The organism is Ochrobactrum vermis (genome assembly GCF_002975205.1).
GTDB classification, from domain to species: Bacteria; Pseudomonadota; Alphaproteobacteria; order Rhizobiales; family Rhizobiaceae; genus Brucella; species Brucella vermis.
In genome coordinates, this window is the sequence record NZ_PCOC01000002.1 from 1,965,857 (window position 1) to 2,023,527 (window position 57,671).

Below are 57,671 nucleotides of genomic sequence, written 5' to 3' on the forward strand. Positions count from 1 at the left end.
TCCGAACCGGTGAATGCATGACGGGCAACGGGCGTAGTGTCTCCGACCGCATGCTGCCAGCCAAGCGTTGCGTGCAATGTTGAGGCGATACCGCCAAGCGTCAGATCGGTCGCGGCTCTCAGACCAAGCGTCGTATATGTGACGTCGTCATTGTCGCTGCCGCTGTGAAGACCGGCAATGCCATCCTCATCATATCCGTCCGTGTGAAGCCGGACATAGGCCAGATTGGCAAAAGGCTCGAAGCTCGCGCGACCCGCCTGCATCTTGTATCCGGCCTCTCCGAACAATTGCAGCGCCCGTGCATCATACGAAGCCTCTTCCGCCGCATTGAAACCGGCAAAGGAAACCGAACGCGCGGTGTCGATATTGTACCAGCTATGGGTTGCACCAAAGCGAAGCCCGATATCGCCTGCCCCGACCTGCCCGACCACAGTTCCGGCATAGGCCCCGAGCGTATAGGTGTCGACGGCAGCGCTTGAGTAACGGCCATCGGCATCGAAGGAAGAATGGCCATAGCCTGCCATCAGGCCGGTGCGCCAGCTGCCGACTGGAGCGTCGGCACCGATGAACATACCGCCTGCCGAACTGGAGAGCTTGGTGGCATTGCGGTCGCTATCATAGGAACCCCAGGCACCATAGCCTTGCAGCCAGAAGGCCGCTTCGGCGGTGTTGGCACAAGCCTGACCGTAAGCTCCGGTGCTGCCTTTACCTGTCCACACCGAATTGCCCGCTTTGCAATCTGCATCGAACGCAGCGCGCAGGCGGTCGCCAATGGCGTCGCGTGCAAAACGGTTTTCGTCAATCAGCGCACCTTTAACGCTGGCGTGGATTTCACCCGAAAGAGCGTCGAAACCTGTGCGCGCTTCATCCGCAGTCAGTCTGACGAGCGCATCGTACACTTCGCCGCTGCCGAGCCCATCGGCAGCGAAAGCCACCGCTTTCTGGTTTCGCGTCTCGCCGACGCTGGCAAAGCCGATGTCGTTGCGCTCAAGACGGAGATCAATCGTCGTCGCACCGTAATTCAGGCTCGGCGTCAGAAACGCCAGATTGCTGTCGATTGACGCAAATGTTCCGCTGATACCGCCCGCCGAAGTCAAGATGGTATAATTGGTCTGCGGCGCCCAGCCGCCATTCTCGCCAATAATCGAAAGACCGCCGGCAAGCTGCGCCGAACCGCCGATGACGAGCGTGCTCGCCTGTCCAGCAGGCGTCGTGTCGATCTGCAGGACGCTGCTTGCAGTCTGCACCAGATTGCCGCCGATGGTCAGCGTTCCAATGGAACCACCGGGACGCAGCACACCGTCATTGGTGACCGATCCGAGAATTGCGCCGTGCCCGCGCAATGTACCGCCTGCCCTGATGGCAACATCGCCGCCCAGAACCGCAGCCGATGGGTCGGCGTCGCCGACCTTGAGCATACCGTTTTCAATGACGGTGGAACCGGTAAAGCTCGCACCGTTGCCGTTGAAAACCAGCATGCCCGAACCCTGCTTCACAAGGCTGCCGCTGCCGGAGAGACTGCCTGCAAAAGCGCCGTCGCCCTGCTGGTCGAAGACAAGCCGCGCATTATTGGTGATATTGCCCTGAAGGCTTCCCGTATCGCCTTGCAAGGTGCCGCCGCTGACGAGCGTTGCGCCACTATGGCTGTTTGCGCCCGACAGGATCAATGTGCCGCTGCCCGATTTGACAAATGCACCGCTGCCCGAAAGGCTGCCTGCAAAGGTGCCGTTGCTCTGCTGGTCGAAGACAAGCTGTGCATTGTTGGTAATATTGCCCTGAAGGCTTCCCGTATCACCTTGCAAGGTGCCGCCGCTGATGAGCGTTCCGCCGCTATAGCTGTTGGCGCCCGACAGAACCAGCGTGCCGTCGCCCGATTTGACCAGAACGCCGCTGCCGGAAAAAGCCTGCGAGACCGTAAAGCGCGCTGCTGCATCGGCGATGTTGAAGCCGCCGCCTCTGCCAGTCATGGTCAGATTGCGGGCCGTTTGCGTGAAGCCGGTTCCGGTGACCTTCAAAGTTCCGCCATCAAGGACGAGATCGCCGCTGGCATTGCCCAGGTTGCTGTCACGGGAGACAGAAAGCGCACCGGCGCTGATCCACGTGTTGCCGCTATAGCTGTTGTCGGCATTGAGAACGAGCGTTCCCGCACCGGTTTTGGCGATGCCATCCGAACCGGCAATGATGGTGTCAACGGTCGCAGTCCATGCCGCGCTCGCTGCCGACGAGGGTCAATGCATCGCCAGCAAGACGATAACCGTCGCTGGCAAACTGCATTCCAAGCGCTTTAACCGCGCCGTCGCTGTTGTCGACCGTCACAACACCCGGCGTTCCGCCGAATAACGCGAAGCCCGGCTGCGGGGTCATAGGTCCCGTAACAGAGCCCTGACTATCCGTCCAGTTCGGCGTGGTGACGGACCATAATCCAGAGCCGCCGCCCATCCGGGTCGAACTTGCGAGCCGGTTTGCGTTCCAGAAATCCAGCTGGAGTCCTGCCATACGGATCAGATTGATCTGCTTGAGCCCGCTTACTATCTGGATAATATTCCCCTGCGCGGAGCTCCCCAGCGCCAAAGATAACCCGCCGTTTGATAAAGTCAGTGCACCATTATAGCTGAACATATTGTAAAGCCCCGGTCCCATACCGCCGCCATCGATGACATTGAGGACAACGCCATCCAGTCTCAGGTCGCCTTCGACCTTTACACTGTCGCTCATGCCAAAAGTCGTAAAATTCGCACCCGGCGCACCAAACTCGAAATCGAGGTAACTGTCCCGCCCGACGGTGAGATCGCCTCCAACCGTCAGTGTGCCCATGCTGGCACCGGGGCTCAAATGACTGCCCGAGGCCAGCAGCAGACTGCCACCAATGCGACCATGTCCGCCAATTGTTGCACCAGAGGCCACCTGCACATTGCCCTGAACCGACGCGGCCGTCCCGCTTGTACCACCTATGATGAGACTACCGGCATTGACATTGGTAAGCCCCGCATAGGTGTTGATGCCGTTGAAAATCTGCTGGCCGCTGCCCTGCTTGACAATGCCTCCAGTGCCGCTGATCGCCCCGGAGAAAATCTGGTTAGCCGAACCACCGAAGGATAGTGTGTGGGCACCGAGCGCGACAGCCGTTCCATAAACGCCGCTCAATGCACCTATGGTCTGGTTAGCGACCGCCCCGCTGATGTCGAAGCTGGCGCCCGGCGCAACCAGATTAACGTCACCGCCAGCCGCAAGCGAGCCCCCGCCGCCGATTGCCAGCGTGCCTGCATTGATCGTCGTGCCGCCGGTATAGGTGTTTGTTCCGATAAGGGTTTGTGTGCCGCTGCCTTGCTTGATAATGCCGCCGGCGCTCCCAATCGTTCCGCCAAAAGTCAGATTGCCCGCACTACCCAATGTCAGCCCGCCGGAGCCAAGTAAAACGCTTGTACCCGCAACACCGCTCAATGCACCGAGGGTCTGGCTACCGGCCGCACGGATGTCGAGGGCCGCACCGGGATTTATGAGACTGACCGCACTGGAGCTTGCAAGCGACCCTCCAGTGCCGATCTCGAGGGTACCCGCATTAATCGTCGTACCGCCGGTATAAGTGTTGGAACCGTTCAACGTCAGCGTGGCGGCGCCGTTTTTGACCAAACCACCGACGCCAGCGATTACTCCGCTCAGACTTGTATCGTTGGAGCCATCCAGAGCGAGGGTTGCACCATTAGCCAGATTTATGTTGTTACCGAGGCTAAGAGACGTACTTCCGTCAAGCTCCGCATTCCCGCTGACATTAATGCTGCCGGGGCCGAATGCGTCGCTACTACCGGCAACTATTTTGCCCCCGGCAAGGCCCGTGCCGCCGGAGAACGTATTCACGCCATTGAGCGTGAGTGTGCCGGAACCGCTTTTGTTGAGCGCTCCAGTGCCAAAAACAGAACCGTTCAAAGTAAGATTATTCGAACCCGTGACGTTCATCTCGCGTGTGATTTGGATCGCGTTGGTTAGCGTCACCCCTCCCGTCGACGTCGATATATCCCCGCCAGAAAACGTGAGCAGGCCGCTGCCGAGAGATGCAGCGTTATCGATGTTCACCGCAGCGCCGTCGGCAATGATCGCATCAGTGGCACCCGATACCCCTGATATCGTCCAGTATCCGCTTTGAATATTGAGGTGGCTAAAATTGATGTACTTGCTGATATCGATTGTGCCAAGGCCGCCCCCCCTTTGCTGAAGGGTCAATATATTGTTCCCGCCCAAGCCCCCATCGACATATCCAGTAGCGGCGAAACCGACACCGCCGACGCCTGAAGCTACAGCCGCAGCAGTGCCACCGCCGAGATTGACGGATGAACCTGTTTCGGCGATGAACTCATTGGTACTGCCTGCCCCGAGCGACACACTGCCATTAATGGTTCCGGAGTTTGTGAATGTGTTGCCCGATACGAACGACGAGTTAAACCCGATGCGGCCAGTGATGGTTCCGGAATTTTCGAAACGAACCGTCGCGCCGCCATAGACAGCAATAGCAGCGGCATCGACTGGTTGTATCGATGACCCCAAGACAGGCCTCGATCCGATTGTGCCAGAGTTGGAAATATTGGTTACGCCGCCAACACCGTTTTGCGCCTGAAGCGCCAGGCCGCCAAGACCAGTAATCGCGCCCGGCGCTCCATAGAGAGAACCACTATTGGTGATCGTCTGAGTGCTGCCGGCGGCATTTCTGACCATAAGCCCTGTGGATTCAATGCTCAACGACCCCAAAAGAGATGGATCGATCACACCCTGGTTGTTCACCGTACTCCCGGTACCCGATAGCGACAGCGCGGTCCCACCATCGCCTAATAGTACGCCAATACTCGCACCAGGCTGCACATTGACCGTTAGATTGCTCAAGCTGTTTGCAAAAAACGGGGCTAAAGCGTGTCGCGTCTAAGCGGATTCAGAGTTTCGCTTTTGTGTGATCTATGATTCACTTTGCCCATGGAAGGAGACGCGCCATGGGCAAGCCGCATCCGATCGAGTTGCGTGAGCGTGTCGTTGCGTTTGTGAATGAAGGCAATAGTAACCGGGAAACCGCGCGGCATTTCCGCGTTTCGCCTCGGTTCGTCAACAACATGATGATCCTGCACCGGTCATCTGGTTCTCTTGCCGCTGCTAAACAAGGCCATCCGCCCGGCAGCAAACTATCAGCCCATTGTGAATGGATCAGTGAGCGCGTGGCGGCCCAGGGTGAAGTGACCTTGGATGAATTGTGTGTCGAACTCGCAGAGCGTGGTATTGAAGTGCACCGCGCGACAGTTGGTCGGTTTCTGCACGGGCTTGGGCTGAGCAATAAAAAAAAGCCTCAAGGCAAGCGAACAGCGCAGGCCGCAGATCGCCAGGGCGCGTGATCTATGGATCAATCGCCGAAAGCCATTTTTCAACAAAGCCTTGTCGCGGCTCGTTTTTATCGATGAGACTTCAACAAACACGCGCCTGACAAAACGCACCGGATGGTCGGCCAGAGGCAGCCGTTTTGTCGGCTATGCTCCGTTCGGTCACTGGAAAACCCAGACCTTCATTGCTGGCCTGCGATGCCACGGCCTGACCGCGCCATGGATCGTCAATGCACCAATGAACAGCCGCATCTTCGAAACATGGATCGAAACACAGCTTGCGCCGACACTCTCGCCCGGCGACATCGTCATCCTCGACAATGTCGGCTTCCATAAAAGCGAGCGAGCCGACCTCTTAGTCAAGGCTAAAGGCGCCTGGCTGCTTTTCTTGCCACCTTACTCGCCAGACCTGAACCCCATCGAAATGGCTTTCTCAAAGCTCAAGGCACTTCTACGAAAGCGAGCAGCTCGTAACTTCGATGCCATCACGAAAGCCCTCGGCGATATCATTAGCCTATTCTCCGTTCATGAATGCAGAAACTTCTTCAAAGCTGCGGGTTATGAGGTTGAATAGATGCGACACGCTTTAGCGGATTTGCAGCACCTGTGCAGGTCACAGTCGACCCGCTCGTCGTACATGCCGCATAAGCCACGGAGGGGACGCCAAGCCCCGCTATTGCTGTCGTCATCAACAATATGGACTTGTGACGCAATACGCCTGTCATGTGAATCCCCCCGGAGCCCGCCTGCAATGCATAGATTTTTACTGGACAACGCGAATGCGCATCACCGCTTCTACAATGCGTATTACAGAAACAAAAGATGAAAATCTCAATTTCTTGGGAGGAATATTGGAGTTTCTTGAAGCACCTCCACACTGTACTTGCAACCCAAAGATGCAATCTAAGAATTATGAACAGTCGTCACACGTGGCGAGGGAAATAGTTGTATCTTCAGTGAAGGGCAAAAAAAAGCGCGCCCTTCAGATGAAGGACGCGAAAGAGGTGCAAGCTCGCTCTGATCGAGGAACCCGAACGGCAGGTTCTTAGGCTCGACCAGATGCCAGCCGGCCATTCTTATCCAGAAAGCAATTGATCAATGCAGGATCGGTTTATTCGTAGCTCGAAACATTTCTTCGAGAATAACCGTTATCGCCGCTTCCGCGCTATCCAGACTGGTTGGCTGCCTATCGACCCCGACTCCCCGCGGTCGATAAGCAGCCCCCGCCCAATTTTGCGCCAGCCTCCTAAGCCCCAACAGGCCGGCGGTTATTAAGTGAACGCTCTAACAGAGAAAAACAATTCCCCTGTTCAGGGGGGTATATCACAAAGAAGAACCCGCCTTCTTGTCCAGAAACGACTTGTAACCGTCGACAGAGATTGAAAGATCTCGTGAATCAGTTTGATATTTATTTGGAGTTAGACCAAACTTTTTTTGTGTTATGTGTGAATTGATGCTTTTAAAGGGAAATTCCGCTCTGTGAACTCAAGAGAAACTTGAAATCGCACGCGTCCTCCCGTTTAAGCGTGAATGCATTCGTAACAGTTCGTTTCTGGAGATACCCCACGTGTCATGCGCAAACTGGATGTTCGCTTTCCGGCGTCTTCTGGCGCTACGGGCATTGATCGCGTTTTTCGCGATCTGCCAGATCACCTATTTCACCGGCGCGGGTGACGCTGCGCCGCCCACCACACTGACCATCGTCGCTCCGAATGGAACCACGCGCGTGCTGACCGGTGAGGACTTCACGAAACTGCCGCAGAACAAGTTGCAGACGAACACCGCATGGACCGAAGGGCCGCAGAGTTTCGACGGAGTTCTGCTGCGCGACGTGCTGGCAACAGTGGGAATAAACGGAAAAGATGCTGCCAGCCGTTCGATCACGGTGCTCGCGCTCAACGACTACAGCATCAGCATTCCGCTGGAAGACGCCTACAAATACGACGTCCTCGTCGCGCACAAGATGAACGGCAAGGAGTTGAACCGGCGTGACAAGGGGCCATACTGGATCGTCTACCCGCGCGACCAGCATGAGGAACTCAACGATTCGCGCTATGATCATCGCTGGGCATGGCAGCTGAAGCAGATCGAGGTGAAATGAGACTCAAGCGGGGCTATATTCTTTCCGGCCTGGTCATGGTGGGTTTTGCGGCCCTGCTCGCTTATGCATTCATTCAGCTTCTCGTCATCCAGAAATCGCTCGCAACCTATGTCGGCGAAAACATGGTCTGGGCCATCACCCAGACCGAACGCGATGCCGGGCGGCTGGGCGAAGCAGCGCTGACGCTGCCAAGCGGCAACACCAACACAGCCGATCTCTCGCTCCGTCTCGACGTTCTTTACAGCCGTTTTGCGCTTCTGGCGGACGCCCCGCAGAAGAAATATTTCGCCCATATTCCGGGCGGCAGCGACACCATCCAGCGCAATGCCGACCAGCTTCCCGAAATCGAGGCGATGATCGATGCCGAGCCGGATAAATTCGACCCGATTGCCATCTATGAAGCACTCGTCCCCATGCGCGAGGAACTGACCAAGGTTGCCAATGATGCGATGATACTGGAGCGCGATCGCGGCGGGGCGCAGCGTGACCAGCAATTGCAGTCGATCTATCTGATCATGTTCGCGGTGCTGGGCATCATGGCCACCGGTGCCATCCTGTCATGGCAGGTGTTTTCCAACATGCGCAAGGCCGAGCGCGCGCACAAGGCGCTGCAGGAATACAAGCAGCAACTGGAGCACACTGTCGCCGACCGCACCGCCGCTTTGCGTGAAGCACTGGAAAACGAACGCAAGGCCAAGGAGCTTTACAAAAGCTTCATCACCACTGTTTCGCACCAGTTCCGCACTCCGGTATCGATCATCGACATCATCGCACAACGCTTCATCCGCCGCGCCGACGAATTCACGCCCGAAATCATCATCGACAAGGCCAAGCGGATGCGCAATGCCAGCCGCCGCCTCATTCTGCTTCTGGAGAGTACGGCCAATGCGGAGCGTCTCGATGAGAACGGTTTTCAGATCAACCGCCAGCCAGTCGATTTTTCGGAACTGGTCCGCAATACCTGCGCCTATCATCAGGAACTGCATCCCGAGCTGGAACTGGTGACGAACATCCAGGAAAGCGAGGTCTTCTGTTATTGCGACGGCATTCTGGTCGAACAGATTCTGGTCAACCTGCTCGGCAATGCCACCAAATATTCGCCTGCCGACAAACCCATCGAAGTGACCACGGAAGAAGACGAGAACGGCTTCCGATGCATCGTCCGCGACTACGGCATCGGCATACCTGCGGAGGATACCGACCGCATCTTCACGCGCTTTTTTCGCGCCAGCAACGCATCCCACATGGCAGGTACCGGCCTTGGCCTCAGCCTGTCGCGTGCTTTGGCCGAATTGCACGGCGGAACGCTTGTCTTCACTTCGATTGAAGGACAAGGTACGGTGTTCATTCTGACCCTACCAAAGGTGGCCCAGCATGCGACTGCCTGAAATTCTTCCCGCGCCGACAGTCCTCTGCATCGAGGACGAAACACATATTCTGGAAGAGCTGATCGACGAATTGAGCACTTCGGGTTTCAACGCCCTCGGCGCTGCAAACGCGGCGGAAGCCCTGCGTGTGCTGGACACGACGACACCCGACATCATCATCTGCGATATATTGATGCCCGGCACCAACGGCCTGCAGTTTCTGGAACAGATTCGCAGCTCCCGTGCCGACCTTGCCGGGACACCGTTCCTGTTTCTGACCGCCCTTGCCGACCGAAGCCATGAGCTGACCGGCAGGGAAGCAGGCGCTGACGATTACCTCACCAAGCCGATCGATTTCGACGTTCTCATTCTCACGATCCGTGCCAGGCTCAATCTCGTCGCGCGTGTGAAAGCCATATCCACCCATCCGGTGGTGGTGGAGTCAGACGGCGAGTTCATCCATCTTTCACGCCGGGAAACCGAAGTGCTGAAGGAAATCGGCGTCGGACACCGGAACGGCGAGATCGCCCGCAAACTTGGACTATCGGAACATACAGTCAGCGACTATGTGAAGGCGATCTATCAAAAGCTGAGCGTTTCTTCTCGCGCCGAGGCAACCCGTGAAGCCATAAGGCGCGGCCTCATCGACATGAGATAAGCCTATGCGGAGTTCAAACATATTTGTTTGGGGATGACCCGTAATGACCTCGACAACCCGAAAGCCCCAAATTACGATTTGCTCATGAAGCAACCGGTTCGACGACGCGCTGTCTTCTTCATTGGCGGCTACGACCCGAAAACGCCCGAGGCGTTTTTTGGGCGATTGAATAGAGAAATCAAGAGGTTCGAGGCACTTTGGGGCGTTCGCTCCGATGTTTCCGATATAAACGTATCGCCTGATCGTGAAATCGGCTCCGTGTCGATCAGAACCGCTCCAGCCGACGCCAGTTGGTCCACCGAAACAGACTTCAATTTTCTGGTGCTGGACAGAATAGTGCTGGCGGATTTCGACCACCCCCTTCCAGTCAGACTGGTCAAATATCTTGTCGCATTCGGCGATTTCGTCATAACCGGCACAGCCTTTCGCTTCTTTGCCAAGGCGTGGCGCTTCGGGCTCTATTTCCTATACCCGTTTCTGGTGCTCGCCTTGTTCGCAGCCGCGGGCTATGCGGTGGCGCGGTGGACGGTCCAGTGGCTGGGGACTGCGAGCTGGCTCATTGGCCTGTTGGTTTTTTCCGCAGCACTCGCCGTTCTCGGCAAGCGATGGTCAACCAACCATCTGATGGATCTGTGGTCGTTTTCGCTCAATTTCATTCGGGGACGGCGGCAGGATGCCGATGCCCTGATGCAGCGTTTTGCAGCAGCTATCGCCGAACGTGTCGCGACGAAACACTATGATGAAGTCATTCTGATTGGCCACAGCACCGGCGGCATGCTGATGCTGGACGTCGCAGCGCGCTGCCTGACCGTCGATCCCGATTTCAGCAGCCGCGCGTCCAAAGTAACGGTGCTCACTCTCGGATCGACGGCGCTCAAGGCCGGATATCACCCCGCCGGCAAGCATTTTCGCGAAGGCGTGCAACGGCTGGTGGATGATGGCAAAATCGACTGGGTGGAAATCCAGTGCCTCACCGATGCGATTAATTTCTACAAAACCGATCCTGTGGCCGAAATGGGCCTGAAGCGAGCGCCGCAGCGGTCCTTCCCTGTCACAAAGACCGTGCGGATGAAGGAAATGCTGCAGCCAGAAATCTACAAGCGTGTAAAGCGCAACCTTTTTCGCGTGCACTATCAATATGTATTCGGAAATACGAAGCCCTATTGGTATGATTTCTTTCAGATCTGCTGTGGGCCGACCTCACTCAGAGATCGGACAGACGACCGAATAATCGGTGCCTTGCCAACGAAGGAAACTATTGCCGAATGACACCGACACTGGCCGCTATCGTCTGGGGCATCGGGCTTGTCGCCTGGGTCGTTATCCGCATTCCGCACCAGCGACGTGCGCGCAAAATCAAGGTTGCGAACAATGCAAGGACGCTCGCTGACAGGCTGGCTCTGGGTGCAGCAACTGTCGGCCTGTCGCTGATCCCGATCATCTATGTCGCAACGGGCTTCCCCGCCTTTGCCGATTATGCTTTCCAGCCATGGCTGGCCTGGATCGGGCTGATTGTCGAAATCGGTTTCCTCTGGTTGTTTTATGCAAGCCACCGCCAGCTCGGCAAAAACTGGTCCGTCTCGCTTGAAATCCGCCGCGAGCACAAGTTGGTAACAGACGGGCTTTACAGATATGTCCGTCATCCGATGTATGCATCGTTCTGGCTGTGGGCGATTGCGCAGTTCTGCCTGCTGCCGAACTGGTTTGCCGGTCTTGCCGGGCTTGTCGGTGTCGCCATCCTTTATTTCTATCGGGTCGAGCACGAGGAAGCGATGATGCGCGCGGCATTCGGTGCTTCCTATGACGAATATGCCAGCCGGACCGGACGTATCATTCCAAAACTCAAGTTCTAGTGATTTGGCTGAAACAGCTCGGCGCTCTAAATATCTGTTTCGATGCGCCTTGTTCGAAAGCCGTTTCATGGTTCTCGAACGCGCTCCAACAGGTATCGAAGATGATTTCAAAGCCGAATAGTTTGCGTTCGAAACCTTTCACCCGTCGCAGCCTGCTGATTGCCGGAGCTGCATTTACACTCTTCAACGGCGTAGCACTCGCGGCACCGAAAGCGCCTTCCAAAACCTCGTCACAGGCTGATGTCTACCTTCTGCGCGGCTTCGGGGATATTTTCTCCACCGGTATCGACGAGATCGGCAAGCAATTGCAGGCCAACGGTGTTGATGCACATGTCGAAGGGCATCAGGCCTGGCGTTTCGTGCTGAACCAGATACTCGCCGACCAGAGGAAAAATCCGCGCGCACCCGTCATTCTGATCGGCCATTCGCTCGGCGCCAATGCCGTCATCGATATTGCTGCTGCCCTTGAGCCGAAGGGCATCCAGGTCGCCTATATGGCCACCTTTGCCGCAACAGCGCCTGCCCCTTTGCCCGGCAACATCAGGCGCGTGGTGAACTTCTATTTCAAGCAGCATGGCTGGGGCCTGCCGCTCACGGCCGGTCCGCGTTTCCGGGGAAGTCTCGACAATCGCGATTTCTCTGACATGAAGGATATTGGCCATTTCAATATCGAGAAACAGCGCCCGCTTCAAAGTGAAGTGGTTCGCAATGTGCTCGGCATTATCCGCTCAAGATAAGCTGGAAAAGCCGATTGGCGGAAGAGAATGGGAGTCGAACCCACCAAAGACCGTCTATCGGCCCCTCCCGGATTTGAAGTCCGGACATGCCACCGGGCATGCATCCCTTCCTGATATTGAATTCATTCCATAAATTCGCTCTTCATTCCTACAGCACGAGCAATCATAGCGTCAATCTGGGCTGCTGTGTTCCAGCCGCCGATCACTGAATGATGCAGGTTCCCGGCCAGTCTCTACACGACCTGTTGGCGCAGCCGCCAATGACGGCCAGAACAAGTATCAGGCAGATGGCTGACGATAAAGATTTCACTTCGTTCCTCCGGTTTGCGCTACTTCCCCTTGCGCGAAATCGCCGAACAAGTCCAGCTTGCGGCGGTTCAGGCGGCGCATGTCTCCACGGCGTATCGTGACGCTGTTGCGATCAAAAAATTCCAATATTTGGATCGCCACCTTGCGACCGCTGTCCACCCGGTCGCGGAACCGCGCCGCAATGAACCAGCCGCTATCGAATGCCACATCCATATCCGACAGGATACCGATCATTTCGGCAATTGTCGCCCGCAGGAAAAAATGGTCATGCGCTACTTCATGCACCTGCCCCATGCGCCCGGAAAGCTTGAGCAGACGGCGAATATCCTCCTCCCGCTCGTCGAGCTGTGCTGCAATATCGCGCACGCGTGGCGGTCGAAAACGGGCATCGCCTTCAAGCAGCGGCGCGATGCGTAGCCAGAGCGCCCCATCGGCATCGCTCATCGTGACTTCATGGTCGCGCAGGCGAAGCCAGGCACCATCCAGCCTCAGCAGATCCGCATCGACCAGCGCGGCGATGGCCGCACGGAAGGCAGGCGCAGGCAGGCGCGGTTTCAACAACAACCGCAGCCGCTCGACACCCATGCCGATCAGGTCGGGATTCTCGTCATGGAAAGTTTTCAACCTCGCAACAATATCGTCACCCAAAGCATTCCATCGCTCGGGCAAAAGCAAGAGCGCCGAATTTGCTTGGCGGAGTATCACTGCATCAAGCGCTTGCGCCAAACCTTGCGGATCGTCCGGCAGCGCGCGGTCGCGCAGATATGCAGCTGCATCGAGAAAATATGGCTCGACGGATAGCAGCGCCCGTGCCGCTTCCACAGGGTCGTCAATGGAATATGCGTCGAGCTGTGCCATGCGCTCCGGGCTGCGGCGCTTGCGTTGCGGTGGGCGAAGATCAAGAAAACGTCCGCCGCCGATGGTCCGTTGCGCGGAGACATCCCGGATGACGAAACGATCTCCAACCGCAGCCGCAACGGGACGATCCAGCACCAGTTGCACCCGGTTTTCGGTGCCAGGTCGAAGCTCTTCATCCCGCAAAAGCACGATCCGCGCACCGACTTCAGTCGCGGCATGATGCAGGCGAACCGGGAACCACTGACCGATCGACTTTTTCTCCGAGGGCAGGATTTGCACCGATGCGTCGATGCGGTCCGTCGGGCGATGAAGGCCGGGTGACACCAGCATGTCGCCGCGATGCACCGCCTCTTTTGATATGCCGTCGCCTGCCAGATTGAGCGCGCAGCGATCACCTGCCTGCGCGGTTTCACTCGGTCGGTTCTGCGCATGAATGGTGCGGACACGCGCTTCCTTGCCGGACGGGCTGATGACCAGATGGTCGCCAATGGCGACCTTACCGGACAGCACCGTGCCCGTGACGACTGTGCCGGCGCCCTTGAGTGTGAAAGAACGATCCACGGCAAGACGAAAGCGACCGTTTGTCCGCCGCTCGCCGAATGCATGGGCTTGCGTTTCCAGCATCGTCCTGAGATCGTCGATCCCGGCACCCGTCACGGTGGAGACCGCCAGTACGGAGATATCGGAAAGTCCCGTCGACGCCAGCTCATTGCGGATAGCGGTTTCCACTTCGGCAAGACGGCGAGGTTCGACAAGGTCGGATTTGGTGATGACAGCTATACCGCACCGGATACCAAGCAGGTTGACGATTGCCAGATGCTCACGCGTTTGCGGCATGATCCCGTCATCGGCAGCGACAACCAGCATGACGAAATCAATACTCGCCGCACCGGCCAGCATCGTATGCACGAATTTTTCATGCCCCGGCACGTCAACAAAGCCGAGTATATCCTTTTCGTCTCCGGACAAGGCCAGATAGGCAAAGCCGAGGTCGATCGAAATGCCTCGCGCTTTCTCTTCCTTCAGCCTGTCCGTGTCGACCTGCGTGAGCGCACGAACCAGCGAGGTCTTGCCATGATCGATATGTCCCGCCGTTCCGACGATCATGGCTTTTCGTTCAGCGCATTACGCGCCGCCTCGATGAAAGAGGCGGCAAGCGCGCTGCCGCCTGCCTCGGCACGAAGCAGATATTCGTAAGCCGCCACCGGGTCACGTTCCACACCCATGCCAAGATGCAGCGCCGCGCCAAGCATGGCTTCCCCATCCGCGTCGCCCGCCGCAGATGCTTGTCGCCACCAGTACACAGCCTGAGACGGATCACGCGGTACGCCGAGAGCATTATGATAGATCATGCCAAGCCGGGTCATGGCTGCAGCAACGCCGCCTGCCGCTGCCTTCAGCGCCCATTCGCGCGCCTCGACGGGGTCGGCAGTAATCACCTCCCCTTCCATGAACATCCAGCTCAGCATGTCCTGCGCCTGCGGATCGCCCTGTTCTGCGGCAAGCCGGTACAGCCTTGCAGCTTCCGGGTAGTCGGCTTCAATGTCTTCGCCCTTGAACAGCAGCGAAGCCAGATTGCGCTGGCCGGAAGCATCGCCAGCCGCAGCAGACAAGGTCAGCCAGCGCTGCGCGAGACTGATATTTTTTTCCACACCCATGCCGCCCGCAAAACAGGCACCGATATTGTTCTGGGCGCGGGCATTGCCTGCGCGCGCCAGCGGCTCCCAGATGGAGAGCGCCGTTGGATAGTCACCCGCCTTTGCAGCGACAAGCGCCTTCTCCAGCGCTTGCGCTGTCGTATCCGGCTTCGGTTTGCGGGTGAAGAGATCAGCGAGCCGCATAGGATGACAGGTTCCGAACGAAACTATTCTCGTCGTCAAGGCAGCGCAGATCGAGCACCAGTGCGCCCTTTTCGATCCGTCCGATGACCGGCAGAGGCAAAGCGCGCAAGGCACTCGCAAGCGCTGTCAGCGCGGAGCCGCTACCGTCCTTCGGCGCAATCGACAATCCGGCGCTTGGAACAGTCGAAAGCGGCAATGCGCCGGAACCGATCTGGCTGGCGCAATCAGTCACCATGACAGTGAAACCCGGTCCGAGCTTTTTCTCCAACTCCGGCTTGAGCCGTGCCGCCTGCGCGGCAACTTCGGCCTGTGGGCGCGCCAGATAGCGAATGGTCGGCAGCTTTTCGGAAAGCCGTTCCGGATTGCGATAAAGTTTCAGCGTTGCTTCAAGCGCTGCAAGCCGGATCTTGTCGACCCGCAGAGCGCGCTTTATAGGGTTCTTGTTGATGCGAGCAATCAGATCACGCCGCCCGACGATAAAGCCCGCTTGCGGCCCACCGAGAAGCTTGTCACCGGAAAAGGTGACGATATCCGCGCCCTCGGTTACCGCTTCGCGTACGGTCGGCTCATGTGCGAGACCGAAAGAAGTCAGATCGGCAAGCGTACCGGAGCCAAGATCATTGACCAGCGGCACGCCCTTCGCTTGTGCAATGGCGGCCAGTTCTGATGCTGCGACTTCCCGCGTAAAACCTTCGATACGGTAATTCGAGGTGTGGACCTTCAGCACCAGTCCCGTATCGGCGTTGATTGCATTCTCGTAGTCGCGCGGATGCGTGCGATTGGTGGTGCCCACTTCGACAAGCCGTGTACCGGCGCGGGTCATGATGTCCGGCATGCGGAAAGCGCCACCGATCTCGATCAGTTCACCGCGCGAAACAATGGCTTCCTTGCCCGAGGCAAGACTGTTCAGCACCAGAAGCACCGCAGCGGCATTGTTGTTGACGACGGTGGCATCTTCCGCCCCGGTCAATTCGCAGACAAGCGCCCGCAGATGGTCGTCACGCTCGCCGCGCGATCCCGACGACAGGTCGAATTCAAGTGAAACCGCCTGCCGCATCGCTTGCGTGGCGGCCTCGATTGCGGCTTCGGCAAGAATCGCGCGCCCCAGATTGGTGTGCAGGACGGTTCCCGTCAGATTGAACAGCGGGCGCAGGCTCGACTGCCCTGACGCTTCAAGTACATGGAGAACCCGTTCAGCCAAATGCGTATTGCTGGAAAGCGAAGCACCGGATTTTACAGCATCGCGCTCATCGCCCAGCGCCTTGCGCACAGCCTCCGTCACCGACAGGTGGCCAAAACGCTCCAGTGCCGCGACAAGTTCAGGCATATGCAGGATGGTGTCCACAGACGGAAGGTGACGCAGCGAGGTCTTGATCTGGTCCATGACGCCTCACAGTCCAGCTAGAAGCGGGGAGAAACCGCCTCGCCTGTAAGGCGTCTCGCGCATCAATATATCGAGACCGAGGCTCGCAATGTCGTCGGTCATCGGATCGGCATCTGCCGAAAGCTGCTGATAGATGATCTTGACCCAGCGCTGGCATTCGTCACAGGTTTCGGCCTTGATGATGCCGCCACCTTCCTCGACTTCCTTGTAGCCGATGCCCTTTGTGGAGCCGCAGCACACGCATTTGACCCGGACATAATGCCAGAGCGTGTTGCAGACGGAACAGGAGCAGAAGCGCGCGCCATGCGCACCATGCCAGCCCACGACCATCGAGCTTGACGGTATGCTGCCGCAGGTCGGACAAACGCCATCGGCAACGGGCTTCAGCGACTTCGGGTCGAGCGCCGCTGCAAGCCGCGTGAAATGGAGCTGCAGTCCTGCCCAGATGTAGATGTGTTCGGCTATCGCGTCCGGCGGCAGAACACCGGCGAAGATGGCCTCGATCATCCGGCGACGCTCAACGACATTGCCATTCGCCACACGCTCCAGCGCATCGGCTGCATCCTGCGGCTTGGCAATATTGCGGGCACGTTCGAACAGCCGGTCGAAGACAGCGCCGAACGCCACCTCGGATATGGCATCTGCACGATCGAGCGCCGGCATGCCGAACTCGCGTCCCCGGTCATTCCCTTGCAGCGCGACGACAGGACCAAGACCAGCCGCTATTTCTGACTGCGCCTCGCTCAGATCGGCGATAAATTCCAGATAGGGTTTCAGCGGGCTGACCGAGCCCAGAAGACGCAGACGCTCTGCTCGTTTGGCAAAAAGCGCGCCGGGGTCCGGCAATTGCACAAAGGGTGGGGCCGATATTTCGCCGATGACCGTCGGGTCCGGCACCAGATCTTTCTTGCCTGCCATGTCACTCCTCACGAACCCAACGGGCCACGTGGACCACTGAATATGATTACCTTCGGATCACGACCGAGTAAGTTCTAGAGCGGTTCCCGTTTAAAACGGAATTGTCGGAACCGCTCTATCTATTTGTTTTCACGCATTATCCGACCCAAAACCGCTTCGCACTTTTGGCTCGAAAATGCTCTAAGCGGCAGGCTTGCTACCGCCTTGTTTCACTTTCTGCTTCGATGTCAGTTCGCGCAACCACTTGCGGTGATGTCGCCATGCCCAGCCGCCAGTGACTGTGCCGCGCGTCATCGCATGGATCGTGCCCTTGACCCAGATCGCAGCATAGACATGCACGATCCAGACGCAGATCGCTGCCACCGCTGCCATGGAATGAACAAGCAGAGCCCAGCGCTGCTGGTTGATGCTGGTATAGGAGCCGAAATATTCGTTCCAGATCATCACGCCGGAAATGATCAGAACGACAATCAGCAGTGACATGGACCAGAAAACGAGCTTCTGACCGGCATTATATTTGCCGACTTCGGGCAGTTTTTCTTCGTGACCGGCGATCACGTCATTGGCCTGTGCCAGCCATTGGCTGTCTTCGCGCTTCCACAGATTGGCACTCCAGAAGCGCACGAAAAGCCCAAGAAAGCTGAAAAACAGCACCACGCCGATCCATGGGTGGATGGTGCGCGTCCATTGCCCGCCGCCAAACAGGCCTGACAGGAAAAACAGCCAGGGGTGGAACATGGCAAGACCGGACAAGGCCAGCAGCACGAGGCTGATGGCGGTGATCCAGTGATTGAAGCGTGCGCCGCCGGAATAGCGGTGCACCCTGACCGGCTTGCCAAGTTCTATCCCGTCGCCGCGTTCAACATCGTCAAAGTCGGTCTTGCTCATGAGTTTTTCTCTCCCGTGAGCTTTTCGGCCTGTTCCTCGTCATGCTCTGTCACGACATTCGGACCCTTGAAGACATAATGCAGCAGACCCGCTGCGGCAGCCAGCCCCATTGCGGCCATGCCTGCATATTTGGACACGCCTTTCCACGCCTCGACAACTGGGCTGATGCGCGGATTGTTCGGCAGATTGGCGTAGATTTCGGGCTTGTCGGCATGATGCAGCACATACATGACATGTGTGCCGCTGACGCCCGGCGGATCGTAAAGCCCGGCATTTTCAAAGCCGCGCGATTTCAGATCCTTGATGCGGCCGTCGGCCCATTCCTTCATCTCGTCCTTGGTGCCATAGACGATGGCCTGTGTCGGGCAGGCCTTGGCACAGGCCGGTCCTTGCCCAACCGCGATGCGGTCGGAACAGAGCGTGCACTTGTAGGCTTTGTGAGTCACTTCCGAAACGCGCGGAATGTTGAACGGGCATCCTTTTATACAATAGCCGCAGCCGATGCATTCATCATGGATGAAATCGACGATGCCGTTGGAATATTGCACGATTGCGCCCGGCGCCGGACAGGCTTTGAGACAGCCGGGGTCTTCGCAATGCATGCAGCCATCCTTGCGGATAAGCCATTCCAGATTGCCGGTATCGGGATTGTCCCATTCGGTAAAGCGCATCAGCGTGAAGGTATTCGGCGTCAGGTCATGCGGATTGTCATAGACACCCACATTAATGCCGACTTCCTCATGCGTGTCGTTCCATTCGGCACAGGCCGCCTGGCAAGCCTTGCAGCCAATGCATTTCGACACGTCGATGAGCTTCGCCACTTCAGTCTGGCGTTCTGCGGGCGGCGTCACATTCGACGCCGACCGCCTGATCAGGTCCTTTTCACCGAAACGCGGCTGTTGCGGCTGGACGCTAGGATTGGGAACGGGTGGAAACATCTCTAATCCCTCCTATGCTACAGGCGCGCTTGAGCGCTCGATATTGACCAGAAACGCCTTGAACTCCGGCGTTTCGATGTTTGCGTCGCCGACAAACGGTGTCAGCGAGTTCGGGCCGAAGCCCTTGCGGGCAGCACCCATGAAGCCCCAATGGAGCGGGATGCCAACCACATGCACCGTCTTGCCGTCGCAGATGAGCGGCTTGATGCGCTTGGTCACCACGGCCTTGGCCTTCACCGATCCGCGTTTCGACCACACCCGCACCCAGTCGCCCTTGGCGATGCCCTTTTCCTTCGCCAGCTCTTCCGATATTTCCACGAAGAACTCGGGCTGCAGGACGGCATTCACCGTGACGTGCTTCGTCCAGTAGTGGAAATGCTCGGTCAGGCGGTAGGAGGTTGCCGCATAAGGGAATTCCTCCGAGGCCGTATCCGCGAACTGCTTGAAGTCGTCGTTGAAGACACGCGCCACCGGATTGCCCCGGATTTTCGGCGCGATCACATTGGCGAGCGGCGATTCAAACGGCTCGTAATGGGCCGGGAAAGGACCATCGCGCATCATGCCGCGGCAGAAAAGACGCGAGGTGCCTTCCGCATTCATGATGAACGGACCGACCTCACCCGGCTTGGCGGTCGGCGCAATGTCCGGCACGTCATAGCCAGTCCATTTTGAACCATCCCATTCTATGAGCTTGCGGCTCGGGTCCCACGGCTTGCCATTCAGGTCGGCAGAGGCGCGGTTATAGAGAATGCGACGGTTTGCAGGCCATGCCCACGACCAGTTGAGATAGGCGCCCGTCTCGTCCGGATCATGATTGTCGCGGCGGGCCATATTATTGCCGGCCTCGGTGAAGCAGCCGGAATAGATCCAGCAGCCCGATGCCGTCGAACCATCGTCGCGCAGTGCCGCAAAGCCGGACAGAAGCTTGCCCGCCTCGGCAACGACCTTGGTCGGATCAGTTGGATCGGTCACCGTGCCAATGGCACGACCGTTCAGTTCCTTGGCCAGTTCTTCAGCCGTCGGCTCGCCCTCGTCCTCATAATCCCAGACAAGATTGAGGATCGGATCAGGGAAAGCACCACCTTCCTTGCGGTAAAGCTCCTTCAGCCGCAAGTAAATCTGGGCCATGATCCAGTTGTCGGTTTTCGCGTCGCCGGGCGGCGTAGCACCAGGCCAGTGCCATTGCAGCCAGCGCCCGGAATTGGTGAGTGAGCCTTCATCCTCTGCGAAACAGGTCGAAGGCAACTGGAACACCTCCGTCTGGATGGAAGCCGAATCCACATCGTTGAATTCACCGTGGTTTTCCCAGAAACGCGAGGTTTCCGTTTCCAGCGGGTCCATCGTTACGAGGAATTTCAGCTTCGACAGGGCATCGGTCAGCTTCTTGCGGTTCGGCACCGCCATCAGCGGGTTGAAACCCTGACAGACATAGCCGTTGACCTTGCCTTCATACATCATGTCGAAGATACGCAGCATGTCGTAATTCGGCACGTCGAGTTTCGGCAGCCAGTCATAGACGAAGTCATTTTCGACGGTCGCGGCATTGCCCCACATCGCCTTCTGGAAACTGACGAAGAACTTGCGATAGTTCTGCCAGTAGCTCGTCTGGTTCGGGCGCAGCGGTTTGAAACCGCGTGTCGACATATAGATTTCGAGGTCCGTTTCCTTTTCGACCGGGATATTCATATAGCCCGGCAGAAGATTGGACATCAGGCCGATATCGGTCAGTCCCTGAATGTTGGAGTGACCGCGCAGCGCATTCATGCCGCCGCCGCGCACGCCGATATTGCCGAGGATGAGCTGCAGCATCGCCATGCAGCGAATATTCTGCGACCCCTTGGAATGCTGCGTCCAGCCGAGCGCATACATCGACGTCATCGTCTTGTCGGGCGCCGAGCATTCGGACATCATCTCGGCCACTTTCAGGAATTTCTCCTTCGGCGTGCCACAGATGCGTTCCACCATTTCCGGCGTGAAGATGGAAACATGCTGCTTGAGCAGGTTCCACACGCAACGCGGGTTCTGCAGCGTGTCGTCGACGACCGCATAGCCGTCATCGCCAATCACATATTCCCAGCTCGAACGGTCATAATCCCGCTTTTCTTCGTCATAGCCGGTAAACAGCCCGTCCTTATATTCGAAGCCATCCTTGATGATATAGCTGGCATTGGTGAAATGCTTCACATAATCCCACTGCACCTTGTCGTTCTGGATGCAGTAGTTGATGACGCCGAGCAGGAAGGCGATATCCGAACCCTGCCGGATAGGCGCGTAGAAATCCGCCACGGAAGCCGTGCGCGTAAAACGCGGATCGACGACGATCAGCCGGGCGCCACGGTTGGCCTTGGCCTCCGTCACCCATTTGAAGCCGCATGGATGCGCTTCCGCAGCATTGCCGCCCATGACGACGACGAGATCGGTATTCTTAATATCGGTCCAGGAGTTGGTCATTGCTCCGCGGCCAAATGATGGGGCGAGACTCGCCACCGTCGGGCCGTGTCAGACGCGTGCCTGGTTATCGAATGCAACTATGCCTGTGCTGCGCACCACCTTATAGGTGAGAAACGCCGTTTCGTTGGTGGTCGCCGAAGCTGCAAGGAAGCCCGTCGAGGTCCAGCGGTTGACCGTGGTGCCAGTTGCGTTCTTCGCAATAAAGTTGGCATCACGATCATCTTTCAGATGCCGCGCGATACGGTCGAGCGCATCTTCCCAGGAAATCTGCTTGAATTCGGCAGCGCCGGGTTCGCGCACTTGCGGGTTTTGCAGGCGGGTCTTCGCCTTGACGAAATCCTTCAGTGCCGCGCCCTTCGGGCAAAGCGTGCCGCGATTGGTCGGATGATCCGTATCGCCTTCGACATGGATCAGCTCGGCCTTTTCGCCTTTCCTGACATCACCCTTGGAATAAAGGATGACGCCGCAGGCGACCGAGCAGTAAGGGCAGGTATTTCGGGTTTCGGTCGTGTTGGTCAGCTTGAAGGGGCGTATGGATTCGGCATAGGCACTTTCCACTGCACCGAAACCGAATGACCCAAGCGCCGAAGCCGCCACTACCGCCCCCGTTCCGCCCAGAAACTGGCGGCGTGAGAGCTCCACATTCATTGCGCTGCACCTCCCTGATCGTCAGAAGAAAAATGCCGGGGCACGCTCTTCTTTAAATTGGACTTGCCTGACATCAGTTCACCGCAATAAAACCAAGTTGTCAACCGAACGGCAGGCTAAAAAAATTAACAATAAGGTGCATTTATCAATAACATGACCTTTATAGTCATGTATTAATACATGACCCTTACCACAAGAATGACTTGAAAGCGCACCGCCTGATTGACGTTCCAGTATAAAAACGCCAGACTGGCGCCGTGGCTTCTTTGGTTGCTCCCGAGTTTCGGGGCTTGAATTTTGAGTGGCTCTTGCCTCGCGCCGGCTTCCTTGACCCGATGCGGCGGTGTCGTGCGGCCCTCAGTTCTGGCTCTTATCAACAGAGCAAAGCCGCATCCAGATTTCCCGCAATCGCTGCATTCCTTTCGCTGTCCGTCCTGAAAACGGGAGAGCGATTTTTTCCGCGCAATCGCAAAAACAATAATTCAAAGCAAAAAGGGGATCGTCATGAACCGTCGGGAACTTCTCAAATCCGGTGCGGCCTGCGCCGCCTTCAGCATGCTGCCTAATTTTGCATCTGCGGCAGGCAACACATTCGCGCCGCAGCCGTCGGGCTGGCGCAGCTTCGAGATCACCACCAGCGTCACACCTGCCGCTTCGGGAGAAGTCGTCCGCGTCTGGGTTCCGATGGCCGGGTTCAATAGCAACGACTGGAATCGCCCTGAAGGAAATCGCTGGACCACAAATGCGAAGGTCGCGCGGCTCGACCGCGATCCGGCCAGCGGCGCCGGGATGCTTTATCTCGAATGGGACGCAGACGAACAGAAACCACAAGCCGAAGTCATCAGCCTCATCTCCACGCGCGACCGTGCGAGCAGTCTTGCTGCTTCTGCAAAGGCCGTGCCGCTGACCCGCGCAGAACACGAGCGCTATCTGGCCGGGACGCGCCTTGCGCCCGTCGATGGCATCGTCAAACGGACCTCCGATAAGATCGTTGCCGGTGCGGACACCGATCAGGCGAAAGCACGCCTGATCTATGATTGGGTCGTCGCCAATACCTACCGGCGCGCCTCGACGCGCGGCTGCGGTGATGGAAACATCGTCGCCATGCTCGACAGCGGCGATCTCGGCGGCAAATGCGCAGACATCAATCCGCTATTCGTGGCTCTGGTCAGAGCAGCCGGAATTCCGGCCCGCGATCTTTATGGCGTGCGCGTCGCACCTTCCGCTTTCGGCTACAAGAGCCTTGGCGCGAAGAACGAGGTCATCACCAAGGCCCAGCATTGCCGCGCAGAAATCTATCTCGACGGCATCGGCTGGGTCGCAACCGATCCGGCCGATGTGCGCAAGGTGATGCTGGAAGAGGAAAAGGACGGATTGGCCGCCGACGATCCGCGTGTCGCAGCCGTGCGGCAAAGGCTTTTCGGTTCATGGGAGGGCAATTGGGTCGCCTTCAATGATGGCAGCGATATCGCCTTGCCTTCTGCACAAGGACCGGAACTCGGCTTCCTGATGTATCCGCAGGCCGAAGTCGCCAGTACCCGCCTCGATTGCCTCGATGCGGATGCCTTCCGCTACGCGATGACCGCACGCGAGATAACAATTTAGAGCATTTCCAGCAAAAGTGCGAAGCGGTTTTGCGTAGGACAATGCGTAAAAGCAATGAGATAGAGGGGACATCATGGATATCGCATCGCCTATTCGTCTCAGCACACTTGCCCATGGCGGCGGCTGCGGCTGCAAGCTGGCTCCAGCCGTCCTGCAGGATCTGCTGGCGGACCAACCGGCCATGCAGCCTTTCAGGCAGCTTCTGGTTGGAACGGAAACCGGCGACGATGCCGCCGTCTGGCAACTGGATGACGAAAACTGCGTGATCGCCACCACGGATTTCTTCATGCCGATGGTGGACGATCCTTTCGATTTCGGACGCATCGCAGCCACCAATGCGATATCCGACATCTATGCCATGGGCGGAACGCCGATCATGGCGCTGGCAATCCTCGGCATGCCGGTGAACAAGATGCCAGCCGAAATGATCCGCGAAATCCTGAAAGGCGGTTCCAGCATCTGCGCTGAAGCTGGCATTCCAATCGCGGGCGGGCATTCCATCGACGCGCCGGAACCGATCTACGGACTGGCGGTCATCGGCACCTGCAAGCTTTCGAGCCTGCGCAAGAACAGCGGTGCGCGTCCCGGAGACACGTTGATCCTGACCAAGGCAATCGGCGTCGGTGTTTACTCCGCCGCCTTCAAGAAGCAGGAACTCGACAGCGCCGGTTATGATGAGATGATGGCGTCAGTCACCTTGCTGAACCGGATTGGCACCGAACTTGGCAAGGATGACGCCGTCCATGCCATCACTGACGTCACCGGCTTCGGCATCCTCGGCCACGCGCTCGAAATGGCCCGTGGTTCGCATGCCGGTATCTCCCTCGACTACGCCGCCCTGCCCTTTCTCAAACAGGCCGAACACCTGACACAAGGCGGCTTTGTGACCGGAGCCTCCACCCGCAACTGGGCAAGCTACGGCCGCGATGTGCAGCTTCCAGACGATTATCCGCTCTGGAAACAGCAATTGCTGACCGACCCGCAGACATCCGGCGGCCTTCTCGTATCCTGTGCGCCGGAGGAAGCCGACAGGCTTGTGAACAACATCCGCGCCGCCGGTTATCCATCTGCAAGCATCGTCGGAAAGGTGACCAATGATAAGGGCCACGTGACGGTGACAGGCTGAAAATTATTGAGACCACTCATCAACAGCTCGCTTGCTGTTTGGGCCGATCGCCTCTGGAAATCGCCGCCATGAGGCGATAAAGGCAACAGGATAATATTTTCCAGAGGGACATCATGGGCTATTTTCCAAGTTGGCGTTTGACATCAAACGCCGTCGTGCTTCCTGACGAGCGCCTGCCAGCCGCCGCCGCCATACCAATGGGCGTGCAGCATCTTCTCGCAATGTCCGGCTCGACCATCGTGGCCCCGCTGCTGATGGGTTTTGACCCCAATGTAGCCGTCTTCTTCTCCGGTATCGGCACGCTTCTGTTCTTCGTGCTGACGGCAGGCCGTGTGCCGAGCTATCTCGGCTCGTCCTTCGCTTTCATCGCGGTTGTGATCGCCGCAACCGGCTATAGCGGCTCCGGCGCCAATCCCAATATTGCAATCGCGCTCGGCGGTATCATCGCCTGCGGCGCGCTCTATGCCCTGATCGGCCTTATCGTCATGGCCGTCGGCACGGGATGGGTTGAACGGCTGATGCCTCCGGTCGTCACCGGCGCCATCGGTGTTTCCATCGGCCTCAACCTCGCACCGGTCGCTGTCGGCCAGTTGAAGGGAACCGGCACACATATAACCATCGCGCTGCTCACCGTTCTCTGCATGGCGATGATCGCCGCCTACGGACCGCGTGGAACCAAGCGCCTGTCGGTGCTTTTCGCGCTGCTGTTCGGCTATCTTCTGGTCCTGATCCTCGGCAACGGCCTCGGCATCGTGCCCGGCATCGATTTCACCGCCGTCAGCAATGCCGCATGGTTCGGCCTGCCGCATTTCACCACGCCGGAGTTCAACTGGCAGGCGATCACGCTGATCGCGCCGGTGGCCGTCGTGCTGGTGGCGGAAAATCTCGGCCATATCAAAGCGCTTGGTTCTATTACCGGCCAGAACATGGATCGTTATATTGGCCGCGGCTTCCTCGGCGATGGCCTTGCGACCATGATCTCCGGTTCAGGCGGCGGCACCGGCGTCACCACCTATGCCGAAAATATCGGCGTCATGGCGATGACCAAGGTTTATTCGACGCTGATCTTCGTGATTGCAGCCATCATGGCGCTGATCCTTGGTATGTCGCCGAAATTCGGTGCGGTCCTGCAGACGATACCCGCCCCGGTTCTGGCTGGCCTTGCCGTTTCGGTGTTCGGCCTCATTGCCTCTGCCATGGCTCGCATCTGGATCGTCAACAAGGTGGACTTCGCGGACTCTCGCAATCTGTTCACCGCCGGTGTCGCACTGATTTTCGGCGCAGGTGACTTCACGTTGAAGATCGGCGATTTTTCGCTTGGCGGCATCGCTACATCGACGCTTGCAGCTTTGGTCTTCTACCAGCTGCTCGGCATCGGTCGCCGCGAAAAGACAGCCTGAGAACGCAGAAAGGAGCGGGCACCTGTCCCGCTCCTTCTATCGCCGATAGCAGTTCGTGCTTGATCGACATCAATTACTGTATTTCTATATCCGTCTATGTCTGAGAATGAAGATCATCCGAATGAGACGGGCTCATGATATCAGACCTTTTCGAACACAACCGGCAATGGGCAGAAGAAAAGCGCCAGGAAGACCCTGACTATTTCAACAGGCTATCTTCCACACAGCGCCCGGAATATCTCTGGATCGGATGTTCGGACAGCCGTGTTCCAGCCAATGTTGTCACCGGATTGCAGCCGGGTGAAGTATTTGTGCATCGCAATGTCGCCAACCTTGTCCATCGCGCCGATCTCAACTTGCTGTCAGTGCTTGAATTCGCAGTCGAGGTGCTGGAGATCAAACATATCATCGTCTGCGGTCACTATGGATGCGGCGGTGTGCGGGCGGCCATGGCCGGATACGGTCACGGCATTATCGACAACTGGCTCCAGCCGGTTCGTGATATCGCACAGGCAAACGCGCAGGAGCTGGACGGCTTTGCCGATCCCGAGGAACGCCTGAACAGGCTTTGCGAGTTGACAGTCGCCTCTCAGGTGGAAAGCCTGTCGCGCACGCCGGTCCTGCAGTCTGCCTGGAAGCAGAACAAGGATATTGTCGTGCACGGCTGGATGTACGGCCTCAAGGATGGCCTGTTGCGTGACCTTCAATGCGACTGCACGAAAAGCGTGCTGCACTTTTCCTGTCAGCAGGCAGGCTAGTCCGCAAACAGCTTTTCTGCCCGGATGCGCATGTCCGGTTCGAGTTCGACTGAGCATCGCGCAACCTTGTCGAAATACACAGACGTTACCTCGTTGATTGCACGCAGTTCTCCGTCGAGCGAACCCACTATCGTCTGACGAAACGTGATCGACGAACGCCCGACTTTCAGTACGTGTGAGTTGATCGTCAGCAGGTCCCCGGCTGGAACTTCCTGCTTATAGTCCGTTGTCGAGCGCACATCGGCCCAGCCAAAGCCGTCATCGGGAATTTTTCCGGCAATGTGGCCCAAGAGCTGAAAGCTCGCATCGTCGAACATCCCGGCATAATACCGGACATTCATATGTCCCATGACGTCGCACATCCACGGATGCGCGACGCCGACAAAGGTAACAAGACCGCTCATCGCGCCACCGACTGATAGCCACCCAGAAAGGCTGTGAGATTATCGCCCAGCGCATCGCACAGATAGCCACCCTCCTGCACGATGACGGTTGGCAGTCGAAGTTTTGCGATTGCTTCGGCAATGCGGCCAAAACCGCCGGTGGTGACCGACAATCCGCCGAACGGATCGCCTTCAAACGGATCGAGGCCCAGCGCTACCACCAGCGCATCCGGCGCAAAGGCTTCGATACGGCGGAAGGCTATATCGAGCGACGCAAGAAACTCGGCATCGCCGGATTTGCGCGGCAGCGGCAGGTTGAGATTGTAGCCAAGCCCCGCGCCCTCACCACGTTCATCCGCATGGCCCCAGAAAAATGGGTAGAAACGCACCGGATCGGCATGGATCGAGACGGTCAGCACGTCAGGGCGAGCATAGAAAATGCCTTGCGTTCCGTTGCCGTGATGCAGATCGACATCGAGGATCGCCACGCGTTCGGCTTTCGAGCGCAGGCGCTGGGCCGCGACTGCCGAATTGTTGACGAAGCAGAAGCCGCCCGCCACATCGGCGAAGGCATGATGCCCCGGAGGACGGCAGAGCGCATAAGCGGCAACCTCGCCCGCAAGGACTGCATCAGCGGCATCGACCGCACTCCATGCGCTCCAGCACACGCTTTCCCAGGTGTGCTCGGCTATCGGGCAGGCCGTATCTGCCATGTGATAGCCGACCTGTCCAACGGCGGATGCCGGATAGCGACCATCGCGCGCCAGCGGATGGATATTCGGGATGACCTCTTCTGAAGCCTCCTCGATACGCCGCCAGCGGGCATGGATGTGCTGAAGGAATTCAAGGTATTCCGGCGTATGCACGGCCGCAATCGGGCCAAGGCCATGATTTTGCGGACGGATAATCTCATAGCCTGCGGCCTTGGCACCGGTGAGCAGACGCTCGGCGCGCTCCGGCTGTTCAGGGTTCGGCTGCGGCGCACCGCTGGATAGAAAGGCTTTCGGGTCGTGACGCTTCTGCTCGACAGCGTAAAAGGCTTTCATGACTGCTCCCTCATTTGATTGATACGCGCCAGACGGGCGAAATCATCGCCATAGGCGCCGTGATCTCGGTCGGCTTCGATCCAGCCGATACCCAGCCGGTCATAAAATCTTTGCGCTGCGACATTGTCCCGGTCCACGGCCAGCCGCAGATAGACGCCGCCGCGCGCCATCGACCAGGAGGCGGCATGGCGCAAAAGCACCTCGCCGATCCCCTTGCCGCGAAAGGCTTCATCGACGTAGAGGTCCTGCACAAAAACACCGGGCTTGCCCAACCATGTCGAGAAGATCGGGAAGAACAGGGCGAGCCCGGCAAATACCTCGTCCACTTCGGCGATCAGACTGGTAAAAGCGGCATAGGGACCAAAACCGTAACGGCGGAAATCCTCAACCGTGCTGGAGATTTTGCCCGCTGCGCCAAGTCCTGCGCCCATCGTGCAGATTGCTGCGTGAATCTGTTCAGCATCGGCAAGCTCGCCAAGCCTGACCACGACGCCTGTCTTGTTGTCCAACACGATCTTCGGCATTAGAGCATTTCCTGTTTTACGCATGTCTTTATCCCGTCGTAGCGGGGTCAGAAATCAGTCCAGTGGACTGATTTCCCTGCGGAGGCGGTTCCCGCTTTCGGGAGACATGCTCTAGAACGCCACCCTGTCTCCACCCTTAAGGCCCAGATATTCACGCGCCTCGTCAGGCGTTGCAACGTCCAGCGACAGGCCGTCGAGGATGCCGCGGATGCGCCGCACCTGATCGGCATTGCTTTTGGCGAGCTGGCCGCGCCCGTCATAGAGGCTGTCTTCCAGCCCGACGCGAACATTGCCGCCCATGGCAGCCGCCATGGTGATCATCGGGATCTGATGCCGTCCCGCCGCCAGCACGGAGAAGGAATAGTCGTCCCCGAACAATTTGTCGGCGATGCGCTTCATATGCATGAGATTGTCCGGATCGGCCCCGATACCGCCCAGAACACCGAAGACGAACTGGATGAACAAATGGCCCGACACCAGTCCCCGGTCGCGGAAATATGCCAGCGAATAGAGATGGCCGACATCGTAGCATTCAAACTCGAAGCGCGTGCCGCAGCCCTGTCCGAGGCTGGTCAAAATGCCTTCCATATCCGCGAAAGTGTTCTTGAAAATCGAATGGCGCGTGGCTTCCAGCAATTCCGGTTCCCACGCATGTTTCCATTCACGCGGCTTGTCGAGGGCCGGAAACAGCGCGAAATTCATCGAGCCCATGTTGAGCGAACACATTTCCGGTTCTGCCTTGAGCGGCGCGGCCAGCCGGTCTTCCAGCGTCATCAGCGACGAGCCACCGGTGGAAATATTCACCACCGCGCTCGTCGATTGCTTGATACGCGGCAGGAACTGCATGAACAGGTCTGGATTGGCGGACGGCCTGCCGTCGCGTGGATCGCGGGCGTGAAGATGCAGGATGGATGCGCCCGCTTCCGCCGCCGCAATGGCTTCGCTGGCGATCTCATCCGGTGTCACCGGCAGATGCGGTGACATGGTCGGCGTATGGACGGAGCCCGTCACCGCGCAGGTGATAATCACCTTGCGACGCGTTTTCTTCTTGTCGGTCATGATCCGGTTTCCTTACGCATTCACGGGCAGGTTGAGTTCACGCGCCAGAACCTCCAGCGTATCGCCAAGAATGGCGGTGATCTCGCCGACCTGTTCGCGGTTCACGACCATGGGCGGGCAGACGAGGAAGTGATCACCCTCGACGCCGCCGCGCGTGCGGCGCGAATAAATGATCAGCCCGCGTTCATAGGCGAGATCGACCATGCGCTGATGAGCGTTCAGTTCCTTCGGCAGCGGCTTCATGGTTTCAGGATCGGACACGAACTCGGCTGCCAGCAGCAAGCCCTTGCCGCGCACATCGCCGATGAAGGGGAAGCGTTTTGCAAGCCCTTCCAGCTCGCCCTTCAGCGCATCACCCATGCGGGCGGCATTGCCGACCAGATCAAGACGGTCAATCTCCTGCAGCACCGCCTTGCCTGCCGCGCAAGCCAGCGGATTGCCAGCATAGGTGAAACCATGCAGGAAGCCCCCGGCATCCAGAACCGGCTGCACGATACGGGCAGGTGCCGCCATTGCGCCAAGCGGGCAATAGCCGGAGGCAAAGCCCTTGGAAAGCGCGATCAGATCAGGCTTGCAGTTCCAGTGGTCACCGCCGAGAAACTTGCCGGTGCGCCCGGCGCCGCTCATCACCTCGTCGTGGATCAGCAGGATGCCATAACGGTCGCAGATTTCGCGGATGCGCGGATAATAGCTGTCGGGCGCGACCAGCGCCCCGGTCGAGGCGCCGCCAATTGGCTCCATGATGAAGGCGAGGACGCTTTCAGGGCCTTCTTCTTGAATCTTCTCCTCCAGCATGTCGGCATATTTCTGGCCGCGCTGTTCCATCGTGAGATTGTCGCGGTCGAGATAGGCGGTCGGTGCCGGGACTTTCGGCATTTCGCGCATGATGGGTGCGAAAGGCTCACTCAAAGCCGCATAGCCGGTGACAGCCAGAGCGCCAAGCGTGCCGCCATGGTAAGATGGAAAGCGCGAGATCACTTTCCAGCGCGTGCCCTGCCCGGTCGCAACCGCCCATTGGCGGGCGAGCTTGATACAGGATTCGACCGCTTCCGAACCACCGGAAACAAAGAAAATCTTGTCCAGACCTTCCGGCATACGCTCGGCGGCCATGCGCGCCAGATCTTCCGCCGGTTCGTTTTCGAAATGCAGGCGATAAGCGAAGGTGACGCGATCCATCTGCTCTTTCATGGCGTCGAGCACATAGCGATTGCCGTGACCAATATTGACCACCATCGCGCCGCTCGACCCGTCGATGACGCGGCGTCCGTCCTGATCCCAGATGTAGATGCCCTCGGCACGATCAACCAGCGGCCTGCGCAGGCGCGACTGGTAGAAAAGATGCGATGCGGGGCGTTCGTTCTGTGCTTTTGTGTTGAGCATGGCGTTACTCTGTCAGCGCTTGAGATATTGGTTGAGAACATTGGCGGTCACACGCTCGACCATACGGTCGCCGCGTTTGAGAGCCGCCACCCACTCGCAGCTTCCGGCGTGGAAAACCTCACCCTTGCCGCGCGGGAAATTGACGATCATGCCGCAGCCGCGCTTGATGCGTTCGACGGCTGCATCGCCATTGTCGCCGATCAGCGTATCGGCGACAAATTTGGCATCGGCATCGGAGAGGAACTGGTCGTCGGCTGGAATATCCGCGCTCTCTTCCTTGAGAGACGACATGCCGAGCGCCAGAATCTGCAATCCATCGGGTACGCCGCTACCCTCTTCCGGCTCCGGCAGGCCGCCCCGGATCACATAATCGAGCCCATCAACTTCGTAGCCGAAGGCATGACCGTCTGCGCCCAAAAGATCGCCATAATAGATGCCGGTACCAGTAAAAGCCCAATGTTCGGGGCGATAGACCGGAAAACCACGCACGCCGCGTGGGGCGCAACCACCCCAGCCGACATAAAGCCCGCGCAACGCATTGAGACCGAAGGTTTCGGCAGCAGGCCGTCCGGTTTCCGTCGCTTCCCAGCAACCGCTGGTACGACGCGGATCTGCGGAGCGATAGACCGGGTCTTCGGCGCGGGCGCGATATTTGTAGCAAGTCTGGCGCTTGCCATCATCCTCAAGCCGGGTCTGCCACATGAAGTTGCCCGCAAAACGTGCCGCACGCCCGCCGCCATCGACATAATGATCGACGGCATCGCGCATTTCCCATGTCCAGTATTCGTCGTGACCGACAAAGGCCACGCAATCATAACCGTCGAGGATTTCCGGCGAGAAATGCAGTTCGTGCTGGCTGGCGAGATCAACCGCAAAACCTTCCCGTTCGGCCCAGCGGAAGAACAGACTGTCATAGCTTGCCCAGCCGGAGGAGGCATATTTCTTGGAGTAGCCATTGGCATAGGCCCACTCCATATGCGGATAGCGCGGCGGTGCAGCGGGCGGCGTCACAAACTCCAGCGGCACGCGAGGCGCATCGGATGGCAGGACAGCAAAGCCACGGCAGAACGGGCGCTCGATGCTCACCGTCGTTGCATATTGATCGCCATCTGGCCCGGTAATGCCCTGATAGTGGTTGGAACCGCCCCAGGTATTATATGCCGTCCAGGTGCCGGTCGCCGCGACCTGCAGGATACGACCGGGCTTGCGGCCCGCTGCCGGTCGCAGAATGAACAGGTGATGGCAATGGATCGGCTGACCGTCATTACCATGCGCCTTCAAGGTGATGCGATAAGCGCCTGAAGGCCAGTTCTCATCCGTCTTGAAGGCGAATGTCGTTTCCCAGCCGCAGCCGACAACCGAACATTGTGCCGGTGTTTCCTGCCATTTGCAGTCGATCCCGCGCTTGGAGAAAACCGGCGTTTCCACTGCCCCGTCCCGCACGATTTCGATATCGAAGCGCGAGGCGGTCGCGCTCACCTGCAGATGAACAATCGCACCCGGCAGATAGGAATAAGCATCGGTATAGCACCAGATTTCACCGCGTGGCCCGTCCATGCCGGGATATTCGTAATAATGGCCAAGGACTGCTTCGCGCCGCTGCGCCGGGGTCAGTCCGAAATCGGGAAACTCCCCAAAATCGGCAAACTCGTTGACGTTTCTATCGCTCATTCCGATACCTCACGCAGCCAGATATTTCTTGAGGAAGGAGCGGGTACGCTCCTGCACCGGATTGCTCAGAATCTGATCCGGCGGCCCCTCTTCCACCACCACGCCGCCATCCATGAACAGGATGCGGTCGGCGACCTCGCCCGCAAATCGCATCTCATGCGTGACGATCAGCATCGTCATATGTTCGGCGGCAAGCTGCTTCATGACAGCATTGACTTCATCCACCAGCTCGGGATCGAGCGCCGACGTGGCCTCATCGAACAGCATCACCTTCGGCTGCATGGCGAGCGCACGCGCAATGGCCACGCGCTGCTTCTGCCCGCCCGACAGGCGCGAGGGGTAGACGTCGATCTTGTCGGCAAGCCCCACCTTTGACAAAAGTTCCAGCGCCAGTGCGCGCGCTGCACTCTTCGTCATGCCCTTGAGCTTGATCGGGCCGAGCGTGATGTTTTCCAGCACCGTCAGATGCGGGAACAGATTGAAGTGCTGGAACACCATGCCCATCTGCTGGCGCACCGCATTGATGTGCTTTTCGAAGGCTTGTCCTGCCAGCGGCTGGTTGACCTGCACGCCATCGAGCCAGACTTCACCGCCATTCAGCGTTTCCAGGTGATTGATCGAACGCAGAAGCGTGCTTTTGCCTGAACCGCTCGGACCGATGATCGCAACGATCTGGCCGCGCCCTACTGAAAGATCGATGCCTTTCAGCACTTCCAGCGCACCGTAAGCCTTGCGGGCATCCTTCACTTCGACCATCGGTTTTGCCGATTTGGAGCTGCTCATCGCGTGACCTCCACTTTTCTTTCAATGCGCCGCAGGCCTGCCTCAAGGACAAGATTGACCAGGTAATAGATGGCCGCGACGGTGATATAGAATTCAAACGGGCTGAAGGTTTCGCTGATGGCAAGCTGGGCGCTGTGCACCAGTTCCGCGATGCCGATGATAGAGACCAGCGACGTATCCTTCAGAAGAACGATCATGTTGTTGCCAATCGGCGGGATCGTGTTGCGGATCGCCTGCGGAATGACGACATAGCGCAAAGCCTGACTGTGGCTGAAACCGACGGAACGTGCACCTTCCATCTGACCGGGATCGACAGCCACAATGCCTGCGCGGATGATGTCGGCATTATAGACGGCAAAGTGCAGGCTGAGGCCGATAATGCCAGCACCAAGGGCCGGAATATCGATGCCGATCTGAGCCAGCCCGAAATAGATGAGGAACAGTTGCAGCAGAAGCGGCGTTCCCATGAACAGCCACATGAAGAACCGCACCGGCCATGCAAGGATGGCAGGCGCATAAAGCACCACCAGCGCAAATGCGATGCCGAGCACGAAGCTTAAGAAGGCAGAAGCAACGGTCAGAACAAGCGTCCACCACAGTCCGGTCAAAAGCAGATCCGTATAGGGAGTGACGATGCTGAAATCGAGAGCCTGCATCCAGTCCTCCCTCACTGCGCCGCGAAGCGCTTGTCGAGAAAATCGACCCCACGCGCCATGACATAGATGATGATCATGTAGAGAACGGCGGCGACACCGAAAATCTCGAACGGCTTGTAGGTCGAACCGATGAAACGCTGCGCCGTATAGGTCAGCTCAACCACCGAAATGGTGGAGACCAGCGCCGAGCCCTTCAGAAGAGCAATGGCGTTGACGCCGAGCGGACGGATCATCAGCCGCGCGGCCTGCGGCAGTATGACGAGCCGCATGGTCTGGCCGCGCCCGAAGCCGATGGAGCGCGCCGCTTCGCTTTGGCCGCGATCGACACTCTGGATTGCGCCGCGGATCGATTCCGACATATAGGCGCCGATATTCAGCCCGAGCCCGATGACGCCGGCGGCAAACGGTTCCAGATTGATGCCGACCTGCGGACCGCCGAAATAAAGGATGAAGAGCTGTACAAGGCAAGGCGTGCCGCGAAAGACACTGACATAGGCGGCTGCAAGCCCCCGCAAAATCGGTGAGCGGGACAGGCGTGCCGCCACAAGTATCGCAGCCACCGCAAGGCCCAGAATGAGGGCCAGCGCGGAAATTTGCACAGTTACCCATGCCGCCTCCAGAAAAAACGGGAGGACGCGCTGCATCAACGCAAAATCCATCGGAAAACTCCGGTCAATCGGTTCTCAACCGGCCCGGACATATGCCGGGCCGGGATGACGACATATCAGCGAATGTCGCTGCCGACCCATTGCATCGAGATCTTCTCGTAGGTGCCGTCGGCCATGATCTCGTCGAGAGCCTTCTGCATCGCAGCCTTCAGCTCCGGATTGTTCTTGCGGATGGCGATGCCGATGGCAACGCTGCCGCCTTCAATGTCCGGCGTATCGAGCTTGCGGACCTTCTGGCCGGTTTCCTTGATCGCCACCATGACCGGGATGTTGTCGACAACGATGGCGTCAACACGACCCGAATTCAGTTCGAGCATCAGTTCCGGCAGGCCCTTATAGGTGCGAATGGTCCAGCCGCCCTGTTCACGCGCCCATTTCTCATGGGTTTCACCAAGCGTCACGCCCAAGGTCTTGTCCTTGAGGTCATCCAGCTTCTGAACGGCAGAGTCTTCCTTCACGAAAACCGCGCGACCCGCGTGATAATACGGCCCAACGAAGTCCACGGCCTTCTCGCGTTCCGGCGTAATCGTCATGGAGCCGACCACCGTGTCGAACTTGCCAGCCCGAAGACCGGCGACGATACCGTCCCAGGCCGTGGTGATGAGCTGCGGCTTCAACTGCATGCGCTCGGCAATAGCCGCGCCGATGGAAGCGTCAAAGCCCACAACCTCGTTCTTCTCGTTGACGAAATTGAACGGCGGATACTGGCCGCTCATGGCGATCTTCAGTTCGCCCGATGCCTTGATCTTTTCAAGATCATCCGCCTGTGCGGGCGCGACCGCAAAAACTGCGGTGGCGGCAATCGCGGCAGCGGCAATGAAACCCGTGAATTTGTTGAACATGCTGTTCCCGACTTCCTCTTGTTGTTTTTCTTGAGGCTATTTGATGCCCCTCAATATTCATGATTGCTTTTATGGATGCATTTCGCAAATAGATAATGGGAATAGATCGCATAGATTTCATGAATGGATGAACCCATGTCGCTACACCGCCCCGAGCGCCTTGTCTGGGATCTGGACTGGAACCTTCTGCGCAGTTTTGTGGTGATCGCCGAAGTGAAAAGCATCACCCGCGCCGCCGAGCGCCTCAACCTCAAACAGCCGAGCGTGAGCAATGCGCTGCGCCGGCTGGAAGAGCGTATCGGCCAGCGGCTGGTGGAGCGTGACGCCACACATTTTGAGCTGACGGAAGTCGGCAAACTGCTCTATGAACAGAGCATCGAAGTCTTCGGTGCCATTTCGCAACTGCCGCAGCTTGTGCGGGGGGTCGGTGACGATGTAACCGGCCATGTCACCATTTCGGTCGCCAGCCACATCGTATCGCCGATCTTCGACCAGGCGCTTGCGCTGTTTCACGAGCAGCATCCCCGTGCAACGCTGACGATCAACGTATCCGCCAGCACAGAAGTCGCCCGGCTGGTGCGGGAGAAGCGTACCTCTTTCGGCCTTGGTCTGGTGAGCAATCGCGATCCGGCGCTGGATTACACCATGGTCTATCGTGAGTTCTTCGGCTTTTTCTGCGGTCCCCGACACCGGATGTTCGGCCAGTCCGGTCTGACGCTTGCCGATCTGAAAGGGGAACCATCGGTGTCGTTTCAGACCGACCATATTGCCGACGCGCTACGCCCCGTGGCCCTGCTGCGCAGTGAAGCGCGGCTTTCACCGGATGTCGTCGGCACCTCATCGAGCCTCGAAGAAGTGCGCCGGATGATCATCACCGGGCTTGGCATCGGCCCGCTTCCGCTGCATGTGGCGCGACGCGAGATTGCTGACGGTCTTCTCTGGCGTCTGCCACCTTACGATACCCCACCCGCCATCGATGTTTTCCTGATCCACAATCCGGAAACCAATCTCAACAAGGCCGAAAAGGCCATGCTGGCCGGATTGAAGACGTTGATTGCTTCTACACCACTGGAAGACCGCATTTATGGAGATTGACGAGCGGGTCATGCCCGCTCGCCCTATGGATTTATTCTGCTGCTTCCGCTGCGCATAGTGCATCACATTCGACAGTTTCCGTTGCTCCGGACAGGCTGTCCTGACCCAGCGCGACAACGACTGCGGCGCTGAAACTGGCTGCGACCGAAACCCAGAAGCCGTTTGCGGCACCGAAATTGTCAACCACCCAGCCGGCAACGAACGCACCGAACGCCATCCCGATACCGATGCCGGTCATCACCCAGGTTATGCCTTCGGTCAGCACTGTTTCAGGCACGCGGCGTTCGATCAGACCGAAGGCCGTGATGAATGTCGGAGAAATCGCAACGCCGCTGACGAACACCGCAGTTGCAAGAAGCGTGGTCGACGTACCGGCGAAGGGTAGCGGCAGCGCAGTCAGTGCCAGCACGCTGACGGCAATCATCAACTGGCGCTGTAGTGGCATACGAAGCGCCAGTGCCCCGAGCGTTATCCCGACAAGGAACGAACCTATGGCATAGACGCCGATCACAAGGCTGGCCGCGCCGGGCTGACCGAGCTCGCGTGTGATCGCCACGGCACTGACTTCGGCCGTCGCAAAAGTGGAACCGACGAAGATGAGTGCCAGCGTAATAATCTGAACGGGTCGCGACCAGATTGCGGAGCGTTGCGGGCTATTCTGATCGAGCGCACGAACCGGCGGCTCGCTGGAACGCTGCAGAAGGAAGGCGGTCGTGCCCACAGCCAGAAATGCCGTGCTGATAAGCATCCCCGCTTCGGGAAACAGCGAAACCGCCAAAGCCACGGAAAGGGACGCACCTGAAATATAGACCAGTTCGTCTGCAGCCGACTCGAATGCGAAAGCGGTATTCAATTCAGGACGGTTGCGGAAAATTTCCGTCCATCTTGCCCGCACCATGGCCGGGATGCTTGGCATGGCACCGGCGAAGAATGCCGAGACGAACAATGTCCAGTTCGCCCAGCCCTGATTTGTTGACGCAATCAGAAGGGCGAAGGCTATCACCGAAACGATTGTGGCAGGCATGACAATGCGGCTTTGCCCATAACGGTCGACAAGCCGCGATATTTGCGGCGATATGAATGCATTCGTCAGCGCGAAGGTGGCCGAAACCGCGCCCGCAAGCCAATATTCGCCATGGGTCTGCGCAAGCATGGCCACGATGCCGACGGGCGCCATCGCAAAAGGAAGACGAGCGAAGAACGCAGCCGCCGAAAAGCCGATAGCGCCTGGAGCGCTGAAAATTTCTCTATATGGATTGGACATCGGAGTGGGTCCTTGAAAGGGGAAATTACGTCACTTGCATACGGTCCGTATGTTAATTAAATAATTGATACGCGGCGTATGTCAACTAGTATACGCAGCGTATGAAAATTAAAGCGTAATCCGACCGGAGTGAAACGGGGATCGATAAGATTACGCCCAGACAGAAAGCTTTGGAGCGACGATGCGTAAACCACGAAGCGAAATGATTGCCGAAACAAGGACGAAGCTGATGGCTGCGGGCCGCAAGGCTTTCGGGACCGTTGGTTATGCCGAAGCTTCGATGGATGATTTTACCGCTTCCGCCGGGCTGACACGCGGCGCGCTCTATCATCATTTCGGCGACAAGAAGGGCCTTCTCCAGGCCGTGATCAACGAAATCGATTGCGAAATGGCCGCGAGATTATGCACCATTTCTGCCAGGGCATCCGACCGGTGGCAGGGTTTTGTCGACGAGAATACAGCCTATATCGAGATGGCGCTTGAGCCGGAAATCCAGCGCATCATGTTTCGCGATGGGCCGGCAGTGTTCGGCGACCCCTCCAGCTGGCCGAGCGCCAATGGCTGTATCCGCACGATAACCACAAGCCTCGATGCATTGTGTGAAGAAGGTGTCATCGTCGATATCGACTCGGAAGCAGCCGCCCGGCTGATCAATGCAGCGAGCAGCAGTGCTGCGCAGTGGATCGCCAATTCAGACGATCCAGAAGCCACATCGAAGCGAGCCGTCAAGGCGTTCCGGACGCTTCTGGAAGGCCTGCTGATCCGAAAATAAATGAACTATCTCTTGTTTTGACGCACATCTTGTCCCGAAAACCGTTTCGCACTTTTCGGGATGTGCTCTAACCCGACACAATCGACGTGAAGTCGGATATGCCTGCGAAACGCGCGGCACGGACCTTACCGTGCTTGCTCGGATCAACGACGAGGTATTTCTGAACGGCGCGCTGCATGGCCATCTGCTTGATCGGCACTTCATGGAAGTGCGAGCAGGTGACCCCGTGCTGATCATCGACGCCGCCTGCCGACAGAAAAGCCTTGTTGATGTTGACGCGCTTCAGAACGTCGATCCCCTCGTCGCTTGAAAACGATGCCGCTTCCGGGTGATAGAGCCCGCCCAGAACCATGAGCCGGACATCGCCGCGCTGCGAAAGGATTTCCGCAATGTTGAGAGCGTAACAGACAACCGTAATGTGCTGGTTCTGCGGGATGCGGTGAGCAAGGTGCGGCATCGTGGTTCCGCAATCGATGAAAACAGTGTCATAGGGTTCGATCAATGCAGCGGCTGCCGAGCAAGCCTGCGCTTTCGCATTGGCGTGGCTGTCTTTTTCAAAATCAAAGACATAATCGCCGTTCGAGCCGTCCTGAGTGGGGATAATGTAACCACCCAAACAATTGAGCATCCCACCATCGCTGCCGATATCACGGCGGATCGTCATTTCCGACACGCCGAGACGCGCTGCCGCATCACGCAGGCGAAGCACACCGACTTCATCGACCAGCGCCGCCAATTCGGCAATCCGCTCTTCCTTCCGGCTGATTCTGCTCACGCTGTCCCCATTCTTCGCGGTTCGCTCACCCGTTTATACGTCCGTCACATTTCACGCAATTGCGATCATCCGATCTTGACAGGCTGAATATAAATGTGAAACGATCCAAACATAATGATCGAATTGTAACATTATAATTCGCATTGTTGGGAGGATATGACAACAGGGTTTTGCGCGCGCCGAACAGAATTCCGTTCTTCGGCCAACAGACCGGGAAGCGTCAGACAGGCGGGAAAACAGATTAAATTTTCGCCCGGCCGGGAAGCCGGGCAAGGAGGAGAACGCTGACGCTCCCCACCGTTCCGGGGTGCGTCGGCATGTTGAAGTAACGCGCACTCTGTCCGCGACGGTCAGGGATGCGTCTCGGGAGGAAATACCAGTGAAAAAATTTCTAGCATCCGTGGCGATTGCCATGTCCGTGGCGGTTCCGCAGGCTCTTGCGGAAGGTGTCGTTGACACAACGAAAATCAACAAAGAGCTGATCACCACTGCCAACGACAAGAAGTACACTATTGCGACTGTTGTGAAGGTGGACGGCATTGCCTGGTTCGATCGTATGCGCGACGGCGTCGACCAGTTCAAGGCGGATACGGGCAATGACGTCTGGATGGTCGGTCCAAGCCAGGCAGATGCCGCGGCACAGGTGCAGATCGTTGAAAACCTGATTGCGCAGGGCGTTGACGCTATTGCCATCGTTCCGTTCTCCGTTGAAGCGGTGGAACCGGTTCTGAAGAAGGCGCGCGAACGCGGTATCGTGGTCATCAGCCACGAAGCGTCCAATATCCAGAACGTCGATTTTGATATCGAAGCCTTCGACAACAAGGCCTACGGCGCCAACCTCATGAAGGAACTCGGCAAGTCGATGGGCGGCAAGGGCAAATATGTCACGACCGTCGGCAGCCTGACCTCCAAGTCGCAGATGGAATGGATCGACGGCGCCGTCGAATACCAGAAGGCCAATTTCCCCGAAATGGCAGAGGCGACCGGCCGTCTCGAAACCTATGACGACGCCAATACCGACTACAACAAGCTCAAGGAAGCGATGACCGCCTATCCGGATATCAAAGGCGTTCTCGGCGCACCGATGCCAACCTCTGCCGGTGCCGGACGCCTGATCGCCGAAGGCGGTCTCAAGGGCAAGGTCTTCTTCGCAGGCACGGGCCTCGTCTCGGTGGCTGGCGAATATCTGAAGAACGACGACATCCAGTACATCCAGTTCTGGGACCCTGCCGTTGCAGGCTACGCCATGAACATGCTGGCTGTCGCCGCACTTGAGAAGAAGAACGACCAGATCAAGGCCGGTCTCAATCTGGGCCTGCCTGGCTATGAAAGCCTGCTGGCGCCGGATGCAGCCAAACCGAACCTGCTTTACGGCGCGGGCTGGGTCGGCGTGACCAAGGAAAACATGGATAAATACGACTTCTAATATCCATGACTGTCTCTGACGGGAGGGGTTTTCTGCCCTTCCCGCCGGACAAATTGCATTCCAGCCTTGCACGAGGCCCTTTATGAGTGAAAACCTGATCGAACTGCGCCATATCGGAAAACGCTTCGGCGGCGTCAGGGCACTGGACGATGTTTCCTTTGCCATCAAGCCCGGTGAAATCCACTGTCTCGCAGGCGAGAACGGTTCCGGCAAATCCACCATCATCAAGGTCATGTCGGGTGTCTACACGCCGGAAGACGGCGAGATACTGATCGACGGCAAGCCCGTCGGCAAGCTCAACCCCGTCAAATCGGTTCATCACGGCATTCAGGTGATCTATCAGGACTTCTCATTGTTCGGGAACCTGACCGTTGCCGAAAATCTGGCAATCAATACTTTCCTCATCGAAGGCCGCAAGGGCGTCGACTGGAAGCGCGTGCGCGAACTGGCGCAGAAGGCGCTGGACCGGCTTGGCGTCAGCATCGATCTCGACGCGGATGTGGACAGCCTGCCGACATCGGGCAAGCAGATCGTGGCGATCGCGCGCGCCGTCATGGCAGACGCCCGCCTCATCATCATGGACGAGCCGACCACCGCACTGACGCGGCACGAGGTCGATGCGCTGTTCAAGATCGTGCGTGATATTCAGGCGCAGGGAATCGCTGTGCTCTTCGTCAGCCACAAGATGCGCGAGATGCTGGAAATCAGTGAAAGACTGACCGTCTTCCGCAATGGAAAGAAGGTTGCCGAAGGTCCGATTTCCGAATTCGACGAACCGTCGATCACCCGCGCCATGACAGGCCAGGAACTCACATCGGACCACTATCACTGGACACCGCGTGAAGGTTCATCCGCCAATCCGGCTCTCGAAATCAAGAACCTTTCTGTTCCGGGCTCGGTGGAAAATGCCAGCCTCACTCTCAGTGCGGGCGAGATCGTCGGCATATCGGGGCTGATCGGCTCCGGTCGCACGGAACTGGCGCTGGCGCTGTTCGGCATGAAGCCGCATTTCACCGGCTCCGTTCGGATCGACGGCAGGCAAGTCCATCCGACCACCGTACAGGAAGGGATCGCCTGCGGCGTCGCCTATGTACCGGAAGACCGCCTGACGGAAGGCCTGTTTCTGACCCAATCGATCGAGCGCAACATCATCGTCACGTCGATCGAGAAATTCGTCCGGGGTCTTTTCATCGACCGCAACAAGGCCGATGCCACCACCCGCGACATGTTCTCGGCACTGCACATCGTCGCCCCCGGTCCGCATACGCCGGTCAATCACCTGTCGGGCGGAAACGCGCAGCGAGTGGTGCTGGCGCGCTGGCTGCTGACGGGCGCAAAAGTGCTGATCCTCAACGGGCCGACCGTCGGTGTCGACGTCGGCTCCAAGGCGCAGATTCACAACATCATCCGCAAGCTCGCCCGCGACGAAGGGCTTGCCGTCCTGATGATTTCCGACGATGTGCCCGAGCTGGTGCAGAACTGCAATCGTGTGCTGGTGATGCATCGCGGACGTTTCGTCGACGAACTTTCCGGTGAAACCATGACCGAAGATGCCGTCAATGACCGGCTCAAGACGCTGAATTGAGGAACCGGCACATGAAGTTCTTTCGCAGTACCGAATTCATCATTGCCTGCGTGCTGTTCGCGGCGATGGTCATCATCAGCCTCATCAATCCGGCGTTCTGGTCGCTGGACAATATCTTCGGCCTTCTGCGCTCCAATGTCGTGATCGGCATCATGGCGCTCGGCGTTCTGCTGGTGATGATTTCAGGCGGCATCGACGTCTCCTTCACCGCCTTTGCCATCGCAGCCATGTATTTGACCGTCCGCGCCATGGTCTATCTCGGCTATGACGGGGTGTTAATTCCATTCGTGGCGGCAACGCTGATCGGCCTGCTGCTCGGTACATTCAACGGTTTCATCATCCATCGCTTCAAGATGATCCCGCTGATCGTGACACTCGGCACCGGTTCCATCGTGCGCGGGCTGGTGCTGGGCCTTGTCGGCACCAGCACCGTCAACATCAACAAGATGCCGAAGGAACTGATCGAATTCGGCAAGACGGACGTGATCTCGCTGACATCGGCCTCCGGCACGACGTTCGGCCTCACCGCGATGTTTCTGGTCTATCTGGCGCTGGCCCTGCTGATCCACCTGATCCTCAATTACACTATGATCGGGCGCAGCGTTTATGCCTATGGCGGTTCGCCGGAAGCAGCAAAGCGCGTCGGCTTCAATACCCGCCGCACGATCTTCTTCGTCTATTGCGTGGCCGGAGCGCTCGCAGGCTTCGCGGGACTTCTGCATTCCTCCATGATCTGGCTTGCCAATCCGCGCGATTTCGTCGGGCTTGAGCTGGACGTGATCGCAGCGGTTGTTCTGGGCGGCGCCTCGATCTTCGGCGGACGCGGCACGGTTCTCGGCACTTTGATGGGTGTCTTCATGCTCGTCATGGTCAAGAACTCACTCATCATCATGAAGGTGGACACCACATGGCAGCGCGTCGTGGTGGGCCTCATCATCATCGTCGCCACGGCCATCACCGCATGGCGTGACCGCAAAAGCATCGCCTGAAGGGAGAGCGCGACATGAAACAGTCTTTCGACATGCGCCGCATCCTTGGCGGAGATAACAACATCATCCAGCTCATCGTCATCACCATACTAGTCTTTGCGCTGATGACCTGGATGAACCCGGACAAGTTCCTGCGTTATTACAACTTCGAATCCATCAGCTACATCATGCCGGAGCTGGGCATCCTCTCCGTCGCCATGATGATTGCAATGCTGACGGGCGGTATCGACCTTTCGGTGGTGGGCATCGCCAATCTGGCGGGCATCATGGCCGGGGTTTACTTCCATTCTTCCATGGTGCAGGCGGCACAGGCTTCCGGCTCGGGAATGCTGTTCTATACCATCATCGGCATATTGCTCGCCTTGCTGATCGGGCTGGTAGCTGGGCTGGTCAACGGCCTGCTGATAGCCAAGCTGCGCATCACGCCGATCCTTGCCACACTCGGCACCGGACAAGTGTTGATGGGGCTTGCCCTGGTTCTGACCGGCGGACCGGCCATCGTCGGTTTCCCAGATGCGTGGAACTGGGTCGGCAACGGCAAGATGTTCGGCATCGCCACGCCATTCCTGCTGTTCATCGCGGTATGCATCGTCGTGGCAATCCTCCTGACGCGCACGACGCTCGGCATCAATCTCATGCTGATCGGCACCAATCCGCGGGCCGCCGTCTTTGCCGGCATCCGCAAGGATCGCATGATCCTCTATTCCTACATGCTCACCGGCGTGCTTGCCTCCATAGCCGGGATCATCCTGTCGGGCCGCACCAACGCAGCCAAATCGGACTATGGCGCATCCTATCTGCTGCAAGCCGTGCTGATCGCCGTTCTCGGCGGCACCAACCCGGCAGGCGGCAAGGGGCGAGTGCTGGGCATCGCCATCGCGCTGATTGCCCTGATGCTGCTTTCCTCCGGCTTCCAGATGATGCGGTTCTCCAACCATCTTATTGATTTCATCTGGGGCGCTTTTCTCATTCTCGTCATCGCGATCAATGCGTCGCGCAATCAGGGCAGGTGATCCCCCATGAAGACTATCGGGCAGGACATCGAATTTCATCTTCGCCGTCAGGATTTTTCTGACCAGCCGCATGTCATCGCCAATACCTACGGTCTCAGCGTTACGGCCTTTCGCTATCCAAGCGGTATCGAGGCGCTACTGGTCGAGAACGAGCGCGGCAATATCATCGTGTTGCCCTTCATGGGGCAAATGATCTGGGGAGCGGAGTTCGACGGCGTCGATCTGACCATGGGCAACAGCTTTTCCATGCCGCGCCCGGCAACCACCATCGTCGAGACCTATGGCTGCTTTGCGTTCCACAGCGGCATCCTGCGCAATGGCTGCCCCTCCCCTGAGGACAATCATCTTCTGCATGGCGAAATGGCCTGCGCGAGGATGGACAAGGCCGGTCTTCTGTTCGGCCATGACGAGCGCGGCACTTTTGTGGAGATTACCGGCGAATATGAATATGTGATGGGCTTCGGCGCGCATTATCTGGCACGGCCCAGTGTGCGGCTTCATGCCGATGAAACGCTGTTCGATATCACCATGGACGTCGAGAATCTTTCATCCGCTCCGATGGAGCTGATGTATATGTGCCACGTCAATTTCGCCTATGCGGAAGGTGCGCAGATTGTGCAGCCAGTGCCCTATGCGCCGGATAACGTGCAGGTGCGCACCGCCGTTCCCGGCCATGTTACGCCCAATGACGACTACCTGTCGCTGATCGACGAACTGGCCACCGATCCAGCCGCGATGGAAGTGCTGGATGAACCGGAGCGTTACGACCCCGAACAGGTCTTCTATATTCGGGGACTGCCGAGGGACGCCGACGGTAACACGCATCTGATGATGCAGCTTCCCGAGGGCGACGGATTTGGCATTTCGTATCCGACCGAAATCTTCCCAAAAACCGTGCGCTGGATTCTCGTGAACGGGGATGCACAGGTTGCAGCCTTTGCCCTGCCTTCTACCTGCGAGCCGGAAGGCTACCTGGCGGAAAAGGCCAAGAACAATGTGCAGGTGCTGGCGTCGGGCGAGCGCGCCATCTTCCCCGTACGCGTCGGCTATCTCGATACGGCAGCCGCCGAGCAGTTTGAAGCCCGGATCAAGGCACTCTGAAATTTCAAAGGAACGTCTCATGACCAGAAAGATCGGAGTGGTCGGCTCCAACATGGTGGATCTCATCACCTATGTGAACCGTATGCCCGGCCCCGGCGAAACGCTGGAAGCGCCGACATTTGAAATAGGCTGTGGCGGCAAGGGCGCCAATCAGGCCGTCGCTGCCGCGCGCCTTGGCGCAGATGTCATGATGGTCACGCGGGTCGGTGATGATGTTTTTGCCGATAATACGATCCGCAACCTGAACCAGTTCGGCGTCGATACGCGCCATGTGCGCAAAGTTCCCGGCAAATCGAGCGGCGTTGCGCCGATCTTTGTCGAACCATCGGGTGAAAATTCGATCCTGATCGTCAAGGGTGCCAATGCCGATCTTCTGCCCGCCGAAGTCGACAAGGCTGCCGATGATCTGAAAGGGTGCGGCCTCATTTTGATGCAGATGGAAGTGCCGGTCGAGACCGTCTACCACACCATCGCTTTCGCCGCTGAAAACGGCATCGAAACCATTTTGAATCCTGCGCCTGCTGCCGCCAATCTCGATCCGGAACGTATCCGGCAGGTGACGTTTCTCGTGCCGAATGAGAGCGAGCTGGCAATCCTCTCCGGCCTGCCAACCGGCACGGACGATGAAATCGCCACCGCAGCGCGTTCGCTCATCGCGCGCGGCATCCGCACCGTCATCGTCACGCTCGGCGGACGCGGCGCGCGCATGATTACCGCAAGCGAGATCGTCAATATTCAGCCGGTCAAGGTAACGCCGAAAGATACCACCGGCGCAGGCGATGCCTTTATCGGCTCCTTTGCCCGCTTTTACGCCGGGACCGGCGATGTGGAAGCCTCGCTTCGCAAAGCCGCACTTTATGCGGCCCATTCCATCACCCGGCCCGGCACGCAGAAAGCCTATGCCAGCCAGGAAGAATTCGAAACGTTCTGCCGCGATCACGCTCCCACGATCGAATGTGCCTGAACGCATCTGAACTTATGAACGGACAATGAAATGACCGAAGCCCTCCCCCGCAATAACGGGACGCCGCTCAAGCCGGAATGGTTTGAGGATGTGTCCGTCAATCGCAGCGCTTCCGAGCGCCGCGCTGCTACAATCAGCGCCCGCCGTTCGGTGAAAAAGGAATATCAGGCTGCTTGGCTCATCCGCGCCATCCAGTGCATCGACCTCACCACACTTGCAGGCGACGACACGGCGGGCCGTGTGCGCAGGCTCTGCGCCAAGGCACGCCGCCCGGTGCGCGAGGATATTCTGGAAGCGCTGGACCTTGCAGATGCGGGCATCACCACGGGCGCGGTTTGCGTTTATCCCACCATGGTGCCGCATGCGGTGAAGGCCCTTGAAGGCTCCGGCATTCCGGTTGCCTCCGTTGCGACCGGCTTTCCCGCCGGACTGACCCCGCTGCCGCTCCGCCTTGCTGAAATCGCCTATGCCGTCGAACAGGGCGCACATGAAATCGACATCGTGATTACCCGCGAGCATGTGCTGACACAAAACTGGTCAGCGCTATACGATGAAATCGCTGCCATGCGGGAAGTATGCGGTGAAGCGCATATGAAGGCGATCCTCGCAACCGGCGATCTCAACATGCTGACCAATGTCTATCGCGCCTCGATGGTGGCGATGCAGGCAGGTTCCGATTTCATCAAGACCTCGACGGGCAAGGAAGACGTCAACGCCACCTTGCCGGTGAGCCTGACCATGGTGCGGGCACTACGCGATTACGGCGAGCTGTCCGGCCAGATCGTCGGCTTTAAACCGGCGGGTGGCCTCAAGACCTCCAAGGACGCGCTCGCCTGGCTCAGCCTCATGAAAGAAGAACTCGGCAATCGCTGGCTGGAACCCGATCTGTTCCGCATCGGCGCATCGTCGATGCTTGGCGATATCGAACGGCAATTGGAGCACTTCGTGACCGGACGCTACTCCGCCGCCAACCGCCATGCCGCTGCGTAAGGAATACATTCAAATGCGACCCATCAAGGACATCCTGAAGACCATGGAATATGGACCTTCCCCCGAAGCAAACGGCGATGTGAACCTGTGGCTGGAACAGCATGGCTGCTCTTTCGGCCATTATATCAATGGCGTTTTTGTCAAACCGGAAGGCCGCAAGGCGATTGTCGTCGCCAATCCGGCCAATGGCGACAAGCTCGCCGAAATCATCTGCGGTAATGCGCAAGATGTCGATCAGGCGGTGAAAGCCGCCCGCGCTGCCTTCGGCAAATGGTCCAAACTGTCTGGCTATGAGCGCGCCAAATATCTCTATGCCATCGCCCGCCACATCCAGAAGCGCGAGCGCTTTCTGGCCGTGCTGGAAACCATGGACAACGGCAAGCCGATCCGCGAAACCCGCGATATCGACATTCCGCTCGCCGCCCGTCATTTCTATCATCATGCAGGCTGGGCCGAGATGGTGGAAGACGAATTCAAGGGCTTTTCGCCGGTTGGTGTCTGCGGTCAGGTCATTCCTTGGAATTTCCCGCTTCTCATGCTTGCCTGGAAGATCGCGCCTGCACTTGCCGCCGGTAATACGGTCGTGCTGAAGCCTGCCGACCTGACACCACTCACCGCTATCGCCTTTGCCGAAATCTGCCATGAGGCCGGTCTGCCTGCCGGTGTCGTAAACATCGTACAGGGCGACGGGACCACGGGTGCAGAAATCTGCGGTCATGACGGTGTGGATAAGGTCGCCTTCACCGGCTCGACGCAGGTAGGCCGGGTCATCCGCGAGCAGATTGCCGGTTCGGGCAAGAAGCTGTCGCTGGAATTGGGCGGCAAATCACCTTTCATCGTCTTTGAAGACGCCGATCTCGATGCCGCAGTTGAAGGCGTCGTCGATGCCATCTGGTTCAATCAGGGCGAAGTTTGCTGCGCCGGTTCGCGCCTATTTGTGCAGGAAGGCATTGCCGACCGCTTCTATACCAAGCTCAGAAAGCGCCTCGAGACACTGCGCGTTGGTGATCCACTCGACAAATCCACAGATGTCGGCGCCATCGTTTCGCCCGGTCAGGTGAAGCGCATTTCCGATCTCATCCAGAAAGGCATCGAGGAAGGTGGTGCTCTCTGGCAGACGCCGAACCCGCTTCCGGCCAAGGGCAACTATATCGCGCCCGGCTTTTTCACCGAGGTGGATCAGGCATCAACCGTCTGTCAGGTGGAAATCTTCGGGCCCATTGCGGCGGCGACCACTTTCCGCACTCCGGACGAGGCCGTCTCGCTCGCCAACAACACGCGCTACGGGCTAGCCGCCTCGATCTGGTCCGAGAACATCAATGTCGCGCTTGATCTCGCTGCTCGGGTAAAGGCCGGTGTCGTCTGGATCAATTGCACCAATATGCTGGATGCAGGCGCGGGCTTTGGCGGCTATCGTGAAAGCGGTTTCGGTCGCGAGGGTGCACGCGAAGGCATGTACGAATATCTCGTCTCCGATTGGGAAAAGGCGCTCGTCGCTCCCAAGGCTATCGAAAACTTCGCGCCTTCAGCCTCACCATCTGGCGACGACAAGATCATCATCGACGGCATTGATCGCACGATGAAAAACTATATTGGCGGCAAGCAGGCCCGCCCCGACGGCGGCTACGGCTATTCGGTAACAGGCAAAGGCGGGGCGGTCATCGGTCAGGCTGGCATCGGTAACCGCAAAGACATCCGCAATGCGGTTGAAGCAGCGGCCAAGGCTTCCAGCTGGAGCAGTGCAACCGCCCATAACCGTGCGCAGGTACTGTACTATCTCGGTGAGAACCTTGATGCGCGCCGTACGGATTTCATCGCGCGGCTGGTCGAAAGCACCAGCATCAGTCAGAAAAAGGCCGAAGAAGAATTCGAAAACGCACTGCGCCGCATTTTCTATTACGCCGCACAGGCCGACAAGTTCGATGGAGCTGTTCATTCCACCAAGTCGCGTCATGTGACGCTGGCAATGCACGAACCATGGGGCGTAATGGGCATCGTCTGCCCGGACGAAGCGCCGCTTCTCTCGCTCGTCTCCCTGGTTCTGCCTGCCATCGCCATGGGTAATCGGGCGGTGGTGGTGCCTTCGAGCCGCCATCCGCTGATCGCAGGCGATTTCTATCAGGTACTCGACACGTCCGACGTACCCGGCGGTGTGGTCAATATCGTCACTGGCGAACGCGACCTTTTGACGAAGACACTTGCCGAGCATGATGATGTTGCAGCACTCTGGTATTTCGGCTCGCGCGAGGGCAGTGCCATGGTGGAAAAGGCGTCGGCGGGCAATCTCAAAGCAACCTGGGTCAACAATGGCCGCCAGCCCAACTGGCTCAACAAGGCGAATGGACAAGGCCGGAATTATCTGCGCCGCGCGATACAGGTAAAGAACATCTGGGTGCCTTACGGGGCATAGGATCACACATCAAAGGGCCCGCTTTCGCGGGCCTTTTGTTGAGCGGTCTGCGCTCACTGCGGCACCCACAGAATAGCGTCCGGGTTGATCCCGAGCAGCAACGCCTGCGCGACCGCACGTGCCTTTAATTCCGCGCCTGCGTCAGGCTCGCGCGAAAGCACCCAGAAATAGCTTCGCGTCGAACCGACAATGATTGACCACTGATAGTCCTCTTCATCGACATCCACGATATTATAGCCGCCATAGAACGGCCCAAAGAAAGAAACTTTCAACGCGCCTTCGTCGGCGGACCGTACAAAGCTGGCGGTTCCTGTGGCTTGCGTCCAGCGCCCTTTCCATGGATCGAAGCCGCGATTGACCACTTTGACGGTTTGATCGGACTTCAATGAATATTCGGCAGTCGTCCGGGTCAGGCCGCGCTCAAAGCGGTTTTCCAGTCGCCCGACCTCATGCCATTTACCCAGATAGCGTGTGAGATCGAAGGGCTTCACCGGCACAATTCCCTGCGGGATTTGGGGCGATCTTGCCCGTGTCAGCGCGTATCCCACAGCCAGCCCCGTCAGGCCAAGAGCGAGTTTTCCAAATCTCATCGTCTTCCCTTCCTTTGTCGCATGAAAGGACAAACCGATGCGATGGCGATTGGTTCCGAAGCCCAAACAAGACGCATTTCCGCAGCGTCATCCAACTGTCACGCAATCGGAATAGAAGCTCCCAAGCCATTTGGATTGCGGGAAAATGTTACACTCCTCTAATATAAAAGCGGATATCGCCGTTCGGGCTGAAGGGCTGAATTTGGCCTATGGCCCGGCCACCATCTTGAAAAATATCGATCTTTCGCTGCCCAGAGGACAAACGCTCGCCCTGCTCGGACCATCCGGTTGCGGCAAGACAACTCTGCTTCGTCTCGTAGCTGGTCTTCTCGCTCCGACGAAAGGGACAATCACAATCAACGGCGTCACCGTTGCGAATGCCTCGACAGGCTCGTTCATTCCGCCGGAAAAGCGTCATCTCGGCATGGTGTTTCAGGATTATGCGCTTTGGCCGCATATGACTGTTTTCGGCAATGTATCCTTCCCTCTCGAGATGCGTGGGCTCGGCCGCGCGGAGCGCGAAAAGCGTGTTGCCTCTGCACTCGATCGCGTCGGCCTGACCGGGTTCGGTGAGCGTGCCATCAGTGATATGTCGGGCGGCCAGCAGCAGCGTGTTGCCATTGCCCGCGCCATCGTCGCCGAACCAGGACTGGTGCTGTTCGACGAACCGCTTTCCAATCTCGACCGTGAACTGCGCGAAAACATGGTCACCGAGATCGGGCAGCTTGTCGCCAATCTCGGCCTGACCGCGATCTACGTCACGCATGACCAGAGCGAAGCATTCTCGCTTGCCGATCAGGTGGCCGTCATGCGCGCCGGTGTGATCGAACAGCTCGCGGCACCCGAAGCCCTCGTCGCCGAACCGACGACACCGGAGGTCGCCGATTTTCTGCGGCTCGGCTGTGTGGTGCCGGTGGAGCGGCGCGACGATGCCTACCGAATTGCGCGCACCGAAATCCACATCGCCCATGATTCCGCCGCAGGACATGCAACGCATGTGTTGTTGCCGTCACGTTCGGTTCGCAGCGTTCCCGTTCATGACGCTGCAATTCCAGCAACAGTCCTGCGCTCGCAGTTTCGCGGTGACGGCCATTTGACCACCGTGCGCATCGGCTCACATCAGGACGGTCACGAACTGACCTATCTCGACAGTATCCGCCTTTCACCCGGCGCTCCGGTTGGCATTTCCGTCGATGCCAGCCAGCTACGCTGGTTTTCGAAATAAGACCATCACATCAGGCAATATCTCAGGAGGCACAGATGAAGAAATCCATTCTCGGCGCGGGACTTGCGCTTGTCACCGCTTTGCTCGCCAGCACGGCGGCCTATGCGGACATCACGGTCTATTCGGCAGGCCCCGGCAGTCTGATTGAGAAGCTGGCTGCGGGCTTCACCGCCAAGACCGGCGCAAAGGTCAATGTCTTTCAGGCAACGACCGGCAAGGTTATGGCCCGCATCGAAGCCGAAGCTGCAAATCCGGTTGTCGACGTTCTGATTTCAGCTTCGTGGGACACGGCAACCGATTTCGCCAAGCGCGACTGGCTGGTCGCCTATACCAGCCCGAACGCCGCGAAAGTGCCGGATTTCCTCAAGAATGAAACGGCAGTCGCACAAGGCGTCTCCGCCCTGGGCATTGCGTGGAACCCGGCAAGCAAGACGCCGAAGCCCACCGAATGGGCCGATCTTGCCAAGCCTGAATACAAGGATCTGGTCAACCTGCCGGACCCGGCACAGTCAGGCGCAACTTTTGAACTCGTTGCCGCTCTTCAGGCGCAGCAGGGCTGGGATCTGTTCAAGAACCTGCACGAAAACGGTGCCGCTGTCGCCGGCGCCAATGCAGAGGCTCTGAACCCCGTTCTTCAGGGCGCCAAGGCCGCAGTGTTTGGTGCGGTCGACTACATCTCGCTTGCAGGCAAGGCCAAGGGTGAATCCATCGACGTCATTTTTCCGGCGTCCGGCACCGTGATCGCGCCGCGCCCGGCCATGATCCTCAAATGGTCGAAGAACCAGGACGAGGCCAAGCAGTTCGTCGATTACATGCTGTCCGATGAAGGCCAGAAAATGGTTGCCGACACCTATCTGATGCCGTCGCGCACCGATATTCCGGCCAATCGCCCACTGATCGGCGATCTCAAAATCCTGCCGGTCGACGCCAAGGAAGTCTATGGCAAGCGCAGCGAAACGCTGAAGGAATTCGGCGCTGCCTTTGCCGTCAGCAACTGATTTTTGAAGGACAGGCAGACATGAAGACAAGCAGTGCGGCGGCTGGCAATCCGCTCGGTTTCGTTGCGGTTGCAGGGCTCGCATTCATCGTCGCGGTGCCGTTTGTCTTTATTGTCCTTCAGGCAATCTTTCCGCAATTGGGGAGAGGCTCGCTCGCCGAGCCTTTCCTGCATCTGTCCGCCTTGTTCGAAGATCCGAAACTTTTGCGCATGAGCGGCAATACCGTGCTGCTCGGGCTTTCTGTGGTGGCGCTTTCCGCGCTCATCGCTGTTCCGCTTGCGGTTTTCAGGGCGCTCTACAAGGTGCCTTTCGCCGTTTTGTGGGACGTGCTGATGCTCGTGCCCTTCATGATCCCGCCTTATATCGCCACACTTGGCTGGATCATGACCTTGCAGCCACGCGGCTATCTCGAACAGCTCGCCGGTTTCAATCTGGCTCCGTTCCTGTTCTCGGTCGCGGGCATGAGCTTCGTCATGGCGCTGAACACGTTTCCGCTCGTCTATTTCGCAGTGTCGCGCACGATTGAAGCGGTCGGCGCACGCTATTCCGATGTCGGACGCGTGTTCGGGGCATCGCCGTGGCGCTCCTTTATTCGCATTACCCTGCCGCTTGCGACGCCAGGTCTGGCAGCAAGCCTTCTTCTGGTTTTCGCAGCGTCCATTGAAGAATACGGCACGCCCGCAGCGCTTGGGCGCCGTTCCGGTTTCGACGTACTGGTGACGGAAATCGACCTGCGCATCTCGGACTGGCCCATCGACCTTGCCGGAGCAGCCGTCTTTTCGCTGGCGCTTGTCTGCCTGTCGCTTGCAGCCTTTCTGGTGCAACGCTGGATACTGACGCGCCGCTCCTATGTGACGACGGGTGGTAAGCCGCAAGCCAAAGACAAGCGTTCGCTCGGAGCCCTCACCATTCCGGTGGTGGCTCTCTTCGCCATCGTCGCCTTTGCCGCAACAGGCATTCCCTTGCTGGCCATTCTGGCGAGTGCCCTTTCCAAAACCGTTTCCGGCGGGTTGACCCTGTCCAACCTCGGCTTTGACAATTTTGCCGCCATTGCCGACAACAGCGCAGGTGGCATACGTGCACTGGTCAACAGCTTGTCGCTCGGCATTGCAAGTGCCCTGCTAACGGGATTTCTCGGCGCCGTTGCCGCCTATGCCGTGGTGAAAATGCGTTTCCGGGGTCGCTTCTGGCTCGACGTGCTGACCGTTCTGCCAAATGCCTTGCCCGGCGTCGTTGTGGCGGTCGGCCTCATTCTGGCATGGAACCAGCCCATGCTGCCCGTCTCGCCATACAACACACCGCTGATCCTGCTGCTTGCCTATTGCTGTATTCTTCTGCCGCAGCCGATCCGCTATGCATCGGCTGCCTTTCACCAGATCGGCGACAATCTGGAAGCTGCGGCGCGGGTCTGCGGTGCAAACAGCTTCACAGCTTTCCGTCGCATCATGCTGCCGTTGATCGCACCCAGCCTCATCACCGCCATGCTGCTCGTCTTTGCCGTCGCGACCCGTGAGCTGGTTGCGTCCATACTGGTCGCTCCGGTTGGAATGCAGACCATCTCGATCTTCATCTGGCGCCAGTTCGAACAGGGATCGGTCGGCCTCGGCATGGCCATGGCATTCATCGCCATTCTTATCACCACGCTTTTACCGCTGGTTCTCATGGGGTTGTTGAAGCGCTCGGGTCTCGTTAGAGTTTGACCTGCCTTGCTGATCGGGGCCTTTCTGATCGAGGCCTTCCTGATCGGGGAATGCGCGCAAACAACGAGATAGAGCGTTTCCAATGATCTCATACTGACTGGGAGCGCTCCGGGAGAACCGTTTTGACGAAACAACCCGTTGTCTTGAAAAGAGAAGAGTGGGCGAGGCGCGAAGATGCCTGGTCCGGTCGTGTCGAAGGCAAGAGATTTGGCACCGACGCGTCAATCATATTCTTTTCAACCGATGTTGTCGGACATGGCCCCAAGCTGCACCGGCACCCCTATGACGAGATTTTCATCGTCCGCCAGGGGAAAGCTTTGTTCATTGTCGGCGATGAACAGATTGAGGCGACAGAAGGACAGGTCGTCTTCGGTCCCGCAAACATACCGCACAAATTCATCAATCTGGGGCCCGGGCGTCTGGAAACAACCGACATTCATGTCAGCCAGCATTTCGAGCAGGAAGACCTTGAGTGAACGCAAGTTCCCCTCCCCCATTATTGGCAGAATTATCTTGCGCTGGCACTAAAAGATGATAATTTTAGTCATATTAATGCGACGATATCCTGACGCATTTCCGGCAAACAGGCCGGCCACTCATTGGAACACTGTTTAAATACGGGTCGGAACAGTTTGGGCTTTTGGCATTCTATGATCTGGCAAGCCGAAGGCATCCGGGTGGTTGCGCCGGTCCAATGGCGTGTACTGGACGGGCTGGTCAGTGTCTTTTGGGAGGCCGAAAGCCAGACGGGAGCCAACGGCTATTTCCTGTCGCATGATCCCCGCATCATGATCTTTTTCCAGGATGTCTCATCCAACATTCGCATATCGAACGACAATGGTGTCTTTGGCCAGCATCGCCGCCCGATGACACGTGCGATCTATATACCGGCCGGCGTCCCGATGTGGACGAGTACGGTTTCGCTCCACCGTTTTTCGCACCTCAACCTGCATTTCCATAAAGATCGGCTGCTCAGATATCTCAGCCCTGCGCTCGGTACGTCCATGGCCATGGCCGCTATGCGCAGTCCGGTTGAAATTCAGGATCTCGGTGCGATAGAAACACTTGCCCGCCTGCTGGTCGACGAAACGGCCAATCCGTCGAAACATGGGCTTTTTGCGGAAAACCTGATCGGCAGTATTCTGACCGGCCTCCTCGATATACCGGGAGAGCAGAACAAACAGGGCTATGGCCGCCTCACCATGGCGCAGATGAACAAGCTGAACGCACGGTTCGATAGCTGCAGCGATCGCCGATTGAGCATCGCAGAAATGGCAGCGTCCGTTGGTCTGTCGGAAAGCTGGTTCGCCAATGTGTTCAAACAGACGACAGGCAAAACCCCGCTGCAATGGCAAATGGCGAAGCGCATCGATCTGGCGCAACAATTGCTGGCGGAAAGCGAAATGACCGTTGCCGGTATTGCAGCCCAGCTCGGATTCACCGATCAGGCTCACCTGACCAAGGCCTTCCGCCAGGTCGTGGGAGAAACGCCAGCCGCCTGGCGACGTTTTCAGTCCAACCGTTAATCCTACCAGGTGCGGCGAAGCGTTGCCGTAATCTCGCGGCCGGGATTATAGAAATCTGCTCCAAAGCCGCCATAGGCGACATATTTCTTGTCAAACAGATTGCTGACAGTGACCTGCAGCGCCGAGTTATCGAGAAACTCATAGGTGAATGCAGCATCGAATACGACATTGCCGCTCGTGCCCGAAGTATTGGCCGGCGTGAAGTAATAGGCGCCGATATAGCGACCGCCGACACCGAATGTCATGTCGCCGCGACGCCCGCTACCTTCAAGTTTGTAGTTTGCCCAAAGCGACGCAAGGTGCTTTGAAACGAACTGCGGACGGTTGCCCTCGTTACCGCTGGTGCCGTTCTCGACGATCTCCGAGTCCATATAGGAATAGGCTGCGATCAGGTTGATATTGTTGGTCAACTCCGCCTTGGCTTCCAGATCGATGCCGCGAACGCGGACCTCGCCGATTGTGGATGGTTGAAGCGTGATGGGATCGGTAACCGAGATATTGTTCTTGGTCAGGTCATAAACCGACGCTGTGAACAAGGCAGGAAACGCGGACGGCTGGTATTTTACGCCGACTTCAATCTGTTCGCCGCGCTCGGGATCAATGCCGATGGCCGGAGGAGCAACCGATTCAGCATAACTCGTATAGACCGCCCATTCATCGGTCACCCGGTAGGTCAGACCGAACCGGCTCGTGAATTCGCTAAGATCACCATCCGCAGTCGTGTTCTTCAGATTGTTCGTCTGCGACAGGTCGAGCCAGTCATTGCGCAGGCCAACGCTGGCGATCAGCTTTTCTGCGAATGTCAGATCCTGCTGGAAATAGATCGCTTTGGTTTTCTGCCTGGTCGACGTGCTGCCGATAAGAGGCAGACTGACCGGAGCGCCTGTAAAGACAGGGTTGGTCCAGTCGATACCCGGAGCCGCTCCCCAGAACGTCTTGTTGGTGGCGGAATAATTATTGTATTCGATGCCTGCCATCGTCCGGCTTTCGAACCGGTCAAAGCTGGTCTCATATTTCAGGTTAGCATCGCCGACGAAATTCT

Annotated in this window: 50 protein-coding genes, 1 tRNA gene and 1 pseudogene (2 of these 52 running past the window's edge); 27 read left to right on the plus strand and 25 right to left on the minus strand. The window is 58.1% G+C overall.

What is annotated here, in order from left to right; translation table 11 throughout:
- The 3 genes and pseudogenes from CQZ93_RS23375 to CQZ93_RS23385 form a co-directional block, all read right to left on the minus strand.
- On the minus strand, window positions 1-2,015 hold the 5' portion of the coding sequence (locus tag CQZ93_RS23375; RefSeq protein ID WP_105544908.1) for an autotransporter outer membrane beta-barrel domain-containing protein. The gene continues 169 nt to the left of window position 1, outside the view; the window shows 2,015 of its 2,184 coding nt (coding positions 1-2,015); the start codon lies at window positions 2,013-2,015; the stop codon falls past the left edge of the window.
- A 66-nt stretch (window positions 2,016-2,081) separates the two neighbouring features.
- A pseudogene (locus CQZ93_RS27300) lies at window positions 2,082-2,183 on the minus strand (autotransporter-associated beta strand repeat-containing protein); the annotation flags it as partial.
- A gap of 4 nt (window positions 2,184-2,187) precedes the next feature.
- Window positions 2,188-4,872, minus strand: coding sequence for a beta strand repeat-containing protein (locus tag CQZ93_RS23385; RefSeq protein WP_146114481.1), 2,685 nt, complete (start codon window positions 4,870-4,872; stop codon window positions 2,188-2,190).
- A 104-nt stretch (window positions 4,873-4,976) separates the two neighbouring features.
- On the opposite strand from CQZ93_RS23385, the gene CQZ93_RS27055 reads away from it, so the two are divergent.
- From CQZ93_RS27055 to CQZ93_RS23420, 8 genes are all read left to right on the plus strand, one after another.
- Window positions 4,977-5,369, plus strand: coding sequence for a helix-turn-helix domain-containing protein (locus CQZ93_RS27055; protein WP_286154086.1), 393 nt, complete (start codon window positions 4,977-4,979; stop codon window positions 5,367-5,369).
- Window positions 5,370-5,409: 40 nt separating this feature from the next.
- On the plus strand, window positions 5,410-5,928 hold the full coding sequence (locus tag CQZ93_RS27060; protein ID WP_286154087.1) for an IS630 family transposase: 519 nt from the start codon (window positions 5,410-5,412) through the stop codon (window positions 5,926-5,928).
- Window positions 5,929-6,921: 993 nt separating this feature from the next.
- Entirely contained in the window at window positions 6,922-7,455 is a 534-nt protein-coding gene (locus CQZ93_RS23395; RefSeq protein ID WP_286154242.1) for a putative pterin-binding protein, read from the plus strand.
- Window positions 7,452-8,843 carry a sensor histidine kinase gene (locus CQZ93_RS23400; protein ID WP_105544910.1) on the plus strand — a complete coding sequence of 464 codons (1,392 nt, stop codon included), beginning with the start codon at window positions 7,452-7,454 and terminating at the stop codon, window positions 8,841-8,843. Before CQZ93_RS23395 ends, CQZ93_RS23400 begins: the two co-directional genes overlap by 4 nt.
- Entirely contained in the window at window positions 8,830-9,480 is a 651-nt protein-coding gene (locus CQZ93_RS23405) for a response regulator transcription factor (RefSeq protein ID WP_105544911.1), read from the plus strand. The genes CQZ93_RS23400 and CQZ93_RS23405 overlap by 14 nt, the downstream gene beginning before the upstream one ends.
- A gap of 84 nt (window positions 9,481-9,564) precedes the next feature.
- Window positions 9,565-10,749 carry a lipase family protein gene (locus CQZ93_RS23410; protein WP_105545276.1) on the plus strand — a complete coding sequence of 395 codons (1,185 nt, stop codon included), beginning with the start codon at window positions 9,565-9,567 and terminating at the stop codon, window positions 10,747-10,749.
- Window positions 10,746-11,333 carry a protein-S-isoprenylcysteine O-methyltransferase gene (locus CQZ93_RS23415; protein WP_105544912.1) on the plus strand — a complete coding sequence of 196 codons (588 nt, stop codon included), beginning with the start codon at window positions 10,746-10,748 and terminating at the stop codon, window positions 11,331-11,333. The genes CQZ93_RS23410 and CQZ93_RS23415 overlap by 4 nt, the downstream gene beginning before the upstream one ends.
- A gap of 101 nt (window positions 11,334-11,434) precedes the next feature.
- The gene (locus tag CQZ93_RS23420) at window positions 11,435-12,070 is read left to right on the plus strand and encodes an alpha/beta fold hydrolase (protein ID WP_105545277.1); all 636 of its coding nucleotides are present in this window, start codon (window positions 11,435-11,437) and stop codon (window positions 12,068-12,070) included.
- 15 nt (window positions 12,071-12,085) lie between these two features.
- On the opposite strand, the gene CQZ93_RS23425 is transcribed toward CQZ93_RS23420, so the two are convergent.
- The 8 genes from CQZ93_RS23425 to fdnG all read right to left on the minus strand — a co-directional run bounded on the left by CQZ93_RS23425 (window position 12,086) and on the right by fdnG (window position 22,305).
- A tRNA-Sec gene (locus tag CQZ93_RS23425) sits at window positions 12,086-12,181 on the minus strand.
- A gap of 195 nt (window positions 12,182-12,376) precedes the next feature.
- Window positions 12,377-14,344, minus strand: coding sequence for a selenocysteine-specific translation elongation factor (gene selB / locus CQZ93_RS23430; RefSeq protein ID WP_105544913.1), 1,968 nt, complete (start codon window positions 14,342-14,344; stop codon window positions 12,377-12,379).
- On the minus strand, window positions 14,341-15,078 hold the full coding sequence (locus tag CQZ93_RS23435; RefSeq protein WP_105544914.1) for a tetratricopeptide repeat protein: 738 nt from the start codon (window positions 15,076-15,078) through the stop codon (window positions 14,341-14,343). Before CQZ93_RS23435 ends, selB begins: the two co-directional genes overlap by 4 nt.
- Window positions 15,065-16,462, minus strand: coding sequence for an L-seryl-tRNA(Sec) selenium transferase (gene selA, locus CQZ93_RS23440; RefSeq protein ID WP_105544915.1), 1,398 nt, complete (start codon window positions 16,460-16,462; stop codon window positions 15,065-15,067). The genes CQZ93_RS23435 and selA overlap by 14 nt, the downstream gene beginning before the upstream one ends.
- A 6-nt stretch (window positions 16,463-16,468) precedes the next feature.
- Window positions 16,469-17,380, minus strand: a complete 912-nt coding sequence (gene fdhE / locus CQZ93_RS23445) for a formate dehydrogenase accessory protein FdhE (protein WP_105544916.1) — start codon at window positions 17,378-17,380, stop codon at window positions 16,469-16,471.
- Window positions 17,381-17,560: 180 nt separating this feature from the next.
- Window positions 17,561-18,268 carry a formate dehydrogenase subunit gamma gene (locus CQZ93_RS23450; protein ID WP_105544917.1) on the minus strand — a complete coding sequence of 236 codons (708 nt, stop codon included), beginning with the start codon at window positions 18,266-18,268 and terminating at the stop codon, window positions 17,561-17,563.
- On the minus strand, window positions 18,265-19,206 hold the full coding sequence (fdxH, locus tag CQZ93_RS23455; RefSeq protein WP_105544918.1) for a formate dehydrogenase subunit beta: 942 nt from the start codon (window positions 19,204-19,206) through the stop codon (window positions 18,265-18,267). The genes CQZ93_RS23450 and fdxH overlap by 4 nt, the downstream gene beginning before the upstream one ends.
- Before the next feature lie 12 nt (window positions 19,207-19,218).
- Window positions 19,219-22,305 carry a formate dehydrogenase-N subunit alpha gene (gene fdnG, locus CQZ93_RS23460; protein ID WP_105544919.1) on the minus strand — a complete coding sequence of 1,029 codons (3,087 nt, stop codon included), beginning with the start codon at window positions 22,303-22,305 and terminating at the stop codon, window positions 19,219-19,221.
- 504 nt (window positions 22,306-22,809) lie between these two features.
- On the opposite strand from fdnG, the gene CQZ93_RS23470 reads away from it, so the two are divergent.
- From CQZ93_RS23470 to can, 4 genes are all read left to right on the plus strand, one after another.
- Window positions 22,810-23,910, plus strand: coding sequence for a transglutaminase-like domain-containing protein (locus tag CQZ93_RS23470; protein ID WP_105544920.1), 1,101 nt, complete (start codon window positions 22,810-22,812; stop codon window positions 23,908-23,910).
- Window positions 23,911-23,983: 73 nt separating this feature from the next.
- The gene (gene selD / locus CQZ93_RS23475) at window positions 23,984-25,036 is read left to right on the plus strand and encodes a selenide, water dikinase SelD (protein WP_105544921.1); all 1,053 of its coding nucleotides are present in this window, start codon (window positions 23,984-23,986) and stop codon (window positions 25,034-25,036) included.
- A gap of 113 nt (window positions 25,037-25,149) precedes the next feature.
- On the plus strand, window positions 25,150-26,436 hold the full coding sequence (locus CQZ93_RS23480) for a solute carrier family 23 protein (RefSeq protein WP_105544922.1): 1,287 nt from the start codon (window positions 25,150-25,152) through the stop codon (window positions 26,434-26,436).
- Window positions 26,437-26,570: 134 nt separating this feature from the next.
- A complete protein-coding gene (gene can, locus CQZ93_RS23485) occupies window positions 26,571-27,194 on the plus strand; it encodes a carbonate dehydratase (protein WP_105544923.1) in 624 nt (207 codons plus the stop codon).
- Here can and CQZ93_RS23490 read toward each other — a convergent pair.
- The 10 genes from CQZ93_RS23490 to CQZ93_RS23535 all read right to left on the minus strand — a co-directional run bounded on the left by CQZ93_RS23490 (window position 27,191) and on the right by CQZ93_RS23535 (window position 36,206).
- Entirely contained in the window at window positions 27,191-27,598 is a 408-nt protein-coding gene (locus CQZ93_RS23490) for an acyl-CoA thioesterase (RefSeq protein ID WP_105544924.1), read from the minus strand. The two genes, can and CQZ93_RS23490, sit on opposite strands and share 4 nt — an antisense overlap.
- Window positions 27,595-28,623 (minus strand): histone deacetylase family protein, encoded by a 1,029-nt coding sequence (locus CQZ93_RS23495; protein ID WP_105544925.1) that lies wholly within the window; start codon window positions 28,621-28,623, stop codon window positions 27,595-27,597. The genes CQZ93_RS23490 and CQZ93_RS23495 overlap by 4 nt, the downstream gene beginning before the upstream one ends.
- Window positions 28,620-29,147, minus strand: a complete 528-nt coding sequence (locus CQZ93_RS23500; RefSeq protein ID WP_105544926.1) for a GNAT family N-acetyltransferase — start codon at window positions 29,145-29,147, stop codon at window positions 28,620-28,622. Before CQZ93_RS23500 ends, CQZ93_RS23495 begins: the two co-directional genes overlap by 4 nt.
- Before the next feature lie 111 nt (window positions 29,148-29,258).
- On the minus strand, window positions 29,259-30,206 hold the full coding sequence (gene kce, locus CQZ93_RS23505; protein WP_105544927.1) for a 3,5-dioxohexanoate:acetyl-CoA acetone transferase: 948 nt from the start codon (window positions 30,204-30,206) through the stop codon (window positions 29,259-29,261).
- A 12-nt stretch (window positions 30,207-30,218) separates the two neighbouring features.
- Entirely contained in the window at window positions 30,219-31,586 is a 1,368-nt protein-coding gene (locus CQZ93_RS23510; RefSeq protein WP_105544928.1) for an aminotransferase family protein, read from the minus strand.
- A gap of 12 nt (window positions 31,587-31,598) precedes the next feature.
- Window positions 31,599-33,257: a N,N-dimethylformamidase beta subunit family domain-containing protein gene (locus tag CQZ93_RS23515; RefSeq protein WP_105544929.1), complete on the minus strand. Its 1,659-nt coding sequence runs from the start codon at window positions 33,255-33,257 to the stop codon at window positions 31,599-31,601.
- Between the two features lie 9 nt (window positions 33,258-33,266).
- Window positions 33,267-34,013: an amino acid ABC transporter ATP-binding protein gene (locus CQZ93_RS23520; protein WP_181153512.1), complete on the minus strand. Its 747-nt coding sequence runs from the start codon at window positions 34,011-34,013 to the stop codon at window positions 33,267-33,269.
- Between the two features lie 23 nt (window positions 34,014-34,036).
- Window positions 34,037-34,696, minus strand: coding sequence for an amino acid ABC transporter permease (locus tag CQZ93_RS23525; RefSeq protein WP_105544931.1), 660 nt, complete (start codon window positions 34,694-34,696; stop codon window positions 34,037-34,039).
- A gap of 11 nt (window positions 34,697-34,707) precedes the next feature.
- Window positions 34,708-35,355, minus strand: a complete 648-nt coding sequence (locus CQZ93_RS23530; protein WP_105544932.1) for an amino acid ABC transporter permease — start codon at window positions 35,353-35,355, stop codon at window positions 34,708-34,710.
- A gap of 65 nt (window positions 35,356-35,420) precedes the next feature.
- Window positions 35,421-36,206, minus strand: a complete 786-nt coding sequence (locus CQZ93_RS23535; RefSeq protein ID WP_105544933.1) for an ABC transporter substrate-binding protein — start codon at window positions 36,204-36,206, stop codon at window positions 35,421-35,423.
- Window positions 36,207-36,341: 135 nt separating this feature from the next.
- Here CQZ93_RS23535 and CQZ93_RS23540 point away from each other — a divergent pair, with 135 nt between their 5' ends.
- On the plus strand, window positions 36,342-37,301 hold the full coding sequence (locus tag CQZ93_RS23540) for a LysR family transcriptional regulator (protein ID WP_105545278.1): 960 nt from the start codon (window positions 36,342-36,344) through the stop codon (window positions 37,299-37,301).
- 31 nt (window positions 37,302-37,332) lie between these two features.
- Here CQZ93_RS23540 and CQZ93_RS23545 read toward each other — a convergent pair whose 3' ends face one another.
- Window positions 37,333-38,565: an MFS transporter gene (locus CQZ93_RS23545; RefSeq protein WP_105544934.1), complete on the minus strand. Its 1,233-nt coding sequence runs from the start codon at window positions 38,563-38,565 to the stop codon at window positions 37,333-37,335.
- Window positions 38,566-38,746: 181 nt separating this feature from the next.
- Here CQZ93_RS23545 and CQZ93_RS23550 point away from each other — a divergent pair, with 181 nt between their 5' ends.
- Window positions 38,747-39,337: a TetR/AcrR family transcriptional regulator gene (locus CQZ93_RS23550; protein ID WP_105544935.1), complete on the plus strand. Its 591-nt coding sequence runs from the start codon at window positions 38,747-38,749 to the stop codon at window positions 39,335-39,337.
- A gap of 67 nt (window positions 39,338-39,404) precedes the next feature.
- Here the strand turns inward: CQZ93_RS23550 and CQZ93_RS23555 are convergent, their stop codons facing one another.
- Window positions 39,405-40,112 carry a DeoR/GlpR family DNA-binding transcription regulator gene (locus CQZ93_RS23555; RefSeq protein ID WP_105544936.1) on the minus strand — a complete coding sequence of 236 codons (708 nt, stop codon included), beginning with the start codon at window positions 40,110-40,112 and terminating at the stop codon, window positions 39,405-39,407.
- Between the two features lie 379 nt (window positions 40,113-40,491).
- Between CQZ93_RS23555 and CQZ93_RS23560 the strand changes: the two genes are divergently transcribed.
- The 8 genes from CQZ93_RS23560 (at window position 40,492) to CQZ93_RS23595 (ending at window position 50,590) form a co-directional block, all read left to right on the plus strand.
- Entirely contained in the window at window positions 40,492-41,538 is a 1,047-nt protein-coding gene (locus CQZ93_RS23560) for an autoinducer 2 ABC transporter substrate-binding protein (RefSeq protein ID WP_181153458.1), read from the plus strand.
- A gap of 82 nt (window positions 41,539-41,620) precedes the next feature.
- A complete protein-coding gene (locus CQZ93_RS23565; protein WP_105544937.1) occupies window positions 41,621-43,123 on the plus strand; it encodes a sugar ABC transporter ATP-binding protein in 1,503 nt (500 codons plus the stop codon).
- An 11-nt stretch (window positions 43,124-43,134) separates the two neighbouring features.
- Window positions 43,135-44,112: an ABC transporter permease gene (locus CQZ93_RS23570; protein WP_105544938.1), complete on the plus strand. Its 978-nt coding sequence runs from the start codon at window positions 43,135-43,137 to the stop codon at window positions 44,110-44,112.
- A gap of 14 nt (window positions 44,113-44,126) precedes the next feature.
- Window positions 44,127-45,125: an ABC transporter permease gene (locus tag CQZ93_RS23575; RefSeq protein WP_105544939.1), complete on the plus strand. Its 999-nt coding sequence runs from the start codon at window positions 44,127-44,129 to the stop codon at window positions 45,123-45,125.
- A 6-nt stretch (window positions 45,126-45,131) separates the two neighbouring features.
- Window positions 45,132-46,226 carry an aldose 1-epimerase family protein gene (locus tag CQZ93_RS23580; RefSeq protein WP_105544940.1) on the plus strand — a complete coding sequence of 365 codons (1,095 nt, stop codon included), beginning with the start codon at window positions 45,132-45,134 and terminating at the stop codon, window positions 46,224-46,226.
- Between the two features lie 19 nt (window positions 46,227-46,245).
- The gene (gene rbsK, locus CQZ93_RS23585) at window positions 46,246-47,190 is read left to right on the plus strand and encodes a ribokinase (protein WP_105544941.1); all 945 of its coding nucleotides are present in this window, start codon (window positions 46,246-46,248) and stop codon (window positions 47,188-47,190) included.
- A gap of 30 nt (window positions 47,191-47,220) precedes the next feature.
- A complete protein-coding gene (gene deoC / locus CQZ93_RS23590) occupies window positions 47,221-48,180 on the plus strand; it encodes a deoxyribose-phosphate aldolase (RefSeq protein ID WP_105544942.1) in 960 nt (319 codons plus the stop codon).
- 13 nt (window positions 48,181-48,193) lie between these two features.
- Window positions 48,194-50,590 carry an aldehyde dehydrogenase family protein gene (locus CQZ93_RS23595; RefSeq protein ID WP_181153459.1) on the plus strand — a complete coding sequence of 799 codons (2,397 nt, stop codon included), beginning with the start codon at window positions 48,194-48,196 and terminating at the stop codon, window positions 50,588-50,590.
- Window positions 50,591-50,643: 53 nt separating this feature from the next.
- Here CQZ93_RS23595 and CQZ93_RS23600 read toward each other — a convergent pair whose 3' ends face one another.
- Entirely contained in the window at window positions 50,644-51,180 is a 537-nt protein-coding gene (locus CQZ93_RS23600) for a lipocalin family protein (protein ID WP_105545281.1), read from the minus strand.
- A 145-nt stretch (window positions 51,181-51,325) separates the two neighbouring features.
- On the opposite strand from CQZ93_RS23600, the gene CQZ93_RS23605 reads away from it, so the two are divergent.
- From CQZ93_RS23605 to CQZ93_RS23625, 5 genes are all read left to right on the plus strand, one after another.
- A complete protein-coding gene (locus CQZ93_RS23605) occupies window positions 51,326-52,405 on the plus strand; it encodes an ABC transporter ATP-binding protein (RefSeq protein ID WP_105544943.1) in 1,080 nt (359 codons plus the stop codon).
- Window positions 52,406-52,440: 35 nt separating this feature from the next.
- A complete protein-coding gene (locus tag CQZ93_RS23610; protein WP_105544944.1) occupies window positions 52,441-53,403 on the plus strand; it encodes an ABC transporter substrate-binding protein in 963 nt (320 codons plus the stop codon).
- A 20-nt stretch (window positions 53,404-53,423) separates the two neighbouring features.
- A complete protein-coding gene (locus CQZ93_RS23615) occupies window positions 53,424-55,103 on the plus strand; it encodes an ABC transporter permease (protein WP_105544945.1) in 1,680 nt (559 codons plus the stop codon).
- 122 nt (window positions 55,104-55,225) lie between these two features.
- Window positions 55,226-55,579 carry a cupin domain-containing protein gene (locus CQZ93_RS23620; protein ID WP_105544946.1) on the plus strand — a complete coding sequence of 118 codons (354 nt, stop codon included), beginning with the start codon at window positions 55,226-55,228 and terminating at the stop codon, window positions 55,577-55,579.
- Between the two features lie 156 nt (window positions 55,580-55,735).
- A complete protein-coding gene (locus CQZ93_RS23625) occupies window positions 55,736-56,629 on the plus strand; it encodes a helix-turn-helix domain-containing protein (protein ID WP_210201114.1) in 894 nt (297 codons plus the stop codon).
- Window positions 56,630-56,631: 2 nt separating this feature from the next.
- Here CQZ93_RS23625 and CQZ93_RS23630 read toward each other — a convergent pair whose 3' ends face one another.
- Window positions 56,632-57,671: the 3' portion of a TonB-dependent siderophore receptor gene (locus tag CQZ93_RS23630; protein WP_105545282.1), read on the minus strand. The gene runs 1,087 nt beyond the window's last position; the window shows 1,040 of its 2,127 coding nt (coding positions 1,088-2,127); its start codon lies beyond the right edge, outside the window — the gene reads right to left on this strand; its stop codon occupies window positions 56,632-56,634.

Bases quoted from the DNA above. Each gene is read 5' to 3' on its own strand.
- CQZ93_RS23565 (WP_105544937.1), top strand. From the start codon at position 41,621: ATGAGTGAAAACCTGATCGAACTGCGCCATATCGGAAAACGCTTCGGC.
- selA (WP_105544915.1), bottom strand. From the start codon at position 16,462: ATGGACCAGATCAAGACCTCGCTGCGTCACCTTCCGTCTGTGGACACC.
- fdxH (WP_105544918.1), bottom strand. From the start codon at position 19,206: ATGTTTCCACCCGTTCCCAATCCTAGCGTCCAGCCGCAACAGCCGCGT.
- CQZ93_RS23535 (WP_105544933.1), bottom strand. From the start codon at position 36,206: ATGTTCAACAAATTCACGGGTTTCATTGCCGCTGCCGCGATTGCCGCC.
- CQZ93_RS23525 (WP_105544931.1), bottom strand. From the start codon at position 34,696: ATGCAGGCTCTCGATTTCAGCATCGTCACTCCCTATACGGATCTGCTT.
- CQZ93_RS23500 (WP_105544926.1), bottom strand. From the start codon at position 29,147: ATGCCGAAGATCGTGTTGGACAACAAGACAGGCGTCGTGGTCAGGCTT.
- CQZ93_RS23480 (WP_105544922.1), top strand. From the start codon at position 25,150: ATGGGCTATTTTCCAAGTTGGCGTTTGACATCAAACGCCGTCGTGCTT.
- fdhE (WP_105544916.1), bottom strand. From the start codon at position 17,380: ATGGCAGGCAAGAAAGATCTGGTGCCGGACCCGACGGTCATCGGCGAA.
- CQZ93_RS23410 (WP_105545276.1), top strand. From the start codon at position 9,565: ATGAAGCAACCGGTTCGACGACGCGCTGTCTTCTTCATTGGCGGCTAC.
- rbsK (WP_105544941.1), top strand. From the start codon at position 46,246: ATGACCAGAAAGATCGGAGTGGTCGGCTCCAACATGGTGGATCTCATC.
- can (WP_105544923.1), top strand. From the start codon at position 26,571: ATGATATCAGACCTTTTCGAACACAACCGGCAATGGGCAGAAGAAAAG.
- CQZ93_RS23540 (WP_105545278.1), top strand. From the start codon at position 36,342: ATGTCGCTACACCGCCCCGAGCGCCTTGTCTGGGATCTGGACTGGAAC.
- selB (WP_105544913.1), bottom strand. From the start codon at position 14,344: ATGATCGTCGGAACGGCGGGACATATCGATCATGGCAAGACCTCGCTG.
- CQZ93_RS23595 (WP_181153459.1), top strand. From the start codon at position 48,194: ATGCGACCCATCAAGGACATCCTGAAGACCATGGAATATGGACCTTCC.
- CQZ93_RS23510 (WP_105544928.1), bottom strand. From the start codon at position 31,586: ATGCTCAACACAAAAGCACAGAACGAACGCCCCGCATCGCATCTTTTC.
- CQZ93_RS27055 (WP_286154086.1), top strand. From the start codon at position 4,977: ATGGGCAAGCCGCATCCGATCGAGTTGCGTGAGCGTGTCGTTGCGTTT.
- CQZ93_RS23570 (WP_105544938.1), top strand. From the start codon at position 43,135: ATGAAGTTCTTTCGCAGTACCGAATTCATCATTGCCTGCGTGCTGTTC.
- deoC (WP_105544942.1), top strand. From the start codon at position 47,221: ATGACCGAAGCCCTCCCCCGCAATAACGGGACGCCGCTCAAGCCGGAA.
- CQZ93_RS23580 (WP_105544940.1), top strand. From the start codon at position 45,132: ATGAAGACTATCGGGCAGGACATCGAATTTCATCTTCGCCGTCAGGAT.
- CQZ93_RS23490 (WP_105544924.1), bottom strand. From the start codon at position 27,598: ATGAGCGGTCTTGTTACCTTTGTCGGCGTCGCGCATCCGTGGATGTGC.
- CQZ93_RS23615 (WP_105544945.1), top strand. From the start codon at position 53,424: ATGAAGACAAGCAGTGCGGCGGCTGGCAATCCGCTCGGTTTCGTTGCG.
- CQZ93_RS23520 (WP_181153512.1), bottom strand. From the start codon at position 34,013: ATGGTCGAAGTGAAGGATGCCCGCAAGGCTTACGGTGCGCTGGAAGTG.
- CQZ93_RS23400 (WP_105544910.1), top strand. From the start codon at position 7,452: ATGAGACTCAAGCGGGGCTATATTCTTTCCGGCCTGGTCATGGTGGGT.
- CQZ93_RS23610 (WP_105544944.1), top strand. From the start codon at position 52,441: ATGAAGAAATCCATTCTCGGCGCGGGACTTGCGCTTGTCACCGCTTTG.
- CQZ93_RS23530 (WP_105544932.1), bottom strand. From the start codon at position 35,355: ATGGATTTTGCGTTGATGCAGCGCGTCCTCCCGTTTTTTCTGGAGGCG.
- CQZ93_RS23495 (WP_105544925.1), bottom strand. From the start codon at position 28,623: ATGAAAGCCTTTTACGCTGTCGAGCAGAAGCGTCACGACCCGAAAGCC.
- CQZ93_RS23415 (WP_105544912.1), top strand. From the start codon at position 10,746: ATGACACCGACACTGGCCGCTATCGTCTGGGGCATCGGGCTTGTCGCC.
- CQZ93_RS23545 (WP_105544934.1), bottom strand. From the start codon at position 38,565: ATGTCCAATCCATATAGAGAAATTTTCAGCGCTCCAGGCGCTATCGGC.
- CQZ93_RS23575 (WP_105544939.1), top strand. From the start codon at position 44,127: ATGAAACAGTCTTTCGACATGCGCCGCATCCTTGGCGGAGATAACAAC.
- CQZ93_RS23450 (WP_105544917.1), bottom strand. From the start codon at position 18,268: ATGAGCAAGACCGACTTTGACGATGTTGAACGCGGCGACGGGATAGAA.
- kce (WP_105544927.1), bottom strand. From the start codon at position 30,206: ATGACCGACAAGAAGAAAACGCGTCGCAAGGTGATTATCACCTGCGCG.
- CQZ93_RS23550 (WP_105544935.1), top strand. From the start codon at position 38,747: ATGCGTAAACCACGAAGCGAAATGATTGCCGAAACAAGGACGAAGCTG.
- CQZ93_RS23515 (WP_105544929.1), bottom strand. From the start codon at position 33,257: ATGAGCGATAGAAACGTCAACGAGTTTGCCGATTTTGGGGAGTTTCCC.
- CQZ93_RS23420 (WP_105545277.1), top strand. From the start codon at position 11,435: ATGATTTCAAAGCCGAATAGTTTGCGTTCGAAACCTTTCACCCGTCGC.
- CQZ93_RS23605 (WP_105544943.1), top strand. From the start codon at position 51,326: ATGTTACACTCCTCTAATATAAAAGCGGATATCGCCGTTCGGGCTGAA.
- CQZ93_RS23470 (WP_105544920.1), top strand. From the start codon at position 22,810: ATGAACCGTCGGGAACTTCTCAAATCCGGTGCGGCCTGCGCCGCCTTC.
- CQZ93_RS23600 (WP_105545281.1), bottom strand. From the start codon at position 51,180: ATGAGATTTGGAAAACTCGCTCTTGGCCTGACGGGGCTGGCTGTGGGA.
- CQZ93_RS23435 (WP_105544914.1), bottom strand. From the start codon at position 15,078: ATGCGGCTCGCTGATCTCTTCACCCGCAAACCGAAGCCGGATACGACA.
- selD (WP_105544921.1), top strand. From the start codon at position 23,984: ATGGATATCGCATCGCCTATTCGTCTCAGCACACTTGCCCATGGCGGC.
- CQZ93_RS23405 (WP_105544911.1), top strand. From the start codon at position 8,830: ATGCGACTGCCTGAAATTCTTCCCGCGCCGACAGTCCTCTGCATCGAG.